The organism is Pseudoalteromonas sp. 5Ae-yellow (genome assembly GCF_014077565.1).
Taxonomy (GTDB): domain Bacteria; phylum Pseudomonadota; class Gammaproteobacteria; order Enterobacterales; family Alteromonadaceae; genus Pseudoalteromonas.
This window is the reverse complement of sequence record NZ_JACGWD010000013.1, coordinates 1-57,671: the sequence shown is the minus strand read 5'-3', so window position 1 is coordinate 57,671 and position 57,671 is coordinate 1. Positions and strand designations below refer to the sequence as shown.

The 57,671-nt window shown below is 39.4% G+C and carries 45 protein-coding genes and 1 pseudogene (1 of these 46 running past the window's edge); 21 read left to right on the top strand and 25 right to left on the bottom strand.

The window, feature by feature from the left end:
- The 3 genes in view from H4J63_RS05785 to H4J63_RS05775 are tightly spaced (each overlapping or abutting the next) and all read left to right on the top strand, a layout consistent with a single transcriptional unit that may run on beyond the window.
- Positions 1-343 carry the 3' end of a hypothetical protein gene (locus tag H4J63_RS05785; RefSeq protein ID WP_182195186.1) on the top strand. The gene continues 557 nt to the left of window position 1, outside the view, so the window shows 343 of its 900 coding nt (coding positions 558-900); the start codon falls outside the window, past its left edge; the stop codon is at positions 341-343.
- On the top strand, positions 343-2,319 hold the full coding sequence (locus tag H4J63_RS05780) for a hypothetical protein (protein WP_182195182.1): 1,977 nt from the start codon (positions 343-345) through the stop codon (positions 2,317-2,319). The genes H4J63_RS05785 and H4J63_RS05780 overlap by 1 nt, the downstream gene beginning before the upstream one ends.
- Positions 2,316-3,233, top strand: a complete 918-nt coding sequence (locus H4J63_RS05775) for a hypothetical protein (RefSeq protein ID WP_182195180.1) — start codon at positions 2,316-2,318, stop codon at positions 3,231-3,233. Before H4J63_RS05780 ends, H4J63_RS05775 begins: the two co-directional genes overlap by 4 nt.
- Here the strand turns inward: H4J63_RS05775 and H4J63_RS05770 are convergent, their stop codons facing one another.
- The gene (locus H4J63_RS05770) at positions 3,234-6,386 is read right to left on the bottom strand and encodes a DUF3427 domain-containing protein (protein WP_182195177.1); all 3,153 of its coding nucleotides are present in this window, start codon (positions 6,384-6,386) and stop codon (positions 3,234-3,236) included.
- A gap of 1,487 nt (positions 6,387-7,873) precedes the next feature.
- Here H4J63_RS05770 and H4J63_RS05765 point away from each other — a divergent pair.
- The 3 genes from H4J63_RS05765 to H4J63_RS05755 all read left to right on the top strand — a co-directional run bounded on the left by H4J63_RS05765 (position 7,874) and on the right by H4J63_RS05755 (position 10,709).
- Positions 7,874-8,749 carry a nuclease-related domain-containing protein gene (locus tag H4J63_RS05765; RefSeq protein WP_182195174.1) on the top strand — a complete coding sequence of 292 codons (876 nt, stop codon included), beginning with the start codon at positions 7,874-7,876 and terminating at the stop codon, positions 8,747-8,749.
- Positions 8,750-9,004: 255 nt separating this feature from the next.
- Positions 9,005-9,337 carry a helix-turn-helix domain-containing protein gene (locus H4J63_RS05760; protein ID WP_029751611.1) on the top strand — a complete coding sequence of 111 codons (333 nt, stop codon included), beginning with the start codon at positions 9,005-9,007 and terminating at the stop codon, positions 9,335-9,337.
- Entirely contained in the window at positions 9,321-10,709 is a 1,389-nt protein-coding gene (locus H4J63_RS05755) for a HipA domain-containing protein (protein ID WP_182195171.1), read from the top strand. Before H4J63_RS05760 ends, H4J63_RS05755 begins: the two co-directional genes overlap by 17 nt.
- Positions 10,710-11,241: 532 nt before the next feature.
- Here the strand turns inward: H4J63_RS05755 and hepT are convergent.
- The 4 genes from hepT to H4J63_RS05735 form a co-directional block, all read right to left on the bottom strand.
- Positions 11,242-11,667: a type VII toxin-antitoxin system HepT family RNase toxin gene (gene hepT / locus H4J63_RS05750; protein WP_033037879.1), complete on the bottom strand. Its 426-nt coding sequence runs from the start codon at positions 11,665-11,667 to the stop codon at positions 11,242-11,244.
- The gene (mntA, locus tag H4J63_RS05745; RefSeq protein ID WP_002962075.1) at positions 11,660-12,049 is read right to left on the bottom strand and encodes a type VII toxin-antitoxin system MntA family adenylyltransferase antitoxin; all 390 of its coding nucleotides are present in this window, start codon (positions 12,047-12,049) and stop codon (positions 11,660-11,662) included. Before mntA ends, hepT begins: the two co-directional genes overlap by 8 nt.
- Positions 12,050-12,635: 586 nt before the next feature.
- Positions 12,636-14,135, bottom strand: coding sequence for a DUF2235 domain-containing protein (locus H4J63_RS05740; RefSeq protein WP_182195168.1), 1,500 nt, complete (start codon positions 14,133-14,135; stop codon positions 12,636-12,638).
- A gap of 95 nt (positions 14,136-14,230) precedes the next feature.
- On the bottom strand, positions 14,231-15,535 hold the full coding sequence (locus H4J63_RS05735) for an NAD(P)/FAD-dependent oxidoreductase (RefSeq protein ID WP_024604330.1): 1,305 nt from the start codon (positions 15,533-15,535) through the stop codon (positions 14,231-14,233).
- Positions 15,536-15,782: 247 nt separating this feature from the next.
- Between H4J63_RS05735 and H4J63_RS05730 the strand changes: the two genes are divergently transcribed.
- Together H4J63_RS05730 and H4J63_RS05725 are read left to right on the top strand one after the other, a co-directional pair.
- A complete protein-coding gene (locus tag H4J63_RS05730; protein ID WP_182195165.1) occupies positions 15,783-17,711 on the top strand; it encodes an ATP-dependent DNA helicase RecQ in 1,929 nt (642 codons plus the stop codon).
- 45 nt (positions 17,712-17,756) lie between these two features.
- Positions 17,757-18,065 carry a YkgJ family cysteine cluster protein gene (locus tag H4J63_RS05725; RefSeq protein ID WP_010554993.1) on the top strand — a complete coding sequence of 103 codons (309 nt, stop codon included), beginning with the start codon at positions 17,757-17,759 and terminating at the stop codon, positions 18,063-18,065.
- Positions 18,066-18,139: 74 nt separating this feature from the next.
- Here H4J63_RS05725 and H4J63_RS05720 read toward each other — a convergent pair whose 3' ends face one another.
- The 4 genes from H4J63_RS05720 to H4J63_RS05705 form a co-directional block, all read right to left on the bottom strand.
- Positions 18,140-19,759, bottom strand: a complete 1,620-nt coding sequence (locus tag H4J63_RS05720; protein ID WP_182195162.1) for a methyl-accepting chemotaxis protein — start codon at positions 19,757-19,759, stop codon at positions 18,140-18,142.
- Between the two features lie 236 nt (positions 19,760-19,995).
- Positions 19,996-20,613, bottom strand: coding sequence for a glutathione S-transferase family protein (locus H4J63_RS05715; RefSeq protein ID WP_182195159.1), 618 nt, complete (start codon positions 20,611-20,613; stop codon positions 19,996-19,998).
- A 50-nt stretch (positions 20,614-20,663) separates the two neighbouring features.
- On the bottom strand, positions 20,664-21,692 hold the full coding sequence (locus H4J63_RS05710) for an NADP-dependent oxidoreductase (RefSeq protein ID WP_182195157.1): 1,029 nt from the start codon (positions 21,690-21,692) through the stop codon (positions 20,664-20,666).
- 179 nt (positions 21,693-21,871) lie between these two features.
- Complete coding sequence (locus H4J63_RS05705) at positions 21,872-22,378, bottom strand: GNAT family N-acetyltransferase (RefSeq protein WP_182195154.1); 507 nt, start codon at positions 22,376-22,378, stop codon at positions 21,872-21,874.
- Between the two features lie 149 nt (positions 22,379-22,527).
- Between H4J63_RS05705 and H4J63_RS05700 the strand changes: the two genes are divergently transcribed.
- Complete coding sequence (locus tag H4J63_RS05700; RefSeq protein WP_024604336.1) at positions 22,528-23,733, top strand: anhydro-N-acetylmuramic acid kinase; 1,206 nt, start codon at positions 22,528-22,530, stop codon at positions 23,731-23,733.
- Positions 23,734-23,774: 41 nt separating this feature from the next.
- Here H4J63_RS05700 and H4J63_RS05695 read toward each other — a convergent pair whose 3' ends face one another.
- On the bottom strand, positions 23,775-24,260 hold the full coding sequence (locus H4J63_RS05695; protein ID WP_165722883.1) for a hypothetical protein: 486 nt from the start codon (positions 24,258-24,260) through the stop codon (positions 23,775-23,777).
- A gap of 561 nt (positions 24,261-24,821) precedes the next feature.
- On the opposite strand from H4J63_RS05695, the gene H4J63_RS05690 reads away from it, so the two are divergent.
- Both H4J63_RS05690 and H4J63_RS05685 read left to right on the top strand, forming a co-directional pair.
- Positions 24,822-25,742: a LysR family transcriptional regulator gene (locus tag H4J63_RS05690; RefSeq protein ID WP_024604337.1), complete on the top strand. Its 921-nt coding sequence runs from the start codon at positions 24,822-24,824 to the stop codon at positions 25,740-25,742.
- Positions 25,743-25,865: 123 nt separating this feature from the next.
- Positions 25,866-26,063 (top strand): 4-oxalocrotonate tautomerase family protein, encoded by a 198-nt coding sequence (locus H4J63_RS05685; RefSeq protein WP_024604338.1) that lies wholly within the window; start codon positions 25,866-25,868, stop codon positions 26,061-26,063.
- A 458-nt stretch (positions 26,064-26,521) separates the two neighbouring features.
- Here H4J63_RS05685 and H4J63_RS05680 read toward each other — a convergent pair whose 3' ends face one another.
- Positions 26,522-26,878 carry a putative quinol monooxygenase gene (locus tag H4J63_RS05680; RefSeq protein ID WP_024604339.1) on the bottom strand — a complete coding sequence of 119 codons (357 nt, stop codon included), beginning with the start codon at positions 26,876-26,878 and terminating at the stop codon, positions 26,522-26,524.
- Between the two features lie 277 nt (positions 26,879-27,155).
- On the opposite strand from H4J63_RS05680, the gene H4J63_RS05675 reads away from it, so the two are divergent.
- Both H4J63_RS05675 and H4J63_RS05670 read left to right on the top strand, forming a co-directional pair.
- Positions 27,156-29,123 carry a hypothetical protein gene (locus H4J63_RS05675; protein WP_182195152.1) on the top strand — a complete coding sequence of 656 codons (1,968 nt, stop codon included), beginning with the start codon at positions 27,156-27,158 and terminating at the stop codon, positions 29,121-29,123.
- Positions 29,124-29,218: 95 nt separating this feature from the next.
- Positions 29,219-29,677 carry a thioredoxin family protein gene (locus H4J63_RS05670; protein WP_024604340.1) on the top strand — a complete coding sequence of 153 codons (459 nt, stop codon included), beginning with the start codon at positions 29,219-29,221 and terminating at the stop codon, positions 29,675-29,677.
- Between the two features lie 834 nt (positions 29,678-30,511).
- Here the strand turns inward: H4J63_RS05670 and H4J63_RS05665 are convergent.
- A complete protein-coding gene (locus tag H4J63_RS05665) occupies positions 30,512-31,390 on the bottom strand; it encodes a LysR family transcriptional regulator (protein ID WP_182195149.1) in 879 nt (292 codons plus the stop codon).
- A gap of 121 nt (positions 31,391-31,511) precedes the next feature.
- Between H4J63_RS05665 and H4J63_RS05660 the strand changes: the two genes are divergently transcribed.
- Positions 31,512-32,582, top strand: coding sequence for a YeiH family protein (locus tag H4J63_RS05660; RefSeq protein ID WP_182195147.1), 1,071 nt, complete (start codon positions 31,512-31,514; stop codon positions 32,580-32,582).
- A gap of 29 nt (positions 32,583-32,611) precedes the next feature.
- Here H4J63_RS05660 and H4J63_RS05655 read toward each other — a convergent pair whose 3' ends face one another.
- Both H4J63_RS05655 and H4J63_RS05650 read right to left on the bottom strand, forming a co-directional pair.
- A complete protein-coding gene (locus H4J63_RS05655) occupies positions 32,612-33,931 on the bottom strand; it encodes a DASH family cryptochrome (protein WP_182195145.1) in 1,320 nt (439 codons plus the stop codon).
- A 134-nt stretch (positions 33,932-34,065) separates the two neighbouring features.
- Positions 34,066-35,793 (bottom strand): DUF885 family protein, encoded by a 1,728-nt coding sequence (locus H4J63_RS05650; RefSeq protein WP_024605507.1) that lies wholly within the window; start codon positions 35,791-35,793, stop codon positions 34,066-34,068.
- Positions 35,794-36,010: 217 nt separating this feature from the next.
- On the opposite strand from H4J63_RS05650, the gene H4J63_RS05645 reads away from it, so the two are divergent.
- Both H4J63_RS05645 and H4J63_RS05640 read left to right on the top strand, forming a co-directional pair.
- The gene (locus tag H4J63_RS05645; protein ID WP_182195142.1) at positions 36,011-36,598 is read left to right on the top strand and encodes a DUF4202 domain-containing protein; all 588 of its coding nucleotides are present in this window, start codon (positions 36,011-36,013) and stop codon (positions 36,596-36,598) included.
- A gap of 41 nt (positions 36,599-36,639) precedes the next feature.
- Positions 36,640-37,140 (top strand): annotated as a pseudogene (locus tag H4J63_RS05640) (zf-TFIIB domain-containing protein).
- Between the two features lie 63 nt (positions 37,141-37,203).
- On the opposite strand, the gene der reads toward H4J63_RS05640, so the two are convergent.
- From der to ndk, 9 genes are all read right to left on the bottom strand, one after another.
- On the bottom strand, positions 37,204-38,670 hold the full coding sequence (gene der / locus H4J63_RS05635; protein ID WP_182195139.1) for a ribosome biogenesis GTPase Der: 1,467 nt from the start codon (positions 38,668-38,670) through the stop codon (positions 37,204-37,206).
- 74 nt (positions 38,671-38,744) lie between these two features.
- A complete protein-coding gene (gene bamB, locus H4J63_RS05630; protein ID WP_007583433.1) occupies positions 38,745-39,923 on the bottom strand; it encodes an outer membrane protein assembly factor BamB in 1,179 nt (392 codons plus the stop codon).
- A gap of 10 nt (positions 39,924-39,933) precedes the next feature.
- Positions 39,934-40,554, bottom strand: a complete 621-nt coding sequence (locus H4J63_RS05625) for a tetratricopeptide repeat protein (protein WP_182195137.1) — start codon at positions 40,552-40,554, stop codon at positions 39,934-39,936.
- A 19-nt stretch (positions 40,555-40,573) separates the two neighbouring features.
- On the bottom strand, positions 40,574-41,854 hold the full coding sequence (hisS, locus tag H4J63_RS05620; protein ID WP_008168943.1) for a histidine--tRNA ligase: 1,281 nt from the start codon (positions 41,852-41,854) through the stop codon (positions 40,574-40,576).
- A 136-nt stretch (positions 41,855-41,990) separates the two neighbouring features.
- Complete coding sequence (gene ispG / locus H4J63_RS05615; RefSeq protein ID WP_024604283.1) at positions 41,991-43,109, bottom strand: flavodoxin-dependent (E)-4-hydroxy-3-methylbut-2-enyl-diphosphate synthase; 1,119 nt, start codon at positions 43,107-43,109, stop codon at positions 41,991-41,993.
- A gap of 5 nt (positions 43,110-43,114) precedes the next feature.
- Positions 43,115-43,984 carry a RodZ domain-containing protein gene (locus H4J63_RS05610; protein WP_182195134.1) on the bottom strand — a complete coding sequence of 290 codons (870 nt, stop codon included), beginning with the start codon at positions 43,982-43,984 and terminating at the stop codon, positions 43,115-43,117.
- Entirely contained in the window at positions 43,981-45,834 is a 1,854-nt protein-coding gene (pilW, locus tag H4J63_RS05605) for a type IV pilus biogenesis/stability protein PilW (protein ID WP_182195131.1), read from the bottom strand. The genes H4J63_RS05610 and pilW overlap by 4 nt, the downstream gene beginning before the upstream one ends.
- 126 nt (positions 45,835-45,960) lie before the next feature.
- Positions 45,961-47,091: a bifunctional tRNA (adenosine(37)-C2)-methyltransferase TrmG/ribosomal RNA large subunit methyltransferase RlmN gene (locus tag H4J63_RS05600; RefSeq protein ID WP_024597874.1), complete on the bottom strand. Its 1,131-nt coding sequence runs from the start codon at positions 47,089-47,091 to the stop codon at positions 45,961-45,963.
- Between the two features lie 169 nt (positions 47,092-47,260).
- On the bottom strand, positions 47,261-47,692 hold the full coding sequence (ndk, locus tag H4J63_RS05595; RefSeq protein ID WP_182195128.1) for a nucleoside-diphosphate kinase: 432 nt from the start codon (positions 47,690-47,692) through the stop codon (positions 47,261-47,263).
- A gap of 275 nt (positions 47,693-47,967) precedes the next feature.
- Between ndk and yegQ the strand changes: the two genes are divergently transcribed.
- Positions 47,968-49,353, top strand: a complete 1,386-nt coding sequence (yegQ, locus tag H4J63_RS05590) for a tRNA 5-hydroxyuridine modification protein YegQ (protein WP_182195127.1) — start codon at positions 47,968-47,970, stop codon at positions 49,351-49,353.
- 231 nt (positions 49,354-49,584) lie between these two features.
- Here yegQ and H4J63_RS05585 read toward each other — a convergent pair whose 3' ends face one another.
- The gene (locus tag H4J63_RS05585) at positions 49,585-49,965 is read right to left on the bottom strand and encodes a GreA/GreB family elongation factor (protein ID WP_182195124.1); all 381 of its coding nucleotides are present in this window, start codon (positions 49,963-49,965) and stop codon (positions 49,585-49,587) included.
- A 626-nt stretch (positions 49,966-50,591) separates the two neighbouring features.
- Here H4J63_RS05585 and H4J63_RS05580 point away from each other — a divergent pair.
- Positions 50,592-51,464 (top strand): DMT family transporter, encoded by an 873-nt coding sequence (locus H4J63_RS05580; protein WP_010554966.1) that lies wholly within the window; start codon positions 50,592-50,594, stop codon positions 51,462-51,464.
- A 44-nt stretch (positions 51,465-51,508) separates the two neighbouring features.
- Here H4J63_RS05580 and H4J63_RS05575 read toward each other — a convergent pair whose 3' ends face one another.
- Positions 51,509-52,402, bottom strand: a complete 894-nt coding sequence (locus H4J63_RS05575; RefSeq protein WP_182195122.1) for a LysR family transcriptional regulator — start codon at positions 52,400-52,402, stop codon at positions 51,509-51,511.
- 239 nt (positions 52,403-52,641) lie between these two features.
- Between H4J63_RS05575 and H4J63_RS05570 the strand changes: the two genes are divergently transcribed.
- The 3 genes from H4J63_RS05570 (at position 52,642) to H4J63_RS05560 (ending at position 57,138) form a co-directional block, all read left to right on the top strand.
- Positions 52,642-52,890, top strand: coding sequence for a YfhL family 4Fe-4S dicluster ferredoxin (locus tag H4J63_RS05570; protein ID WP_182195119.1), 249 nt, complete (start codon positions 52,642-52,644; stop codon positions 52,888-52,890).
- A 214-nt stretch (positions 52,891-53,104) separates the two neighbouring features.
- Positions 53,105-53,818, top strand: a complete 714-nt coding sequence (locus H4J63_RS05565) for a metallophosphoesterase (protein ID WP_182195116.1) — start codon at positions 53,105-53,107, stop codon at positions 53,816-53,818.
- A gap of 392 nt (positions 53,819-54,210) precedes the next feature.
- Positions 54,211-57,138 carry a TonB-dependent receptor gene (locus H4J63_RS05560; protein ID WP_182195114.1) on the top strand — a complete coding sequence of 976 codons (2,928 nt, stop codon included), beginning with the start codon at positions 54,211-54,213 and terminating at the stop codon, positions 57,136-57,138.
- Positions 57,139-57,671 lie beyond the last annotated feature (533 nt).

Sequence of the window (57,671 nt, the reverse complement as noted above, 5' to 3'; positions counted from 1 at the left end):
ATTGATTGCTTTTGAAAACGGTATTAGAAGTATTAAGTCTAAATATCCTAAATTACATATATTCCCAGCCGAAAATATTTATGAATCTGATAGCTTACTTTTTGGTGTACCTTCAGAACTTTTTAAAAATGATCAGCACAATACAATTAAAGATGTAAGAAACTACTTACTCATTATGCAAAAGAAGTATGCGCCCAAGATGGGGAACTGGCTAGGTTTTGATGATGTATGTTTACCATTAGCTTTCGAGTGGGGATGCCCAAATCAGTCTCCAGCACTACTTTATATGAATAGCTCAAAGACAAAAAAAAATTGGCAGCAATTATTTAGTAGGAGAGCATAATGCAAGTAATTGATATATTAAATAAACTATCTACAGCTAGGCAAGAGTTTCAAACTACGAATGGCAGTGTAATAAACTCATTTGTAGTACCATTTTTTGTTGATAAGTTTGACTTACGTAAAATATCGAAATCAATCGCTCTAGCAGGATCTAGAGGGTCGGGGAAAAGTACGTATATACAGTATTTTTCACACGCGACTCGATTTGACAAAGAGCTACCGCTAATCTCAGATGATGAATTTGAATGTATTTTATTATATTGGAAACCTGACATCACTTATTGCCAAGGGCTAAAGTCAAATTGGCTTGGAGATGATGCACTTAGATTTTTTTCGATACATGCAGCGCTATCGCTTATACAAGAAATATCAAATTTAATCCGTAACGTCAGTAATCACTATCCAGAGCTAACCTCGGAACTTAAAAATAAGCGTACATTTTGGTCCCGTATTTCTAGAGTAACAGCTACTGACATATCGGATCTAAAAACATTGAATACCTGGCTGATGGACTATAAATACGAAATATCCACTAGGCTTAACCCTGTTAACTTAGATGGGATTTTATCTATCGAACCAAAACAGATGTTAGTGTATTTGACTGATGCACTTCGTTTAGATTTTGATAAATTCGAGAACACAACATTTAAAGTTTTTGTCGATGAATTTGAACTTCTTACTAAAGAGCAGCAACGAGTTATTAACAGTTATAGAAAAGAATCTAATAAACAATTAAATTGGAATGTAGCGTACAAACTTAACTCAAAACCTACAAATGAAACTACCACGGATCAATGGCTACAATCTCCTGATGATTATGATGAAGAAAATTTAGATAGTTATATTGAATCTAATTATAAAATATTCGCAGCTGAAATATTTATTCTTACACTGCAAAACTCAGGACTTAACTGTGAAGTAGCTGAATTGACTCCTAGCTTTCTAGGTAATAGAGAAAATATTGAAATAAGGAAAGGTAAGCTATACCAAGAAAAAGTTTTATCACTTATGAGCAATATCCTTCCAACCCCATCTATTAAAGAACTATCGAATATATGTATTTCTAACAACAGCGTTAGGAATAAAATATCTACAACTCTCTCTGCTCTTAACTTTACAGAAGAAACTATTAAAAAAATTAATGAAGATATAAGCTTAGCAATTACTATTTTGGGCACGTATCGACAAAGAAACTTTGATGTGAAACAAATAACTCGTTATGTACATGGTAAATCGTCCAAAGCTGAGATTACTAGTGTAAAAGATAAAATTAGCACTTTTGAATTTAACACTCTTTTATCATTGAACCTTCAAAATGCATTTATACAGATCCCAGTTTACTCAGGCTTCGATCGATTTATCACTATGACGACTCCAAATATTAGACATTTTAAAGAGTTATGCTTGTCAGCTTTAAAGCAATCGGATGATTTTGATACAAATACTATTTATACCTCTGTTTCTGATATTAAACCTATTTCCTATACTGGTATGCACTTAGGTGCAATCAATAGCAGCTCATCTTTGGTGAAAGAAGTTATTAGCTACCCTCCTCACGGAAACAAGCTTTCACATATGGTTAATCGAATAGGCGAACTCTTTCGAATCTCTCAAAAATCAAGTTACCAGTCCGAACCAGAAAGAGATATTTTTACTTTCACATATGATTATGCTGGTGCGGATAAAGAGTTGGAAGATTTCCTAAATTCAGCACTTAGTTGGCGAGTTTTGGTTGAGGACGAATCACGAAGAATTAAAGATGATAAACAAATTACTAGTAAAGAGTTCCAGTTAAACCCTGTATATGCACCTAAATTTGGAATATCTTATAGAAAAAAACGTGGTATTACTTTCTCGATGGAACAATTTAAAACTATTGTTTCTGGTTCTCCTACGAGTTTTGATAATATCAAAAAGCAATATCAACAAAAATGGAAGTCTGATGACTCTGATAGCCCACAGGGTGTGCTTTTATGATATTAGTTAGTTCATGGTTAACTGATCTTGTCCAAAATATTAATCTTGATAATGTAAAATGTGAATATGATCATACGTTTACATACTCAACTCAATGCGATGACAGGAGCGATTGGACTTTTAGTTATCTAAAACAAATATCAAGCAATGTTATACCTATTTCATATTGCCCAATCGAGGTTGAACTAACTATTTCGAACGTTGAGTACAGTTTAAGAGAAATAGATAAATATGAAGTTCCCTGCGGAAAGATTTTAATTGATGCAACCACTTTGGCTTTACCTGAGCTTTTGCACCTATTTCATATTTTAAAATTAAAGAAAAAAAACTTTGATGTTATATATGTACAGCCAACTGATTATACAGAAAATGATGATAAGGGTTTGGATAAAATCAAATCATATGACCTATCTGATGATGGACTAGGAATCCAGCAAGTTCCACCTTATGTAGGTTTCAGTGATAATTCTATGTTGTTCTTCTTTTTAGGTTTTGAAGGGCACCGCTTTGGAGCATTAATTAATTCAGATGAATTTGATACCAGTAATGTAACATGCTTAATTGGTTCACCACCATTTAAGTTAGGTTGGGAGAATAAAACTCTTTCTAATAACTACAAGCAACTACTTGCAATAAGTACAAATTCTAACACTCGCTATAAGTTCGCTGGTGCCAATGATCCCATAAAAACTTATGATCATATTGACCAGGTTTATCAAGCTGCTAATTATGAAAAAAGAACATTATGTTTAGCGCCTTTTGGTACTAAACCCGCAGCAATTGCCGCAGCTCAATTTGCTGTTAATAATAGAAACGTAACTATGCTATATGATTATGTTAAGAAAAAAAATAAGCGTTCATCGGGTAAGGATTTAGTTCATAGGTGGAGTTTTTCTTACGTAAAACAGCAGTGATCACCCAACTGCTAATTTCCCAGCTTCATGCCACATTTCGTTTGGCATGGGGTTGGTTAACTCCCACGTTATATTCATCGGCTGACTGCCGTTGTGGCTTTGGTATTTAACCTCGCCGTAGTTTACAAATCCCATAGTTCTGCCGTTTTCGTCTTTGCCTTGTTCTCGCACAAATAACAGGATGGTTTTGCCAGTTTTTTGGTGCTGAATATAACTAAGGCCACGGCCGTGTTCAGGGCGAGCGCTGTTTTGCGTTTGCCAATGGAATAGGGTGGGGCTGATTGCGTAATCGTGATACAGCGTGGTGGGTGAGTAGGTTTTTTCACACTTATTAAGCGTTACAAATAATAGCTCTAGATTTTGGTTTTTAAACTCTAAAACGCCTTCGCGGGCTGTCGATTTTTTATCAAACGAGTGCGCTCCAAATGCAGAAAGTATTTGCTGGCGCGTGTAGCGGCTGTGCAATTTTATGGCGTGATTAGGTAAACACGCTAAATCGCTTTCTTGTTGGTGAATGCGGTTTAATAAAAGCGTGATTACTTGTGCAAGTTCGTGCTGTAACGCTGGATGAATAAGCGTTTGTAAGCTTTGTTCAAGCGTTTTAAAGCCTAAACTTGTGCCAGTGGAATCCCAAAAGTTGTAATGCGCCATAAGTGCGTACTGTTGGTTTTGTGCTGTTGGCGTAAAGCTAAAATCGTTTTTACATAAATCACGTAAAAAGCATAAGTAGCTGAGCGAGTCACAGCCGAGTAATTGGGTGTTGATTGCGCGGTAATACGCGGCGTAAATATCGGCTTGCTCTGCAGGGATTTCACCGTCCTTTAACCAATGCCAGCCGCCGAGCTTACCGTCTTTTGGTTTGTATATGTCTTCTAGTATGACTTGTGGGTTTATGCGTAAAAAGTTACTTAGCGTTAGCGCGTCATTTGTGTGTTGCGAATAGCTATTTATAAGCTGCTGTAAACGGCGTTTAGTGTTTATGGCTTGCTGAATATTTTTTAGTATTGTTTGTTGTGTGCGCTTTTGTAGCTCTATGCGGCAACCCAGTGGTAAATGCGGGAAGTTGTTTTCGATTTCGGCTTTTATTGGCTGGTTACTTTTACCAATGAGTGCGCGGAATTTACTCGCAAAGTCATATTCTGGGCGAGCATTACCGACAAAGTCGAGTACGGTACAGCACTGCTTTTGGCTGTTATCGGGCAGGCGCAAACCACGGCCTAGTTGCTGCAAAAACAGCGTTAGGCTTTCAGTCGGGCGTAAAAATAACAGAGTATCAACCTCTGGAATATCGACACCTTCGTTAAAAATATCAACTACACAGAGTATTTGTATTTCGCCTTGGCGCAGTGCTTGTTGCTTAGCCGCGCGCTCATTGGTGTTTTTGCTGGTGAGTACATCGGCGTTTATGCCTGCTAAGTTAAATTTAGAGGCCATGAATTCAGCGTGTTTTTGGCTTACGCAAAACGCGAGTGCTTTAATAGCGTGAACATTGGTTACGATATCGGCAAGGCTGGATATAATTTTGTTAGCGCGGTTGTTTTCACCTGTATAAAGGTTACTTAGCTCGCTTATATCGTAACGGCCGCCCCGCCATGTTATTTGGCTTAGGTCGGTGTCGTCATCTAGTCCAAAGTATTGAAATGGGCATAAATGGCGTTGATTTATTGCCTCTGGTAAGCGAATTTCGGCGGCTATTACGCCACAAAAATCATCGAGTATATTTGCACCATCTTGTCGCTCTGGTGTTGCGGTTAAGCCAAGTAATATTGTGGGCGTAAAGTGGTTTAATATAGCGCGATAACTGGCAGCGCTTACGTGATGTACTTCGTCTATTACTATGTAGTCGTAATAATCGTGAGTTAAATTTAGCGATTCAATTTGGCTGTTCAGCGTTTGGATTGATGCAAATAATTGGTTGTAGCGTTGTGGTTTGTAGTTACCTACCCACAGCTCACCAAAGTCGTTATTTTTAAGCACACCACGGTAAGCGCTTTGCGCTTGTTTTAGTATTTCTTCGCGGTGGGCTACAAACAAAAAGTGTGCGTTTGGGTTTTTGTCGTAAACGGTTTTAAAGTCGAACGCCGATATTATAGTTTTACCTGTGCCGGTTGCGGCAACCACTAAGTTTTTAAAACGCTTATGTACGCTGCGCTCAGCACTTAGCTTTTCTAAAATAGCGAGCTGATGCGTTTTTGGTGTTATATCAAAATAAAATAGGCTGCTTGATTGCCCAACACCGCGTTGCTCGTTAAGTGAATTAATGAGCTTTTCTTTACACTCAACAGCGCCTGTAAATAGCTCGAAGTCTTTTGATTCCCAGTAGGTTTCAAAGGTACTTTTGGTTTTGGCTATTATGTGTGGGATTTCTTGTGCGGTAATTTTTAAGTTCCATTCAAGGCCGCTGGTAAGCGCCGAATGCGATAAGTTAGACGAGCCAATATACCCTGTATGAAAACCCGTATTGCGCATAAATAAGTAGGATTTAGCATGTAGGCGTTCTTGCTGATTGTTATAACTTAGCTTTACTTCGGTATTTGGTAGGTTTGCTAAAAACTCAACGGCTTTAGCATCCGTTGCGCCCATGTACGAAGTAGTAATAACTTTGAGTTTATTGCCGCTTTTGGTAAACGCTTCCAGCTCATTTTTAAATATGCGCAGCCCTGTCCATTTTATAAATGAGACCAACCAATAAATAGTGTCGGACGATTTTATCTCGCGCTTTAGCTCGGTTTCGAGCGATATACCTGCATTAGCACCGCTAAATAATTCGCTTTGCGTAAGGCCCGTTAGCGGGAATATATCGTGAGAGTATTCTTTAAGATTTGCAGCAATAGGGTTTTGGGTATTAAACAGTGCAGTAAGTATTCGGCCTTGGCTATCAATAAGGTTTTCGTTAATAAGCTCATCATCTTTTATATGATCTTTAAGCCAAAGAACAAGGTTGTTAGCAAGGCTAATTTGCTCTTGTAACCGCTCGTTTGAGTTAGGAATGGCATTTATTGCATGAGCAACAAGTTTACCTAAAAAGCGTGAAAGCCACGTTGCCGCCTCAGCACTTTCAAGCTGGCGTTCACCAACATAAAATTGGTCTCGATTTAAGTTTTGCTCAATTACTTGCGTAATTAACTGCTCGTAAATACCAATTTGCTGCATTAAAACCACTCCCTGTTTGCGAACATTCAGTTTACTAAAAAATGCAATGTAAACAAGCATTAACTCATTATTGAATTGGAGGCTGTTGCTTAGGCCGCTCCCCCGTGAACACACCCGAAATTTAATTAATGATGAGTAATAACAGCGCATGGATGCGCGTTAAGCGATGCTTACACAAGGACGTTTTTCATCGAGTTTACGTTCATATCATTAATTTAAATTGAGGGAATAGTGTGATCCTCGGGGCGCCGAGAGATTCCAAAGAGAAGTCGGCGGTTACTTCTCTTTGGTTGCCATCGCCAACGCGATATTTGTAAATTATTTTAAAAGCTACGCTTTTCGCGTGAGCAAGCTTTGCTCCTACAGCCAATTTTAAGAACGCTGCTAAGAAAGTTCCCCCGTGATCACATCCGAAATTTTATTAATGATGAGTAATTAACAGCATGGATGTTGTTAAAAGCGTAGCTTGGCCATGGATGGCCTATTTACGCTGGTTACGTTCATATCATTAATTTAAAGTGAGGAATTAGTGTGATCCTCGGGGCGCCGAGAGATTCCAAAGAGAAGTCGGCGGTTACTTCTCTTTGGTTGCCATCGCCAATGCGATATAAGTAAATTACTTTAAAAGCTTCGCTTTTCGCGCGAGCAAGCTGAGCGCCTACAGCAAATTTTAAGAACGCTGCTAAGATAACTCCCCCTTCAACTTCACCTGCAAACACATAATTAATGAGTAATTACCTCGCATGGATTCGAGGAAAGCGATGCTTGCACATGGATGTGCTTTCATCGCGTTTACGTTCATATTAATTATTTGTTTAAGGATAAGTGAAATTGAGGGGCGCCGTGTGATTCCAAAGAGAGACCGGCGCTTGTCTTTCTTTGGTTGCCATCGCCAACGCGATATTTGTAAATTATTTTAAAAGCTTCGCTTTTCGCGCGAGCAAGCTGAACGCCTACAGCCAATTTTAAGGCCGCTGCTAAGGAATTTCCTCCTTCAACTTCACCTTAGAACACATAATTAATGAGTAATTACCTCGCATGGCGGAATTTTGTTCCCGACAAATTCCAAGTACCTAAATCCCTTTAGGCAATGCGAGGAAAGCGATGCTTGCACATGGATGTGCTTTCATCGCGTTTACGTTCATATCTTTAATTTGAATTGAGGAAATAATGTGATCCTCGGGGCGCCGTGGGTGACGAATGACCAAAGCGTAGCTTTGCAGCTTGAGGAAGTGGAAGCATGGATGCTGACAGGAACCCGGCTTCAGGGATGAATTATTAGCAGCAGAGCTTATTTGAAGAAGACCGCCCCTTGGTTGCCATCGCCAACGCGATATTAAGTAAATTATTTTAAAAGCTACGCTTTTCGCGCGAGCAAGCTGAGCGCCTACAGGTGTTTGGGTGAGCTTTGTAGCGTGAGTTTGAATAATGCGACATGTACCTGTTTTTAAGGTATAAAGTAAACATTGTGATTATAGGAACTCATCATGGATGATTTATTAAACCAAGGTTTAAGCCTTTTATTTGTTATTGGTAGTGTTTATTCACTATTAGGTGTTTTGTTTATCAAAATATGGCTTCATCAGAAGAATGCAAAACTACCTGTAGATCGTAAAAAGCTTAAACGTGTCGCAGCGCAGACACTTAATGAACAAGTTAATGATAAAGTTTTAGATGTAATAGGCTTAGTCTTTTTGTCTGCTTTGATAGTCACCATGCCTTTTGCTTTGAAAGGAATTGCTGAAATGTTTGCCAGCGGCAAGCTCAATTACTTTTTAATTATCGTGATTGCATTGGGGCTAACGTATGTGGCACGAAAGCTTTGGGTTAAATCTAACGACTTAATAAAGCTTAAACTAGGACGTGATGCAGAATTAGCAGTTGCTTCAGAGCTTATAGAATTACAGTCACACGGTTATCAGGTATTTCATGATATACAAGCAGATGGTTTTAATATTGACCATTTAGTTGTTGGGGCAAATGGAATATTTGCTATTGAAACCAAAGGCAGACATAAACGAATAAAAGACGATACAAATTACAAAGTTAAATTTGAAAATAATCATTTAGCATTTCCTTCTTGGTTTGAAAGCAAGCCATTAGAGCAAGCTCAAAATCAAGCTAATTGGGTGAATAAATGGCTTTATGAATCAACCGGTTTTAATACTCCGGTTTTACCTGTTTTATGCTTTCCTGGTTGGTTTGTGGAACTAAAGCAGAGACCAATCTTTCCAATCGTTTCTCATAAACAAATAGTTAAAACGATCCTTTCAATGCGACAAGTTAGCTTAAATCAAGAGCAGCAGCGTGCTATTTGCTATCAAGTGGTGCAGCGAGCCTTAAACGATAGTAAGGCAATTTAAAAGCTACGCTTTTCGCGCGAGCAAGCTGGGCGCCTACAGGTGTTTAGCTTGGCTATTAAGCTCAAAATGTCATTAACTTCCCATAAGTAACTTAAGTTTTACTTATGGGGTTGGGTTTTATTTTACTGCCTATAAGTAAATTACGGTTTACTTATAGGCAGTAAATATACGTTCAAACTTAAAAGTAAGTTATGTTTGACTTTTAGGTAGGCTACCCTAAAATAAATTGCATAAGTAAACTATAGTTGACCTTTAATGAGTGAATTACCAGCAAAAAAAACACTTGGAAGAGTTGTTAAACGTACTGAAATGCCTGATCTATCAAAGCCGTTTTCGTCGGTGCGACTCGCTAAAGCGATTACTTCAAAGCGAACAGGCATGAAGCTTACATTGGTTGATGTATCGCAAGCACTTAATATTTCAAAGCCTACGCTGATAAAAATAGAAAAAGGTGATGTGAATGTGCAGTTTTTTAATGTACTCAAAGTGATGGAATACTTGGGGCTGTCGTTTAGCCTTGTCAGTGATGACGAGTCGCACCACAATAACAATAATAAGGATGAGGTGAGCGATGAGCAGTGGTATTAAAAAAAATAGCTTAGATGTATTTATTGGGCATACGCAGAAGATAGGTGCGATAGCCCTTGATATAGGCTCTGAAAATGAAATTGCATTTACCTATGAGCCTGAGTGGATTAATAAGGGTTTTGCTATTTCACCACACTTACCGCTCAATGGTGATTTTGACTCACGTGATGTGCGTAATTATTTACAAAACTTATTACCCGAGGGCAAAGGTCTTGATGAGATTATAAGTAGTACTACTATCTCTAAAAATAATACGTTTGGTTTGATTAAAGTAATTGGCGAGGAAACGTCAGGCGCTTTGTCGTTTAGAGCAAGTAACAGTACTTTAAAGCAAACATCTTTTCGTGAAGTAACTAGTGATGAGCTAAGCCAAAAACTTAAACGCTTTGTACAAGTTGGAGAACCAATTACTCATTGGGATGGCCGAACTCGGCTCTCTGTTGCTGGCGTTCAAGACAAACTAAACCTACTCGAAATCGATAGTAAATTAGGATTTGGTGAAGGGGAGCTATGTTCTAATAAAATTTTTAAATTTGAAACAGGTACCGCGCCTTTCATTGCAGTAAATGAACTTTTTACCATGCTTTTGGCAAAAGAGTCGGGGCTCAATGTTCCCCATGTTGAGTTGCGCACTTACGCAGATGTAAGAGTGTTTGTAATAGATCGCTTTGATAGGCGCGTTACACAAGATCAAAGCCGTGTATTACGTCGTCATATTATTGATGGTTGCCAAGCCACTAATTTACCTCCTTCTTATAAATATGAGCGTCAGCATGGTGATGATGGAGATGGTATTTATATTCGAGATGGCGTTTCTTTTGCAAAACTCTTTAATGTTAAAACAACGAATGTACAAGCGTATGAGGCTCAGCTTATTCGTTGGATGACATTTAATATTTTAGTACGTAATTACGATGCTCATGGCAAAAACATTAGTTTTTTTGTTGGTAAAAATGGTTTAGAGCTTACGCCGTTTTACGACTTGGTAAATATAGAGGCTATTATTGAGCAGGGAAGCATTGACCGTGATATGGGCTATTTACAGCCCAAAATATCAAGGTGTTATGCTATGTCAGTGGGTGAGCATAATTCGCAAAGTGCAGGCAATTTTACTAATGAGATTACAGCTTACATGTTAGCTGATTTTGCTGATGAATTTGCTATTTCACTACCACGGATGCAACTACTTATGAGTCAAACTGTTGACTCTGTATTAGCCGCAATTGATACGGCTAAAGTTTCTGCTGTTAAAAATAACTTGTCTACTGCTGAATTAGCACACATTGATTTGTGCATAAAAATAATTAATAAAGCTGCAAATAAGCTGAGGGAGCAAATAATACAACTACCAAATATGGATGCATTTATTTAAATATTAGAAAATAAATACATGCATTTTGAGTGATAAATTCATATATTGGTTGCCAGCATCAACGCGATATTTGTAAATTAAAATTAAAAGCGCGAGATAAAATCACACCTACGCTTTTGTTAAGAGTGATGTTTACATTAATGTAGGTGAGGTTTTATACCTCGCTTATAAATACATTTTTTACCACAGAAAAGTGAATTATTGTTCTATGTAGCGCTTAAAAGTAATGAGGCAATTAACTCTGCTATTCGCCTCATTAAGTGAGGCGAATAGGTGTTTAGGTGAGCTTTGTAGAGTTGATTGGGGTAATGATCTAGTTACTAGAGGGCAAAGCGCGATGTAAAATCGCGCCTACAATTTAAAAGCTTCGCTTTTCGCGCGAGCAAGCTGAGCGCCTACAGGTGTTTGGGTGAGCTTTGTAGCGTTGATTGGGAGTTATGAACCAGAGTTACTAGAGGACAAAGCGCGATGTAAAATCGCACCTACGGTTTTGTTCAGTACAGTGGTTTAATTATTGTAGGTGAGGTTTTATCTATGAATCTTTGTTTAGCTCTGTAATCGCTTTAATACTAAATGCGTGCATAGTTATGTAGTGTTGCTTTTTAATGATTGTTTTAACGATACTTTGATCAATATTTAAGTAATCGTGAACAAGAGCATTTCGTAAGCCTATAATTTTACGCCATGACAGTAGTTCTGCCTCGCTCAAAAAGCCTAAATTAGTAAGTTCGCTAAATGTTTGATAGGCGTTGCTACTGGTACTACTTTTGTGCTGCTTAAGCCAATGCTTTGATAAGCCAATACACACCTCGGTCATTAACTGTAGTAATCGCTCTGCAGCTCGGTAGTCTCTGCTATTAAGTGAATCGATTTGACTGAGTTCGTCGAGTTCTTGCATATATTCGTCAATATGGCGTGTTACTTCACTTAAATAAAGTGTAATTCCGGTATCAGTCATGTTTACTCGCTATGGTTTCAAATTCGAACTGGCTATATATACGCTGCTGCTCTTTCATCGCTCTAACACTATTATTGCTTATAATTATTTTTCCATATTCAATAACATTGAAAGCTAAATAACTTGGAATAATATTTATATCAACAATCGAAATAAGTTGTTCATTAAGGTTAAGTGCATTACTTATTTCAAGCTCAAGCTCTTTTGGCCTAAGGCGTTTATCGAACGATTCCAGATCAAAGTTTTTAAATGCTATGGCTAAGTCAATGTCACTATGAGGCTGAGCTGTCCCTTTTGCATGAGAGCCATATAGCCAAACTACATCAATGTCGGTGTTTTGATGTAAATACTCAATTATTTTTTGTATAACTTCATTTGCCACGAAAAGTAACCATTGATAAAAACAGTAATAATAACCTATCAGTTTTATGGTGAACATTAAAACTGATATTTGTTTTATTTAATTTAAAAGCTTCGCTTTTCGCGCGAGCAAGCTGAGCGCCTTGTATCTCTCATTGATAAATGATTAGCTATCATTTATCACATCGAAGTCAGTGAGCTTGCCTGTGCGTCTACAGGAGTTTAGGCGGGCTTTGTAGTGTTGATTGTGGTGTTTGAATTGTTGTAGGGAGGTTTTATACCTCGCGGGTGTTTTTATAAAGCCAAAGCGCGATGTAAAATCGCACCTACGGGTTTGTTGAGTGTGGTGTTTGAGTTGTTGTAGGTGAGGTTTTATACCTCGCGGGTGTTTTTTATAATGCCAAAGCGCGATGTAAATTCCCGCCTACAATTTAAATGCTTCGCTTTTGCGCGAGATAAACTCACGCCTACAATTTAAATGCTTCGCTTTTGCGCGAGGTAAACTCACGCCTACAATTTAAAAGCTTCGCTTTTGCACGAGGTAAACTCCCGCCTACAATTTAAATTTTTCGCTTTTGAGCGAGGTAAACTCCCGCCTACAATTTAAACTATCCCAACCGCGTTACTTTTAATTGTATTTTACCTGCATTAGCGCCATAAAAGCGGCTTAGGTCGTTTGCAAATGGGCAAAACTCGCCTGATTTATCCACTTTAATGTCGGCGCCATTGGCTATTTCAAAAAGGTGGTCGTCGTTTTTATTTATAGCACCAATGAGTGAAAACCATTGTGCGCGAGGAAATCGTCTAAATGGTTCAAGCACGGCCATCGGGATTTCTTTTACGCCAAGTTGAACGTTGTCGCGGTTCCAGCCTAATGGCGTGCACTTTATGCCATCGTCAAACCAACATTGATTTGGGTATGGGGTAAAGCGATACGTAGCGCCTTGCTCTAGCATGAGGCCGGTTGCGTTGTATTGCTCAGAGGCAAATACCATTACATCTTGGCTTTGGTTAATGCTCAGCACATTCATGTTTTGATTAGCCAGTTCTATATGTTGGCTTAAACCAATAAAGCTAAGTGTGGTGTTGTCGTTGTAGCTAATTTTGTAATGCAGCTTTTTAAGCGATTCTGGGCGGTAACTGGTTAGTTTATTAATACGTTCGGCTACGCTGTAGTGCACTAAAGGCTCAAGGTTGCTGGCTTCGTCATCAATTAATATATAGCACTGCCTATCTACTAATTTAAAAAACGGGTTAAACCAAAAGTAATTTTGTTGATGACTTAATGCGAGCGGATCGGGCGTTACTGTTACGTCATCTTGTGCTACTAAGTTGCTATCGGGGAGTAGGGTTTCGTAGTCTATATCGTGGCTAGTGAGTAACGATATATTAAGCGGTTGTTCTATTAGCCATTCAAGTGCATAGCGCAAGCTAATATCGGCTAGGCCATCGCGGTAGTAACCGCCGCCAATGTCTGAATGCGCACCTGCAAACCATAGCTCGGTAATGTTGCTTTGATGGTTCATGAGTGTGGGTTCAAATGCGCGGCGTTTTTCGTCAAGGGCTACGCAGTGCAGCGCGTGAGTAATGTTGTTGGCAATGGTGTGGTTTTCAAAAATAACGTGCTCTGCGCCGCGTGTGGCTTTACTTACTTTTGACAAGCCAATTGAGGCGACGGTATCAAACACACATACGTAAACATTATCAGCAATTAAAGGCTCTAGGATTTTGGCAAAACGCCTAGCAAGTGCACCGCCTCTGCTAAAACCCGTTAGCAGTATGGTATCGCCTATTAGGTAGTGAGCTTTAAAGTCGCTTAACGCTTGATTTAAAATACTGGCTACGTCGTCACCACGAGGTGCAAGGGTTTGGTTTAAAATGCGTTTAAGGCGGCTGCCTTTGGTACCAATACCTTGATAATAAAAACTGAGTTGGTTAGCAAATGGAGTAATTGGGGAGTCTTCTAATTTACCGCCAAGTAGTAAATGCAGTTTTAGAATGTTGGTAATATTAGAGTCTTCTTTAAAATGATCAGAGCTAAATTGTTCTGCGTCACGGGGTTCGTTTCCTGTGCCGTCAAAGTTAAAAATTAGCGTTTTACCCGTCATAACCCAATTTCCTTAGTTGTTTTAAATACTCTACACAGACAATGTTAAAAATTAAAGACAGTGATAACGCTCACTGCCTTTAATTTAAATCGCCTTTAATGCAACTTCATTTTAGGGCGCACTACACGCAGCACTTTTTCGCTTATCCATAATGCAAAGGTTTTTGCGCTACCGTGTATGGCGCGTTGGTGCATACGGTATAAAGATATATACATAAAGCGGGCAATTTTACCTTCAATAAAAAAGGTATTGCTGGTTAGATTGCCCATTAAGTTACCTACAGTGCTGTAGCTTGATAAGTTAACAAGTGAGCCATGGTCGCTGTATTTAAAGCCGCGTAGAGGTTGCTGTTTTAGCGTTGCGATTAGATTTTTTTCGACGCACTGCGCCATTTGATGCGCCGATTGTGCACGAGGTGGTACTTGCTTGCCATCGGCTTGGGTAAATGCGCAGCAATCACCTAATACAAAAATGCTTTCGTCTACGGTGCTTTGTAAGAACTCGTTTACTTGAATTTGGTTGCTACGCGTCAGCTCAAAAATACCTAAGTCTTTTATAAAATCAGGTGCTTTTACGCCTGCTGCCCACACCATAATATCGGCATCAATGTGTTCTTCGTCTTTGGTGATAAAGCCTTGTGCGGTGCCTTCTTTTACTTGTGTTTGCTCGCGCACGTTTACGCCAAGCTTTAATAGCTCGCGTTTGGCACTTACGGCAATACGCTCTGGTAGTGCTGGTAAAATTCGTGGTCCGGCTTCTATTAAATGAATATGCAAACGCTTAGACGACATATTTGTTAAGCCATAAAGCTTTAATAGTTCAGACACATGATAAAGCTCAGCTGAGAGTTCAACACCGGTAGCACCGCCGCCTACAATGGCAATATTAAGTGATTGCTGTTGGTTGTCGTCTTGGTGAAGGCGTGTAAAGCTATCTAGTAATGAATGCTGAAAGCGCTCTGCTTGTTGGTTTGAATCTAAAAAGTAGCAGTGATCTTTTATACCTGGGGTATTAAAGTCGTTACTTACGCTGCCAATGGCAATGACTAGGTGGTCGTAGCGCACGGTGCGCTCGGGTAAAATTGTGTGGCCTAGCTCATCTAAAAGTGGTGCAAGGGTAACTGTTTTATTGCTTTGATCTATATTGCAAAAAGTACCAAGTTGAAAGTTATAGTGGTGTTTTGCAGCATGGGCTGAATACACAACCCCATCTAAATCGGGGTCAATAGAGCCTGTCGCTACTTCGTGCAGTAACGGCTTCCATATGTGGGTACGGTTTTTGTCTATTAGTAGAATTTCTGCTTGTTTTTTCTTTCCTAGTTTATGCCCTAATTGTGTTGCTAGCTCTAATCCACCAGCGCCACCGCCAATAACGACGATTTTAGGTTTAGTAATACTCATAACGTTGCCCTCAAAAAATAATATACCCAAATAATCTGTATTATTTTTAGTTTTTTAAGATGACTTGGGTATCAATAAATTATTTTGGCAACAAGCAGTTACTACTCATTTTATAGTGCTCTAGTTTGCGCTTAAATAAAGGTGATGTCAGCAAAAAATGCTGAATAAAGGCATATAAGTTATACTCACTTTCTTATAGTTTAGCTGTGCAGTTAAATTGCTGTTAAAAACACCGAAAAGGACATTTATGACCACGCCATTAATTCAATCACTTGAGCAGCACTTTGGTTTTAGCCAGTTTAGAACAGGGCAACAACAAACTATAGAGCAGCTTTTAAATGGTCAATCGTCGTTGGCTATATTTCCGACCGGCTCGGGTAAATCGTTGTGCTATCAATTAACTGCGTTGCATTTACCAAATTTAACGTTAGTGGTTTCGCCTTTGCTTGCATTGATGAAAGATCAAATTAGCTTTTTAAATAGCAAAGGTATTTACGCGGCTAGCCTTGATTCGAGCCAAGATCAAATGCAAAGCAGCACCGTAATGAATGATGTGCGAAATGGTAAAATTAAAGTACTAATGGTGTCGGTTGAGCGCTTTAAAAACGAGCGTTTTAGAGAGTTTATAAGCCAGGTGGCGCTTTCGATGTTAGTGGTAGACGAAGCGCACTGTATATCAGAATGGGGCCATAACTTTAGACCCGACTACCTTAAACTGCCACGTTACCGCGAAGAGCTTAATATTCCTTTAGTATTGCTGCTTACGGCAACGGCGACTAAAAAAGTTAAACGCGATATGGCAGAGCGATTTGCTATATCGCCTGAGTGTATTGTGCAAACGGGCTTTTACCGCGCCAATTTAGATTTAAGTGTGTTGAGCGTTAAAACCGCCGATAAAAATACCGAGCTTGCTAACATTGTACGCGCGCAAAGTGGCCCTGGTATTGTGTATGTAACGCTACAGCAAAGCGCTGAGCAAGTCGCTAATGTGCTAAGTGCACAAGGTGTGCATGCGGTGGCGTATCATGCGGGGCTTGAAGATACGCTACGCTGGCAAATTCAAGATGACTTTATGGCGGGTAAAATTAACGTAGTGGTGGCTACCATTGCCTTTGGTATGGGCGTTGATAAATCGGATATTCGTTTTGTTATACATTACGATTTACCCAAATCGATTGAAAACTACAGCCAAGAAATTGGCCGAGCAGGGCGCGATGGCAATCCATCAAATTGCTACACCCTTGCCAATTTAGATGGGCTAAATACGGTTGAAAACTTTGTATATGGCGACACCCCTGAGCTTAGCGGTGTTGAATACGTAATTAACGATATTCGCCAAAGCCACCAGCAATGGGAAATGCAAGAATATAGCTTATCGAGCGAAAGTAATATTAGGCAACTGGCACTTAAAACCTTACTCGTACAGCTTGAAATGCAAGGCGCTATAACGCCGCAATATGCCTACTACGCCGATTTTAAATACAAATTTTTGGTTGATAAAAACGAGCTACTAAGCCAATTTGACGAGCAACGCCAAGCATTTTTAACGCAAATATTTAGCCATACAGATTTTAAAAAAATATGGGGTACGCTAAATTTTGATTCCCTTACGCAAGCCGCGCAGGTTGATCGAAAACGTGTAGTGGCTGCTCTTGACTATCTAGCCGAAAAAAACCTAATAACGCTCGAAACCAAACGTATTACCCAAGTATACAAAGTGCATGCAGAGGTTATAAATACCCCTGAACTTGCCCAGCAACTTCACGACTACTTTAGTGATAAAGAACAAGCCGAAATTAAACGTATTGCTGCATTGGTTCGCTTTTTTGAGCTACAAAGTTGCTTAAGCTATAACTTAGCGCGCTATTTTGACGATCAAAATGCGCCAGCGCAATGCGGGCATTGTAGTGTATGCAGAGGGCATGCGGTTAAGCTTGAGTACTCTATAGAGCCTGCATATATTGACGAGCAACTTATTTATCAAAAGGTAGATGAGTTTTTAGCGCATATGGCGGGCAAAGGTAATCATAATGTGGGTATTGAAACCCAATGCCGCTTTTTAGCGGGGATGAGTGTGCCGTTATTTGCGCGTAATAAAGTGCGCCAACTGAGTGGTTTTGCGCTGTGCGAGCAGATGCGTTACAGCGATATAAAAGCAAAACTACTAGCGCGTTAAATTAGTTACTGTATCCTAGTGGCTTATTCAAAAAAGTAAGCCACTATGCCTCATATTGTTATTCCCGTTGAAAATATTTCTACTACCCCAGAGCCAGTTACCTGTGCTAACTGCCAAGCCTGTTGTTGCCAATTAGAAGTGCGCATAGTAACCGACACCGGCGTGCCTTTTAACTATATAGAATACGATAAATGGGGCAGCGAAGTAATGAAACGCGCTGACGACGGTTGGTGCCAAGCACTCGACCGTAATACGCTTATGTGCTCTATTTACGAAAACCGCCCATTAGTATGTCGCGAGTTTGAAATGGCGTCGGGTGAGTGCATTACCGAGCGTGATTTAGCGGGTATATAGTCCGCTATTATTAAAGTACATAAACAACAAAAGGGCTTAAAGCCCCTTTTTAATTACTGTAAAACGCTAAACAATTAAACTTTAAAGTAGCTAATATACTTTTTAAGCGTGTTTGAAAGGTCAGCTAATGCAACGGCTTCTTGTGCGTTACTGTTAAGCGACATGCTGGTTTCTTTTGACATACTGGCAATTTCTTCTACGCCGGTACTAATTTGCGCCACGGTGGCTACTTGGTTTGATGTTGATTCAACAATTTCAAGCACGTTACTTAATGAGTCATTAGCTTGTTGCTGTATTTGATGCAGTAGCTCGTTTGCTTCGTGAGTAAGCGTTAAGCCATTTTCTACTTGCGGTACTGTGGTTTCCATAGCAGTTACCGACGCTTGCGTGTTTTCTTGTACTTGCAAAATCATCTTCTCAATATCGCCTGTTGCATCACCAGTACGCTGGGCAAGTTGCCTTACTTCGTCAGCAACAACAGCAAAACCTCGGCCTGTTTCGCCTGCTCTAGCGGCTTCTATTGCCGCATTTAGTGCAAGTAAGTTTGTTTGATCGGAAATACTGCGGATCACACTTAAAATATCGCCAATGTGTTTTACATGTTCTTGCAGCACGTTTACTTGGGTAACTGTGGCTTTTACGGTTACAGAAATTTGCTCAATTTCGGCCGCTACTTTTTGCACTGCAATACTACCTTGCTGCGATAATTGCGCAGTTATTTTTGAGTTATCTTCTGTTTGTTTAACAGAGCCTGCAACTGCATTTATACTGCGGCTCATTTCTTCTAAGCTGCTTACTGCCGAGTTTGTATAGGTTACTTGTGCGTCAGCGGCACTAAGTGCTTGCTGCGAGCCAGACGCTACGCTTGCAGAGTGGGTAGAAAGCTCTTCAGATGAGTTAATAATGCTATCTACAATGGTTTTTAATTTAGATTGCATCACCCCTACAGAAGCCATCATGCTATTTGGGCAACACGACTGTACATCGCCTCTTAAGTCGCCTTGGGCAATAAGGGCAATTACTTCGGCGGCTTCTTGTGGCTCGCCGCCTACAGACTTTCTGATTAGTTGGCTAATAACATACGCAACGCTTGCACCTATTAAAACTGCAAGCGCGGTGAGCGAAATCATCCAAATTTCAAATGAACTGGCAATATCGAGAGTATCAATAGTGGTGGCTTGATTTGCTTGTTCTTGCAGGTTTATAAATTGGTTTATAACATTTAGCCACTCGGTAAACGCAGGGCGCGCATCGGTTAATAAAATACGCTCAGCTTCGTTTAGGTTTCCTGCGTTTTTAGCGTTTATTACACCTTGAATAAAAGGCTGAGTGCGCTGCTCTATTTGATTTATTCTATTAATTAAAGCGCGTTCTTCGCTATTCATATTACTTATTAGCTTAGCCATAGAGCGGCTTGAGGTTTGGTAAAATGCGTTTAGCTCTTTTATGCTATTTAACACGGTGCTTAAACTGCTTTGATCGGTGATTAGCACTACATCGCGCACGGCTATTGCTCTGTCGTGTACGCTGCCTCTAAAGTTAATTGCGTAACGTTGCTTTACCGAGTTTACGTCGGTCATGTGGGTAATGTTATTATTAATAAGGCTAACGCGCGAAATTCCAATAATGGTTAAAATAAGCATCATTGATAAAATTACGCCAAAACCGGTCGTTAAACGCATGTTTATGGTCATGGTTGATCCCAAGTGTGAGTCAATACGCGCAAAAGCAGCTTGTATTATTAGTGATTATTCTAAAATAATAGCAGCATTATGCCTTATTAATTAAAGTTTTATTAGCAATAAGGGATTGTTTGTTAATTTAGTTTACAAGCGTAACTTTGGTGGGATTATTTTACAGGCATATTTATAGGCATAACAAAGGGGCTAAATGCCCCTTTGTGTTATATAAAAATATTATATAAAAGTAGTTAGTCGTACTTTGCTTCTAGTTCATTAGCTGTATGAAACTTCTCATGGCTTTGTAATTGTTCGTCGTATTTAACGAGGTTTTTAAAGTGTGCTAATTGACCTGAGTTTTTAACAATTTCAACAATAAACGACATCATAAAGTCAGCACCCGTTAGGGTATCGCCCACTAAATAACGTTTACCTTCTAGGCGGTCGTTAAAGTAGCTAATTACTTTAGCTGTTTCGGCGTCGGCATAGCCTTCTAAAAACTGTGTTTTAGCGCCGTCTTTTAGTACAAACATTTTAAGTAAAAGCGGTAAAATTGCTGAGCTTTCTGCAAAGTGCAGCCACTGTTGGTAGTCAACATATTCAGCGGTATCTACTTTTGGAGCAAATTTACCATTGCCGTATTTAGTAATAAGGTAGTCGGTAATAGTGCCTGATTCAGCAATAATTAAACCGCCGTCTTCAATCACTGGTGACTTACCAAGTTGATGAATATGCTTTAATTCGTCAGGGGCTAAAAAAGTGTCTTTATTGCGCTGATAAGCGACGATTTCGTAGTCAACATTTAGCTCTTCTAAAAGCCAAATTACGCGTTTAGAACGGGATTTATTTAAATGATGTAGTTTGATCATGTCAGTCCTTTTGTGGCTCGTAAGGGCTTAGCCTTACAAGCCGTTTAAAATTAAAGTGGGTTATTAATTTTAACCACAGTTTTACCAAAGTTTTTACCGCATATCATATCGTTGAACGCGCCTACTGTATTTTCGATGCCTTCTACCATGTGCTCACGGTATTGAATTTTTCCGTCTTTCAGCCATTTTTGCATGTCTTGTGCAAACTCGTCGTAACGGTCGCCGTAATCATCAAAAATGATAAAACCTTGCATTTTAATACGCTTGGTAAGTAATTGACCCATTAGCATACCTAAACGGTCAGGGCCTTCTGGTAAGCTAGTTGCGTTATATTGCGATACTAAACCACACAATGGTACGCGTGCTGCGGTATTAAGTAGTGGTAGTACGGCGTCGAATACTTTTCCGCCCACATTTTCGTAGTAAACATCTATGCCTTTGTCGCAGGCTTTTTCTAGTTGCTCTGTAAAGTCATCGGCTTTGTGATCAATACACGCATCAAAGCCTAGCTTTTCCACGGCGTGGTTACATTTTTCACTGCCACCAGCAACACCCACTACTTTACAGCCTTTAATTTTAGCTATTTGACCAACCGTTGCACCAACGGGGCCTGTTGCTGCAGCAACAACTACGGTTTCGCTTTCTTTAGGCTGGCCAATATCAAGTAAACCCATGTACGCTGTAAAGCCCGGCATCCCCATAATACCTAATGCGTACGAAGGGTTTTCAGGCTCTTTACCTAATTGCATTAAGCCTTCGCCGTCGGTAATGGCGTAGTCTTGCCAACCTGTGTAGGCAAGTACCCATTCGCCAGTCTTAAATTTATCGTTTTTAGATTCTTCTACTTGGCACACTGTTGCGCCAACCATTACATCACCAATATTAACAGGATCTGCGTACGACTTAGCATCGCTCATACGACCACGCATGTATGGGTCTAGTGATAGGTAAATAGTGCGAAGTAAAACTTCGCCGTCTTTTAATGCAGGAAGCTCTACCGTTTTTAATTTAAAGTTTTCATCTGTTGGAGCGCCATTAGGGCGTGATTCAAGAGTAAGTTGGCGACTAGTCGTAGACATAAAAGACCTCCTATTAATATAAATAAACTACTTACCGAATGTTTACGTTTTAAAAATCGTGTTCAGCTAAACAATAATGCGCGGCTAAGCAGTATGAATATGTACAATGCGTACCTTAATAAAGGAGTTTTGGGCGGGTGGTTGATAATTCAACCTTTGCGCAGATTTAATTAGAGTAATTAGTCTGCTTTGAGCTTACTAAATATATGATTGTTGTAAAGTACCCCGTTTTTATAAATGGCCTGTTTAAGCACAGCCTCTTGCTCAAAGCCGCTCTTAGTAAGTGCTTTCATAGAGCCGGTATTACCAGCAAACACAGCGCCAAAAATTCTGTTTAAGTGTGAGTTTGCAAACGCTTCTTCGCATATAAGTTCAATAGCGCGAGTAATAATACCTTGCCCCCAATAGGCTTTATTAAGCCAATAACCAATTTCGCCACTGTGGCTGTATTCAAATTCGCCGGGAGTTATACCAATACAGCCCGCAAATTGCCCATTTACAACAATGGCCTTAACCGTTGCATCAATTACGCCGTTTTTTGAGCCTTGGTTTATCCACCAATCAGCATCTGCTTGTGTATACGGAAACGGAATTTTTGACGATAAATAACGCGTTACCTGTTCATCATTTAAGGTGTTAATAATAAAAGGCGCGTCTTGGGCTTTAAACTCTCTGAGGGTGATCATATTTTTTCATAAATTTTTAGTATGCACACTAACTTAACAATCATTTTAACGTTAAACAATCAGAACCTAAATTAAACGGTTTACGGCTATTACTTTGTTTTAAAGTCCTCTAATATAAGCAAAATATTACACCTATTTTAGATGCCATTATGCACCCTCACATTAAAGCACTTTATAACAGCGCCCAAAAACCAAGCCGTTTAATTATTGGTTTAATGAGCGGCACTTCGTTGGACGGGCTTGATGTTGCACTATGCAAAGTAACGGGCGCAGGCTTAAATACACACATTGAGGTTTTAAATTTTACTACTGTTGATTACAACGACGATTATAAAACTAAAATAAAGCAGGTATTTGCTAAGCGAGAATGCGATTTAGAACTTGTTACTTTATTGCACCCGTGGGTAGGTAAACTCCATGGCGATATGGTTAACCAGTGCTTACATACTTGGCAAATAAACCCGGCAAGTATTGATGTAATAGCGAGCCACGGGCAAACCATTTACCACTGCCCGCAGTCGCAGCATAACCACAAAAGCTTTACTAATGGCACCTTACAAATTGGCGATAGTGACCAAATAGCCGTTACTACGGGTATTACAACCATTGGTGATTTTAGACAAAAACACATAGCCGCAGGAGGCGAGGGCGCACCACTGGCTGTGTATGGCGATTATTTGTATTTTTCGAGCGCTGTGGAGAGTCGGATTTTGCTAAATATGGGCGGCATTGCTAACTTAACGTTTTTACCCAAAAATGGTGATGCAAACGGCGTATTTAGTTCCGACATTGGCCCAGGTAATACCATTATGGATGCCTACGTACAGCAATATTTTAAAGGTATGCATTATGACGATGGCGCAAAAATAGCAAAAGCAGGCAAGGTAAATACACCATTATTAAATGCATTATGTAATAACGCATTTTTTAAACTCCCAATGCCTAAAACCACAGGGCCTGAGGTATTTAACTTAGCGTATTTAAACACCGCACAGCAGCTTACAAATACACAGCACTTAAGCCATGAAGATGTAATGGCCACCTTAAATACCTTTACTGCAACCGTTATAGCAAATGCATTAAACGAGTGTGCAGAGCGCGTACAAAATTGTGTGGTGTATGCAAGTGGTGGCGGTATTCATAACCCGTTACTAATGGCGCAACTTACAGTGCTTTGCCCACGTATTAAGGCTTTTAAAAATACCGACGATTTAGGTATAAATCCCGATGCAAAAGAGGCTGTGTTATTTGCTATTTTAGCAAACGAATGCCTAGCAGGAGAGCAGCAACACCTAAGTAACACCGCACAAGGTATTGCGGGAGTTACTATGGGTAAAGTAAGTTTTGCAGATTAATAACTTATAAGACGCGTCGCGTAATTTAAGTGCAGCCAGCACTAAAACAGCGATAAAAACGTAGAACCCATACTCGCAAAGTAGCTACGAACGCCCTGTGACTTGGTATGTTCAGTTTTTATTTGCTCAGGAATATAGCCTTGCTCAAATGCTTTAATGTACACATCGAGTTGCTGGCTTTCTTTTAAAGTCGTGTTTTTTCCGTGCAGCATCATTTGCACTACAAAACACTGGCTTTGTGTAATGTTACTTAAAGTTAGGTTTACAGTACCAGATTCAAGGTCTGCATTGCTCAGCGTTTTTTCAGTAAAATACTGCGCCCCACGCGCACTGGGCTGCGTTGCACTTAGTGAAATAACATCGCTCTCATTTGCGCCATCAGGCAACACACACTGCAGCGTAATGTTATGCGCAGCATTGGCTTTTAGCGATAGCTTTTCATATTCCATAGCGTGGCTCATCGCCGCAGACATAGAATCATCAAATGATTGCTGTGCAAATGTTAGTTGCACTAAGGGTGTACTCATCTTACTTAGTCTTCTTGAGTCTATTCATTTATCGGATAGAGATTATCGCGGATCAAGGTTACAGATTTATGACTAATTGCATTGATTAGTACAATTATTGAGTAGTTTGATCAAAGAGGATCGGTCCTTTTTTACTCGATTTTGAAATCATTTCTCAATCAGAAATTATAAGGTATGAAGTTAATATTTGACGTGTAGATTCGCCTTGTTTTCACTGGAAGTCTCTGGTGAGAGAGAAATAAATTTAAATATAATCATGTCTCAATGTGTTAGTAAACCTCTTAACTAGAGTTCAGTTAGATACACAGTCTGTTTTTTACAAAGTAGAATATTTGGATATAGTTTCGAAATTAGAATACTCTGATAACTTACATCTAATTAGAGCTTTTGAGAAGTATTGGCTATGATTCCAAGTAACTACATCAAAACATTTTAGTAGCCTTGACGGTCGATTTTTGATGTTGAGTGACCATGCGAGGTCGTAATGATCTAAGGCCAAATATAAGGTAATTATTTAGAAAGAAGTGTTTTATTTTTAACCATATAAATAGGTGTTATTGTATGTCGTCAACAGTGTTATCTGATTCCTTTCGAGGTATTGTCTATTTTACCGCAGCGGCCAAAAATGAAAGCTTTACCGCAGCAGCTGAAGAGTTAGGTATTTCCAAATCAGCATTAGGTAAAAGCATTGCTAAATTAGAAAATCATTTAAACACCAAGCTTTTTCATCGCACAACTAGGAAACTGAGTTTAACTACTGAAGGAGAGGCGTATTTAGCAAGCTGTCAATTGGCATTAGATACCCTTCAGTCAGCAGAGTTAGCGTTACAATCAAAATTATCCCAACCTTCAGGTCGAGTACGAATCGATGTGCCAGCTGCGTTTGGTCGCTCTTTTGTGTTACCTGTTTTATTGAAGCTTGCTGAGCAACATGCACAATTAAAACTAACAGTAACTTTTAATGATAAAATTATTGATCCTCTCGATGCTGGCTTTGATTTAGCTATTCGATTTGGTGCCATAAAAGATAGTGGTGATTTAGTTGCTAGAAAACTGACTTCTCAACATTTGATTTTAACCGCTTCTCCTGCTTATTTAGCACGTTTAGGTACCCCAACGAGTCTTGCTGAGTTAACAAGCCATCAGTGCATAGTGGCTTGGCGAGGTGGTAGTTCACTACATTGGTTAATTAAAAATACCGATGGTGATGATATGCGCTTTCATCCTAAGCCCTTTCATCAAATTAGTGATGGTGATGCTATGGTCGATGCTTGTATTGCTGGCGCGGGAATCATTCAGTTTCCTAAGTCTTTGCTTCAGCCTTGGCTAGATGAAGGTAAGCTAGTACCAATTTTGCCAGAGTTAAATCCTGCTTCAACTGAGTTACATATTATTTGGCCAAAAACAAAACATCTCCTGCCCAGTGTCAGGTTTATTATTGACGAATTTGTACGCTTATCAGATGAGGGTAATTTTAATTAATTGTAGAAATTAATACTACTTAGAGTCTCCTTTTTGCATGTTTATCTACTTATACGTCTTTGTTATGCTGTTTTCGTCATATCGTTGACGAGTTAACACCTATCTAATTAAAGGAGATACCTAATGCCAGTAGTTAATATTCAAATGTTTGAAGGTCGTGATCATGCTAAACAAGCGATAGCAAAAGAAGTGACAGCATCAATAGCTAAACACGCTGATGTTGATCCGCAATATGTTTACGTTATTTTTAATGATGTAAAAACAGAAGATTGGGCTATTTCAGGAGAAGTTTTTGCTGAAACGCTAAAAAAATCATCATAGGTATACAGATATAAATAAGCCATTGATGGAGTTAGAACTATAATCAATGGCTCTCTCTTCTATACTTTTTTACAAATGCCTTTCATTATTGCTTATGTTGAAGATACACAGAAATTGTTTTAATAGAGTCGTAAATTAAAAGCAGCTATTTTAAACGCTAACTGCGTTGAATTTATTTGCAATAGGCCAGCTATTGACGCGTAAATTCGCCTTGTTTCACTGAAAATCTCTGGCTAGAGAAAATAAATTTAAATATCACCATGATTTAATACGTTAGTAAATATCTTAACCAGGGGGCAGGTTAAATATTTTTATTTAGAACAATTATGTATACGTGTTTTTGCTAGTTTTAGCGCAATTCTCTTGTAGATAAATAGCCCTCATATATAAGCTGGTTATTTATAAAAAGAGTAATATTCACAAGTGTATAATTTTATATTAGTGCTTTTCTTGTATTATTATCGAGAAAACCCATCCACTAATACATTGTATTTAGCGCCAAATACGTCCAGTCTCTCACGTAAATTGTTATCTGCAACACCGTAAACATTTAATGCATAAATATCAACCAAGGATAAAAAAGTTTTCGCGAATGGCGCAAAACTTTCATCAATATGACTGATGATTGACGCTATATTTTTATATCTCTCAACGATGTGAATTTTTTTCCCATCTTCACTGATATTATATGTGTACGTTAAAGTGCCAGGCTCCTTTTTTACAACATCCACAATTTTATAAATGAGTTCTTTGAACTCTATTAATTTACCTTCTTTCACATCAAGAAAAAAATTGCACGTTATTTCATTTTTCATAAATACTCTCCATAGAGTTAAATTTTATACAGCCTGAAGGAAGAAAATAGTTATTTTCAAGTACAACTATTTAAAAATCATTATAAATGCAGTCTTAAAGTGGATAAATAGGCTCATTTTCGACTCAGAGTGGAATTTTAATCAACAATTATAAAAATATGATCTTGTGATTTAATCTGCTCATTGTTGAGCTCAAATTTAAGCGTTCAAATAACCTAAAGCTTTTAACCAAACGACCGATAAATTACTTAATAGAGTTTAGCGATTAGGGATAATCATGGTTAATAATGTATTTGGCAGCCAGGCTAATTTAAGCACTTTGCTGGCCCAATCAGTTAATAACGCTACCCAAAGCTCTGTGAGTCCTTCGCTGCTAACCGGTAGCGACCTTCAAGCTATTAATGATTTACAAACTAACGAGTCAAAAATAACCGATGGGTTATTAAGCCAGTTAAATAATGAAACTCTTGATGAAGCACTAGCCAGTAATCAAAAGGTAGAGGACGTGTTAAAGCAGCAACTTACCTCGTTATTTACTATTTCAAGCACGCCGAGCACGCTTAACTATAAACTCTCCGATGAAGAACTCGCCCTGCGCACCGTAATAAGCTCTCAGCATGAGGGGTTATTAAAAAACGAAAACAGTACCCAATTAATTGAGCGATTAAATACGTCAGTTAAAAATATTCAGGGTGCTTATGCTAATACCAGCGATATTTTATCGAGTTTAGGTCAGCTTGGGCATGAGCAAAAAACGTTTTTAGCCTCAAGCCAGCAACGTATTGAGCGCTCACTTAATCCATACATGGAAAGCCTTAATCGCGCAAAATACGAGGATGACGATAACTACCTGTTTGAGCTCTCGGTAAAAACTAAAGAGGGTGATGTTATAAACATTACCTTTAACTCATCGCAAGGTTATGACGAAGAAACAGGTGAAGCGATAGATGGCTTTGGCATAAGTTACGAAGTTAATGGTAATTTATCTGAGGCTGAACATGGCGCTTTAACGCAGGTTATGGCGGGTGTTGGCGAAATGGCAGATGAATTTTTTAAAGTGAGTGAAAACTCATTTAATCCTCTTATAGTGCCAAACCAAACAGACATGAGTTTAGATTTTTTAGCAGGCTTTAATAGTCAGCAGCTAACAGGCTTTGATGTGTCGTTTTCAACAACGCAAAATAAAGATCTTGATTCGAAAGAGAACACGCTTGATTTGAGTTACTCCATTGATGAAGCATCAAACCAGCAAGCACTTGTGTTTAAAGCCGCAGGTGGGCAAAACGACATTGATTTTGCACTTGATATGTCAACCATTGGCGCTAAAGACACGGAGCAAATGCAGCAGTATTTAGCGTCGCTAGATCAAAGCCTAGAAGATAGCCGAGTAAACAGTACCAAAGACGATAAAGAGTCGGCATTTGGGCGCAAAGGCGATGAGGCAATGCAGCAAGGTTTTGCATTATTTAAAGGCGCTTTTGCGAGTATGTCGTCAGCGGCTGAGCGTTATAGCAATTTGGAGTCGCTTGCAGATCAGCACTTTAATGACGGGCGCGCTATGGTAGCCGATTTAGTTGATAACATGATTACAAACGATAGCCGTTACCAAGGGCTAGGTAATAAAGCGCCGAATACATTAGGAGCGGGTATTTCTAAGCTCGCTGATTTTGATGCTACATTTTCTTATGCGCTGGATAACGGCGACTATCAGCCTAAAAGTACCATTGAACTAAGCCAAGCGACAGAGCAAAGCCAATTAGGGGAGCTTAGCGGTGTAACGCAAAGTAAAAATGTAAGTAGCCACTTTGATTATCAATATAGTCGCCCTGATTACTACAACAAAGAAGAGAGTTATAACGTAAACACCGCCGTTAAAAATAAAGAGCTTGTGGGGCTCGATCAGTCTCACGAGGTTGATGTTGATACAAAAATGTTTGAGTTTAATCCGCAAACCAATCAATACGAGCTGCAAATGGCGATGCAAGAGCAAACAGTTAGTAAAAGCGACATTCGCTTAATTGACGATATTTGGCTTGAAGAAAACGAAAACAGCTACTCAATGCATAAAAAAGAGCGCGATGAGAGTGATGACAAGCAAGATGATTTTATAGAAACAAACCGTCACTCACACACCAAGCTTGTTACCTTAATTGGTGACTTAGATAAGTTAGCCGAGAATAAAGACGTAAGGAGAGAATATTTAACTAACTTATCGCAAGTTAACTTTTTTATGGATAAAAAGTAACGGTCTTGAGTTGTTCACTCCACACTCAATATTGGGTATAGTCGTTTAATACCTAAATTAATACCTAAATTAATACCTAAATTAAGAGCAACCTTATGTTTAAACAATTAATTTTACTGTGCGCTTTAAGCATGCCGCTTGTAAGCTGCGCTGCTGATGCACCGTTTTCGGGCGGAATTAGCACTGATGTACTGCTAAGCGACTACGACAAGTTTAACGAACAATACAAAGCGTTTACGCCAACAGCACAAGACATTGCCCTAATGCAAAAGCTAGAAGGCAAAGAGCTAATTGTATTATTTGGCACATGGTGCCACGACAGTGAGCGCGAAGTGCCAAAACTCATTAAGTTAATTGATGCATCAAAGGTAAAACTTGCAAGCATTGAATACGTGGCCGTAGGTTACAACAAGCAAGACGATGCAGGCATTGCAGAAGCTCACGATTTACAATACACGCCAACGTTTATAGTAAAAGACGATGGTAAAGAGTTAGTGCGTGTAATTGAAAAGCCAACGGGTACGTTAGCGCAAGATTTAACTCAGGACTTATAAATAGAGCTATTTATATTAGAGCTTGTCGGTTTAGCTAATCTGTTTATAAGTTAGATGGTGAGTTGCAATAAATAGTTTATTAATAAATTAATGTGTGGGTGGTGCACTTCCAATTAGAATCTAGGAGATTTTTTTCTGTTCAATTAGAGTGGCTGTCCTGTTTAAATAATTTGAGCCCGTATATAAGCTAGCATCTAAATTTATTTTAACTTTTTCTTTTTGACATTTACGGGGAGTCCTATAAGACCCTAGATAGAGGCTGAACAATATTAGGATGATCTCCAGTTAAACCTGCCTAGTGGCGGTCTAGTTTTGTTAGTTCAATAAGCGATTATGCAACATAAACTGCGTGGTGTGTAAATACTAAAGTGTTAACTGTCCAAGGAGGCTACATGATCGAAGCAACTTGCCATTGTGGAAATATAGCAATAACCACAAAAAAATTACCGAAATCAGTAACCAGTTGTAATTGTTCCATATGTTATCGTATTGCAGCTTTGTGGGTATATTACACAGCGAATCAAGTAGTAATAAAACAAGAATCAAATAATGCTATATATCTATGGGGTAATAAACTACGTTCGTATCACTCGTGCTCGTTTTGTGGTTGCACCACTCATTACACTCAAAAACGAGTGTAATGGTACAAATAGAGTTGCAATAAATGCCAGAATGGTAAACTCAGATATTATTAAAGCAGTAAATATCAGATATTTTGATGGTGCGAATACATTTAAATATATCGAGCAATAAAGCACTCAACAAGAGGCTAAGCTTACCAATAATCGCATATACGCGACTTACAAATCGCGTATACACTTATTAATATAAACATTATTCACTAAACAAGCTTTTTTCGAATGCTTGCGCAGCATGTGAAGACGGTCTGTCTTTATAATGCAGTTGGTATAGCGGCCGAGAGAGTTGCTCGTTATTTTTTTGGCTCAGGCGTGTTAATTTACCTAGCTGCACTAAATCCTCAGTAACTACGTTTGGCAATAAAGCGACCCCCATACCTTGAGCAACAGCCCTTGCTATTGCCTCGTTGCTGCCCAATTGCATACTGCGCTCTGCTATTACGCCATGTTGGGCTAATAACTTAACCGACATTTCTAAAGTGCCCGAGCCCGGCTCGCGCAGTAGCCAAAACTGTTTGTTTAACCATGCATTTAAGTTTTTAGCGGGCTTAAAGTTACTGGGTATAACGATACTCATTAAATCGTTTTGCCAGTGCTTACTTATAATATGCGGCTCGATAGGTGTGCCTTCAACCAGTGCTAAATCGATAGTACATTCTAGTAGGGCAAGCTCAATTTGCGCGGTATTAGCCACTTGTACTTCTACTTTAATATGGGGGTACTGCGCGCAAAAATTAGCTAAATAGGGCGGTAGCCAATAGCTGGCAATGGTTGTACTAGTGCCTATAACGAGCGTGCCACGCTTAAGCCCTGTGCGCGATTTAATATCTTCAATGGCGGCTTTCTCAATGGCAAAAATACTACGAGCATGTTCAAAAAGTGCTTGTCCGCCCTCGCTTAAGGTAAGTTTTTTGCCTTTAGATGCACGCTCTATAAGTTGAATATTTAATTGATGCTCAAGCTCTTTTAGCGCTTTAGATACAGCCGGTTGGCTTATAAAAAGCGCCTCGGCTGCGCCTGAAAAACTACCAAGCTTTGCTACCGTATAAAACACCCGAAGTGCATGCAAGTTCATTGTGTCTCTCAAATCACATAACTTTAAGTTATCGAATCATGATTTTAATGTATTGGAGTTATATTTTGCGCTTTCTTAAAATGAAGTCAACAGTTTAACGTTGTTCAATTGAGAGAATATTATGCTTAACGCTATTAAAAATTTGGGTATTAATACTAAGCAATACGGCGATGCGCGCTGGTGGTTAGGTATGCTGCTGGTGGTTGTTTTGGCGGGGGTATCTGTTGCATTAAGTAAGTTACCTATAATGCAAAGTGCGCAATTTAGCTCTTTAACTATTGGTATAGTGCTTGGCATTATTGTGGGTAACAGTGTGTTTTCGCGTATTGCTACGCAAACCGATATAGGTGTTGATTACGCTAAAAGTATATTACTCAAAGCGGGCGTTATTTTATTTGGGTTTAGAATTACTTTTGCGCAAGTAGCGGGTGTAGGCTGGCATGGCCTATTAACCGATATAGTAATGCTGTTAGGCACATTTATTTTGGCAGTGCAGCTAGGTAAGCGCGTATTTAAGCTTGATGAGCAAACAGTAATATTAATTGGCGCAGGTAGCTCTATTTGTGGCGCAGCAGCTGTAATGGCAACCGAGCCAGTTATAAAAGCGCAGGCACATAAAGTATCGGTAGCGGTGGCAACGGTGGTGGTGTTTGGCACGTTAAGCATGTTTGCCTACCCAATCATGTTTGAGTTTATGGGACTGAGTGAACACGCTTACGGTATTTTTGTAGGCTCAACTATTCATGAAGTAGCGCAAGTGGTTGCAGCGGGCACTGCTGTAAGCGCCAATGCTGCAGATACCGCCGTTATAGAAAAAATGCTACGCGTAATGATGCTTGCGCCATTTTTAGTGGGTTTATCGTTTTGGCAAAGTAAAAAGCATGCAAAAACAAACAATAACGTGCATGGCGGCGAGCAAAAAACGGGTATTACCATCCCTTGGTTTGCAGTGTTATTTATTGTGGCAAGTGGTGTGCATTCACTCTCTATTATTCCTCAAGTGGTTACAAGCGCTATTGTATGGTTTGATAATATATTACTCACTATTGCTATGGTGGCTTTGGGTTTACGCACACATGTTGGGGCAATTCGCCAAGCGGGTATTAAACCGCTGTTACTGGCGCTGTGTTTATTTTTGTTTTTAACGTTAGGCGGCTTTGCCATTAATATAGGCATTGCTGAGCTGTTTTAAACGTTATTTGGTAAAAGTTGATTGGCGGCTTAAATTGGCCAATCAACTTCGTTTAAAGTATCCAGCTGTGTGCTGGTATTTTCATTGCCTTGCCATTTATTAGTGTAAACAGCGTGCGGATCAAACTGCGCGGTTTGTTTTTCAATATTAAAATGCCTACCACCACGCGGGTCGACCCCTACACCCGCTATATATTGCCAATTACCCCAATTAGCGGCTACATCGTAATCAATCAATTGTTGTTCAAAATAAGCCGCGCCATAGCGCCAATCAAGGCCAAGTTCGTTAACTAAGCAGCTTGCGGCAATTTGCCTTGCTCTATTTGATATATAACCGGTCGTATTAAGCTCGTTCATAATGGCATTGACTAATGGGTAGGGTGTTGAGCCATTACACCACGCAGCAAAGCGGTTTGGTATAAACGTAGTAAGGGGTTTTGTTTGCTTTTGACCTTTAAAGCTAAATAGGCTGTTGCCTGCTTTAAGTGCATGCCATTTAAAATACTCTCGCCATAGCAATTCAAATTTAATCCAGTAGGTAGACTCGTTTGTTATTTGGTTATGTTCGTACTGTTCAACAGCTTTATAAACTTGCCTCGCACTTACACAACCAAAGGCAAGCCAGGTACTAAATTTTGTGGTGTTATTAAAGCCATCAAGCTCGTTTCGAGTTGTTTTATAGGTACTTGGTAGCAAGCCCGAAAAGTACTGCGCTAAATGAGCTTGCGCACTTTTAAATCCGCCGTGCATTATCGCGTTGTTGTCATCAGTATATTCACTAAGCTCAATTGGTTTGGCCGCACATAATGTTATAGGTTGAGGGAGTAAACCTTTAGGCAGAGTTGAGGTTGTTATAGGTATGTTTACCGCCTCTACTTTTTTTCTAAATGGGGTAAAGCTTTTAGGCAGCTCGATTAAATCAAAAGGGAGGTCGCTTTGTTGAAATAGAGTGTCTTGTTGAGTTGTTTTAAATATGACATGTGGGCAATGTGCTTTTAGTCGCGCAAGTTGGCGCTGCTCATAGGTTCCAACATGTTCACTGCACACTACTTCGTCAATATGTTGCTCAGCTATACGCTGCTTTAAAACACTAACAGGTTCACCCTCAAGTACGTGCAGTGTTTGTCCGCGTTCAATAAGCGCTTGTTGCAGCTCGTACAAGCTTTGCATTAAAAACTGTTGTTTATGCGCACCATATGACTTTTGTTGGTGGTTATTATTTTTAAACCAGTGCGGGTTTATTACAAATACAATATCGAGCGCACATTGCCCAGTAGCAAGTTCGCTTAAAATAGGGTTGTCGTCTATTCGTAAATCGTTTTGTAGCCAATATAAAATACGTTTGCTCATAGGTTTGCTCAGGTTTTTAAACTCTAAAGTGGTACGAAGCAAAAGCGGGTGAGGATTAATGGTTAGGTATTTTAATTAGCTCGGCAGTTTACTTAACTAATAGAGACGGCTAAGTAAGCCGTCTCTATTAAAATTTAAATAGCTGATTTTTGCTCTGTTATCCAATCGTTTATTACATCTTCTAGCACTTCCATAGGGAGTGACCCTTGGCCGATTACGGTGTCGTGAAAGCTGCGTATATCAAACTTAGCACCTAGCTCTTTTTCGGCTTTTGCACGTAGTTCGCGTATTTTTATTTCGCCCATTTTGTAAGAGAGCGCTTGGCCTGGCCATGAAATATAACGATCTATTTGATCCTCGACCGCGCTTTGTGGCAAAGCAGTGTGATCTGCCAAGTAGTCAATTGCCTTTTGGCGGCTCCAGCCAAATGCATGAATACCGGTATCAACAACGAGTCTCACGGCACGCCACATTTCGTAACCTAAACGACCAAAGTCGCTGTATGGGTCTTGATAAAAGCCGGCTTCTTTACCTAAACGTTCGGTGTAAAGTGCCCAACCTTCACCAAATGCTGAATGGCTAAGTGTGCGTCTAAATTCGGGTACATCTAACTCCATTGCAATAGCGTTTTGTAAATGGTGCCCTGGTATTGCCTCGTGCAGGCTTAGCGCTTCTAAATTATACAAAGGTTGCAATTTAGGTGTTGAGGCTAAAAAGTAAGTGCCAGGGGAGCGGTTATCAGCAGGTGGCATATAAAACGCGCCGCGACTCGCTGAGCCTTTTATAGTAAAGGTATTACGTGGTAAATGATTAAAATAGGTTGGTAACTTGCCATACATTTTTTGCGTAATAAAGGCTGTTTTTTCAAGCAGGTCTTGCGCGTCTGTTGCGTAAAATTGCTCGTCGGTTGCTAAAAATTCTAAAAAATCGCTGTAAGAGCCATCAAAGCCTACTTTATCAATGATGTTTTGCATTTGTGTTTTTATACGTGCCACTTCTTTTAAGCCAAGCTCGTGTATTTGCTTTGGTGTGGCATTGGTTGTGGTGTAGTAATTAACTGTATATTTGTAATACTCAAGCCCGCCTTTAACGCTTGAAATACCCGGCTGCGCTCTACAGTTAGGCATGTAATCGTTTTCAAAAAAGTCGTAAAAGTGTTGATAAGCCGGAACTACTTTTGAGCTAATTAAGGCTTTTGCTTTGTTTTGGTATGTTGCCTTTTGCTCTGCTGTAAATGTATTTGGTATGCGTGTAAAGGGCTCGTATAAGGCGCTGTTTTCAGGTTGCTTAACAATATGAGCGTTAATACTCTGGCTGTAATTTTCAAATGTTTTGCAGTAGTGCGTGTAACCCTTTTCAATACCTTCTTTCATCAAGTTAATGTTTTCTTGATTAAAGCGAGGGTAGTCGGCAAGGCTTACTAAAAATGCGTTGTAATCATCAGGCGTTAAAAACGCCATATTAGCCGGTGCTTCGGCAAAGTAAGTATGCCAGCCACTTAAAAAGTTAACTTGAAAATACTTATCTTGAAAAAGGTAGCTTTGCTGCTCTGTTTCTCGCTCATATTTAAATAAACGATAGTTCATTAGCTGCTCGCTATTGAGCGTTTTAGGGTCAATACTAGCTAAGTTTTTTAACACACTGTTGTTGTAAGCTTGGCGCTTAGCAATGGCTTGCTCGGTCCAATGTGGCAATGTACCACTGGGTTTCCAGCCGTCTGGATCGGTACGAAAGAATATTTTTTCGGCTTTTGCATTTTGCCAATGGTTATCAATAATCGTTTTTAAATCAGTGTTACTGTCGGCTAGGCTTGGTAGTGGTGCAACAGCTAAACAAATAGCTAAAATACTTTTTTTAAACATAGTCATCCGTTATTGGCGAGTTAGTCGCGCTTTTTTATTTTAATTTGTGCTCAATATAGTACCAAGTTAACTTAATCAATGCGCTTACTTTTATAACTTGTGCCTCTAGGCTTTACTTTTTGATTGAACAAATTTCACTTCATAACTGAGTGGCGCACTAGTTTATTGTTTTATCAGCGTTTAGAATGATAAAAACTCATTATAAAAAATGACCGTCATGTTTAATAAAGTAATCGCCCTAATTGATGAAGCAAACAACCAAGACCCAAACAGTGAGCAATTTAATGGGGAGAGTGTTCCTAAAGAGTATTTATACTCACAGCGAATGAGCGACATGCTTAGCCGATTTAACCCCAATGCTGACGAGCTTATGCAAATTGCAGTGCGTGGGCAGCATATACAACGTTGGAAATCGCCGCGTAGCGACTTTGCAATGAACAAGCAGGGCTATCATCAATGGCGCAGTGCGCTTTATATATTTCATGCAAGTAGTGTTGTTGCGCTCATGAAGCAAGCTGGTTACGGTGAAGCTGAGCAAAACCGAGTGTACGATGCGGTCGCTAAAAAAAATATTAAACGTAACCCAGACAGCCAATTAGTAGAAGATGTAGCAAGCCTTGTATTTATTGAACATTATATGCTTGGATTTGCCAATGCAAAACCAGATTACAATGAAGAAAAATGGATTGGGATTATTCGCCGTACATGGCAAAAAATGTCAGATGAAGCGCATGAGTTTGTACTTGCAGGTAATATTACATTGCCCGGCCCGCTTGTTGGGCTTATTCATAAAGCACTTGAGTAAAGTAGTGTAAGTTAAGTATTAAAATAAAAAGGATTTTTAGAATGTTATGCCCACGTACAAATACCTCTCTTGAGCCGTTATTAATTGGCGGCATTACTGTTTTTACGTCAGCGCAAGGCGGCGTATTTTTTGATAACAGCCAAATTTTTAAATTTAGCTCGCCAGAGCTAAAGCATGGTTAGGTATTACTTAAGTATTTGAGTAATTACATTGAAGGTGAGGGCGAAGTCTCATCGCGAGTAAATTGCCCTAAATGCCCAAGTATTGTGATGATGCGCCGGTATTTTTCGCCGCTCAAAGTGGTTGAAATAGACGAATGCCCTGGTTGTGCAGGCATATGGCTTGATAGCGGCGAGCTGGCAAAAATACACGAAAACCATTTAACCCCCCGAGAGCGAAAGCTGTTAGCCCACGAAATGGCAACCAATCATGGGTTTATAATTATTAAGCCGCCAAAATCAAAGTATTACCCCAGAGCGCCTAAAAATGTTCAAGACACGACAGTTGAACGGCTGGTGCAATTAGCATTACTTAATTTTTAGTAATAAAAAACGGCGTACTAAAAAGTACGCCGTTTTTTTGTAATAAATTAACGCTTATGCAGTTTATTTATTACGGTTTTCTTTTGCAAATGCACGTATTTTACGTTTTTGCGAAAGCGTTACTTTATTAGTACGCCCTGCAAATGGGTTATCACCTTCTCTAAATTCAATTTTGATTGGGGTGCCCATAATTTTCAGTGCTTTACGGTAATAGTTCATCAGGTAGCGTTTGTAGCTATCTGGTAAATCGTGAACTTGGTTACCATGAATTACAATACGTGGCGGGTTATAACCACCGGCATGCGCATATTTAAGCTTAACACGACGACCACGAACAAGTGGCGGCTGGTGATCGGCCTGTGCCATATCCATAATACGGCGAAGCATTGCGGTGCTAATACGCTTAGTTGCTGACTCGTAAGCTTCATCAACCGATTCAAATAAATGACCAACACCTGTACCGTGAAGTGCAGATATAAAGTGTAAGCGTGCAAAGTCAATAAAGCCTAAACGGCGATCAAGCTCTGTTTTAATACGATCTTTAACGTAGTCGTCAAGGCCATCCCATTTATTAACGGCAATAACCAGTGAACGACCTGAGTTAAGCGCAAAACCTAATAAGCTTAAGTCTTGATCAGAAATACCATCGCGCGCATCCACAACAAGTAAAACCACGTTACAATCTTCGATTGCTTGTAGTGTTTTAATTACTGAGAACTTTTCAACTACGTCACTTACTTTTTTACGCTTACGAACACCGGCTGTGTCAATTAACACATACTCTTTGTCGTTACGCGTCATTGGAATATAAATAGAATCGCGCGTTGTACCTGGCATATCATATACAATTACACGATCTTCACCCAATATACGGTTTGTAAGTGTTGACTTACCAACGTTAGGGCGACCAATAATAGCAAGCTTTACAGGTTTGTCAGCAAACGCTTGATGGTCGGTATCATCTCCTTCGCCTTCTTCGTAAAGATCGATTAATTCTTCGTCATCGCCTGTTACGTCTTCGTCTTGTGCAGCTAATTCAGCGATAAGCGGCTGAAGTGTTTGCTCAAGTAATAGGGTAATACCACGGCCATGTGCAGCTGCAATGTGGTGTATTTCACCTAATGATAATTGGTAAAATTCAGCACAGTTTGAATCTGCATCAATACCATCGGTTTTATTGGCAACAACAAAACACTTTTTCTCTTGTTTACGCAAGTGATTAGCAATGGCTTGGTCAGCTACGGTCATACCTACACGAGCATCTACTAAAAACAGAACAATGTCAGCTTCTTCAATAGCTAGCAGAGATTGATCTGCCATTTCGATTTCGATGCCTTCTTCTGAGCCATCAATACCGCCCGTGTCTACCACGATAAATTCATAGCCATCGTAACTAGCTTGGCCATATTTTCTATCTCGTGTTAAACCTGGAAAATCGGCTACGAGTGCATCACGAGTACGTGTTAAACGGTTAAATAATGTGGATTTGCCCACATTGGGTCGCCCAACTAGAGCGATCACGGGAAGCATAAACTACCTCTTTAAAAAACAACAAAAGGCTTCGCAGTGCGAAGCCTTAAAAAAACCATATGACTATTAGTAACTTAGTTTGGTATTTTTACCATACTAACTTCACCATCACGGGTGTATAAAATTAGCTTATCGTCGGCAACAACTGGCTCAACAAAAAAGCCCGAGCTGTCAAAGTCTTCACGAGATACTAGCTCGCCAGTTTCTTTATTTAGCCAATGTAGGTTACCTTCTTGGTCGCCTAAAGCTAAGTGGCTACCTGCAACTGCAGGGCCTGTTAGGTACCAACCGCGTAGAGCGGGTTGGCTCCAACGTTCAATACCTGAATTTTTATCTAATGCGTAAATAACACCATCGCTATCTACTAAATAAATTGTTTGTGCATCCATCGCAATTTCGCGGTAGCTGCTGTACTCGCGTTTCCATACAACATTGCCAGAGCGAATATCTACAGCGGCTAAGTTGCCGTTGTAAGCTATAGCGTAAGCGTATGGACCGCTAATAAGTGGTTGAGTGTCTACGTCAACTAGGCGTTCAAATTCTGATGCGCCTTTAGCAACCGCAATTTCTGCGCTCCATGCTGAGTAACCACTGTCTGAAATTAATACGCTTAGCTTGCCTGTTTCAAGGCCTACTAATACACCACCGTTAGCAACGGTTGGCGAGCTTTGTCCGCGTAATGTTAGTGGTGGAACTTCTTGTTCAAAGCTCCAACGCTCTTCGCCTGTATCTGGGTGAAGGGCTAACAATTTACCAGAGCCTAAATTTACAAATATTAAGCCATCGCCTGCTGTTGGTTTAGACAGAGATTCGCCTGGTACGTTTTTACGCCAAACTTCTTCACCAGTTTCGCGATCAAGAGCAATAATAAAGCCGTGTTCAGAACCAATATAAATTTTACCATAGGCTTGCAAAATACCACCTGATAATTTTGCATTACCGTTGTCAGCCCAAGGCCAAAACGATAAATCTTGGCGTACATCGGTTTCCCATTTTGTATCGCCATTATCAAGCGAAAGCGCTTCTACTTGGCCTTCGCGGCTAGCAACATACACAGTATCTTTGTAAACTGCGGGTGTTAAACGAGAAAAATAATGCTCTACGCCATCACCTACAGATTCTTGCCAAACAACGTCAGTTTCAAATTGGTTTACAATTTCAGGAAGTACTAGTTCATCTTCATCATCACTTGATGAACAACCCATCAATGTTGCCATACATAGGGCAAGGGCTGCTGTTGTAAATTTTTTCATGCCTAAAACCTTATGCCGCTGGGCTAGTTACTGCTAGGTCATCTAACTTAATTTGTAATAGTGGGTTACTTGTTAATCCACCCGCATCTATTGCTGCTTGGTATGCAGTACGTGCTTGATCTTTGTTACCTTGCTCAGTGTAAATATCGCCTTTAAGCTCGGCAACGTTTGCATTGAATGCTTCAGGTAATGGTGCATTTAATGTAGTTAATGCATCGTCATAGTTAGTTTGTGCAATTTGAATTCGCGCTAAACGTGTAATCGCAATTGCTTTTAATTCTGTATTTTCAGTATTAGACACTATCCAGCTTAGCTTTTCGCTTGCTACATCTAATTTTTTTGCTTCTACAGCGTCTTTTGCAGCAACAAATGCAGCAAGTGTTGCGTAGTTTGTATCTTTATTTTCGCTAATAAACGCATCAGCTGAAGATAATACATCGTCGCTTTCAACAAGCGCTGTATATGAATCTGATGCTTTTTCAGCGGTAGTAATTTGGTTTTGGTTATATGCTTTCCAGCCATATAAGCCACCAAGGCCAACAAGTATGCCTAGTGCAAGTGAAATGCCGTTTTCACGGAAAAAGCGTTTAATGGCTTCTGCTTGTTGTTCTTCTGTTGAATAAATATCCATTCTTACCTCTAATGTTCGCTTAGCCGTTAATAAGCTCAGCTAATAGCGCTTTAGCTTGTTCTAATTCTAATGTGACTTGTTCTTTACGCTCGCGTAAATACTTGATGGTCACAACGCCTTTTTCTAATTCATCTTCACCAATAATCACTGCAACAAGTGCATCGCTTTTATCAGCACGTTTTAATTGTTTTTTAAAGTTGCCGCCGCCCGCATGCACCATAACGCGTAAACCCGGTACGTCTTTACGTAGTTGCGCTGCAATTGCAGGAGCTTGAATGCTTGCTTTGTCGCCCATTGCTGCTAAATATACATCAGCATTACGACGAATGTCACCTACACACTCAAGCGCTTGTAGTAATAACACTAAGCGCTCTAGACCCATTGCAAAACCAACTGCTGGCGTTGCTTTACCGCCAAGCTGTTCAACTAAGCCGTCGTAACGACCACCAGCACATACTGTGCCTTGTGCGCCTAAGCTGTCGGTTACCCATTCAAATACGGTACGGTTGTAGTAGTCTAAACCACGTACTAACTTTTCATTAACCGTATATGAGACGCCAGCAGCGTCTAAACGTTCACATAAATTTTCAAAATGTTCTTTTGATTCAGCGTCTAAGTTTTCAGATAGTTTAGGCGCATCAGTTAAAATTGCTTGTACGTCTGGGTTTTTGCTATCAAGTACGCGTAGTGGGTTTGAATACATACGTCGTTTTGAGTCTTCATCAAGCACATCAATGTGTTGCTCAAGGTAGGCTACTAACGCATCACGGTAATCTGCACGCGCTTCGTTAGACCCTAAAGAATTTAGCTCTAAACGAACGTGGTCAGTAATACCAAAGGCTTCCCATAGTTGCGCTGTTAATAAAATAACTTCTGCGTCTATGTCGGCTGTGGCAATACCAAATGTTTCTAAACCAAATTGGTGAAACTGACGGTAACGACCTTTTTGCGGTCGTTCGTGACGAAACATTGGACCCATGTACCAAAGGCGTTGTTCTTGGTTATATAGTAAGCCATTTTGATTGCCAGCACGTACGCATACTGCGGTGCCTTCTGGGCGAAGTGTTAATAAGTCGCCATTGCGATCGGCAAAGGTGTACATTTCTTTTTCTACTATATCGGTAACTTCACCAATAGAGCGTTTAAATAAGTCGGTTGATTCTACAATAGGAAAACGAATTTCTTGATAACCGAACGATGCTACTGTCTCGCGTAAAATGCTTTCTACTTTCTGCCAAACTTGTGTATCGCCCGGCAGACAATCGTTCATACCGCGAACTGCCTGAATTTGTTTTGCCACTGATAAATCCTAAATGCTGTTTATGTGTAATAAAAAATGCTTACACAACAAGAATGCTAAAAATTGACCCGCTATTATAGCGTTCTGGTCATAAAGGTAAACGCCAAACACCGCTGTTTGGCGCTTTATACGGTATTTATTCGACTATTTTTATGTCAATCGGTGTTTGGCTCTGCTTTTTCTCTATAAAGTCGCGTACATAACCCTCGAGTTGTTCAACAATATTGTTGTTATCGATACGCGCTTTTTGGCGTTCGCCATTAATATATAAGCCAGAACGACGATTTGCACCGGCAAGTCCTATATCACTAACTAGTGCTTCACCTGGGCCATTAACAACACAGCCAATTACCGAAACCGATACCGGTTCAATAATATCCTCTAAACGCTCTTCAAGTTGGTTCATGGTGCTTACTACATCAAATTCTTGACGTGAGCAGCTAGGGCAAGCAATAAAGTTAATACCGCGAGCCCGAATGCGTAGCGATTTTAAAATATCAAAGCCGACTTTAATTTCTTGAACAGGATCGGCAGCAAGCGACACTCGCAGTGTATCGCCAATACCTTCGGCAAGTAGCATACCTAAACCTACTGCTGATTTAACAGAACCTGAGCGCATGCCGCCCGCTTCGGTAATACCTAAGTGCAGTGGTTGGTCTATTTCTTTAGCTAGTAAGCGATACGCACCTACCGCTAAAAATACGTCTGATGCTTTTACCGATATTTTAAATTGGTCAAAATCAAGGCGGCGCAATATATCTACATGGCGCATAGCTGATTCTAATAAGGCTTCTGGTGTTGGTTCGCCGTATTTTTCTTGCAAGTCGCGCTCTAGTGAACCGCCATTTACACCAATACGAATAGGAATGTTATGCTCGCGTGCAGAATCGACCACGGCTCTTATACGCTCTTCGCTACCTATATTACCTGGGTTTATACGCAGGCAATCAACGCCGTATTTTGCCACTTTTAAGGCTATACGGTAATCAAAGTGAATATCGGCTACTAGCGGAATAGTCACTTGTTCTTTAATACTTTTAAACGCTTCTGCAGCGTCCATAGTCGGTACTGATACACGGACAATGTCGGCACCGGCATCTTGTATTGCCTGTATTTGTGCAACAGTTGCATCAACATCCATGGTGTCGGTGTTGGTCATTGATTGCACAGCAATAGGGGCGCCGTCACCAATAGGGACGTTACCTACATTGATTCGGGTGGATTTTCTGCGTTTAATTGGAGATTCTGAAAACATAGCGACTACTCTGCTAGTGGTAATGTAAATTTGGCTAAACGGTTTTTAGGAAATGCAGAAACATCTACAGGTTCGCCGTTTAAAGTAATGTCTACAGCGTCATGCTTACCAAGCACAACTGAAAAAGGAGGCGTTCCGCTTACGGTCATAATGTAGCCTGCTTTTTTAACGCCGAATGCTATTTTTTCGCCTTCGCCGTCGTAAATTTCAACCCAGCTTTCGCCGTTAAAGTTCATAACAATTGTACTGCTAGCATCTTCTTGGCTTGCGTTGTTAGAGGCAATAGGGGCCGTTTCTGTAACTGCTTCTGCGCTTGTTGATGTTTCACTAGAGGTACTTTGTGATTCTAATAATGATTCATCGTCAATTTCGGCTTGTTGCTGTTGCTCTGAAATACTGGGTTGAGCGGCTTGGCGCTCGCTCATTTTTGAGTTGGCAACGTTTATGTTACTCGTTTGCTCTTCAATTGGGGTGGCGTTTTGCCAAAACCATAAAGCAGATGAGCCAATAACAATCGCTAAAATTAAATAGCTGAAAAACATTAAACGGCTGTCATTAGCTTCTTTTTCTGTTCGACGCGAAAAGCTCTGCATATTAGCGGGCTTTGTTGGCTCCGGTGGTGCTGGCATCATCGCTAATATAGGTGTGCTATCTACTTTTAATTCACGGCAGTAGTTTTTTATATAGCCTTTAACAAAAGTTATTGGGCCTAGTAATATAAATTCATCATTCTCAAGGCGTTTAATTTGCAGCTCAGACAACTTTAACGGTGCAGCGATAGTCGCTATGCTAACGTTTGCTTGTTCTCTGTGATTTTTTAATATTTGGCCTACAGTTGGCTGTTCGCTCTGTGTTTGCGTATTTTCTTCATTCATAATGTGTATGAGTCTGGATCCACTAGTAAAAGTTTGTGCCCTGGTTTTAATGCTATATCAGGACTTAATTTATTCCATCGCATTAATTCATCAATTAATACATGCCGCTGGGTAGCTATATCGTAAAGGGAATCACCAGCTTTAATTTCGTAATAAATATTTGGATCGTTTAGGTATATTTTACTTCCATTCATTACCCGATCCGACTCTTTTAGACCATTCCATTGGAGGAGTTTTTGTAGTTTAACATTGTATCGCACCGAAATGCTAAATAGGTTTTCGCCAACAGCAATTACGTGAAATGGCACGCGTAAAGGCGATACTTTAGGGTTAAGCATGGGAAGCTCTGTTTTTTGTACTGCTTCGTAACTTTTAAATTCAATATCGACATCATTTTGATAGCTGCTATTTTCAAATACTGTTGTATTTTTAGTCGCTTCGTAGAATACCACGTCACTACTATTTTTTTGTGCAGTAACTGCGGGGGCTGAATTACTATAGTTACTAGTTTGCTGCGAATTAAACTGGCCTGTTTTAGGTGCACCAAACGAAATTATTGTTACTTCGTCATCAGCCTTAGTTGCTTGCTTTGCTACTACAGCTGCTTTTTGAGGTTCGTAAGCAGGCTTAGACTTTTCAGGAACTGCTCCTATTGAATCAGCAGAGTCGTGTTCAGTAGTAAGTGCAAGCATAACAGCCGATGTATCGGTAGGTTTACTTGGCACAACGGCTTTAGAAGTCACTACTTTAGAAACTTCTACTTTTTGAGCTGTTGCTTGTTTTGCTATTACGGCTGTTTTGTCGACTTGCTTAGTGGCCGCATTTTGGGCTGCCTCAACTTGCTCTTCTCTTGCTATAACCGGGTTTACATCTTGGTTATTTACTGTTGCGAGTTTTTTATCTGTTTTTTGCTCATTGTTTGTTACTAAGCTTGTTGAACCGTCTTGTGATGAACGTTTTTTTCTAATTACTTTTATTTTTGGCTTCGAACTAACGTGTGCGCCGCTTTCATCATTTTTTAGTTCTTTTAACTGCGCTTTACGGTATTTTTCTCGCAGTATTTCAAACTCATTAAAACGTGTTCTTTTCTCTTTTAATGCATAGGCTTCGTTGCTGGTTGAGTAAGTTTGTAAAATAGTGCTGGAAATTTTTTCAGCCTCTTCTATTCTGCCCATTCTGTTTTTTACAAGGTAGCTAAGCATTAATGCACGAGAAGATACTCGTCCCGTACTGTCGTAGCGTTTTAAAAGTTCACTGGCTTTGTATAAGTCACTTTTTGCGTAATACAGTGCAGCTAAGCTAATTAACGTAGATGTACGTTGAGAACTGTGATTAAGTGCTTGTTGAAAATAGCTTTCTGCATTTTCAAAATCATCAAATTCAATGGCACATAAGGCTAAATTTTCGTAACTTTCGGCAACGCGAATATAGCTTGGTACTTCAATGGCTTTTAAAAATTGATCTGTAGCACGATCGTATTCATCGATACCACATAAAAACACACCGTAGTTATTAAGGGTATTAGGATCGTCAGGCTTTATTTCGAGTGCTTTTTGGTAGGCTTTATCAGCTAGCGGGTTTTCGCCTACTTGTTGATAGTAATAAGCAAGAGAGTAATGTACTTCAGGTAGGTCAGGAGCAAATGCAGCTGCACGTTCTAAATTGTATTTGGCTTGTGAGTTGTTACCCGTTTTTAAATACTGTAGGGCTAAAGCAATTCGTGTTCGTGCTGCGCCAGTATTGTTAATTTTATTTTCGACGACGGGTTTATTACTGCCGTTATAACTACTTTCGCTAACACAGCCACTTAAGGCAAGTGTGGATAGTGTTATAGCAAGTATAGATCGCATTACCTTATCTCTTTATTTTTAGTCCATGGCGCCTATCTTACCTAAAACCTTTAGTCTTGCATCATTTATTTAAAAATAAACAACTTAACCACCCTACGTGACTAATTCCTGTAGGGTGGCTACAGATTATGCTTGGTGGATATTAACGCTAATCGCGTTATCGTCACGCATTTTCTTTTTAGCTAAACGTTTAGTACGGTCAACTACGTCACCTACTAACTGTCCGCAGGCTGCGTCAATGTCGTCCCCGCGAGTACGACGAACAATACAGGTAACGCCCGCTGCTTGTAATACTTTTGAAAAGCGGTCAATGCGACTATTACTTGAACGCGTATATTCATTCCCCGGAAACGGGTTAAACGGAATAAGGTTGACCTTACAAGGTGTGCCTTTTAACGTTTGCACTAGTGCATGAGCCTGATCGGTGCTGTCGTTAATGCCATTAAGCATAACGTATTCAACTGTGACGTCTTTATTGGCTTTCGAACCATCGATGTAACGACGACACGAGGCTAAAAACTCTTCAATAGGGTACTTTTTATTAACCGGTACTAAAATGTCACGCAGTGCGTTGTCTGGTGCGTGAAGTGAAATAGCAAGTGCTACGTCAATTTTCTCTTTTAATAAATCAAGAGCAGGCACAACCCCTGAAGTACTTAATGTTACGCGGCGCTTAGATAAACCAAAGCCCCAGTCGTCCATCATTAGTTCCATTGCTGGCACTACGTTTTTAAGATTAAGTAAAGGCTCGCCCATACCCATCATTACAACGTTAGTTACAGGGCGCTTTTCGCTATGACCATCAAGGCCTATATCTTTAGCTACACGCCAAACTTGACCAATAATTTCAGATACTTTTAAGTTACGGTTAAAGCCTTGTTGAGCAGTAGAACAAAAAGTACACTCAAGAGCACAACCCACTTGTGATGATACACATAAAGTAGCGCGCTCTTTTTCAGGGATCCATACAGCTTCTACTTCTTGGCCGCCTTCCAAAATAAGTGCGTACTTAATAGTACCGTCGCTTGCTTGTTGGCGAACTGTAATTTCTGGCGCTACAATTTCGCACTCAGCTTTAAGTTTTTCTTTAAGTTTTTTGTTTACGTTACTCATTTCGTCGAAGTTATCTACGCCAAAATGATAAATCCATTTCATCACCTGGTCACTACGAAACGGCTTCTCACCGAACGATGCAAATAACTCGCGCATTGCGTCTCGGTTTAAATCTAATAAGTTAATCTTTTTTTGCTCGGTCATGAAACAACCTCAATCGGTGACGGTGGAGATAAAAATTTACGAGGACGAATTGTACACAATTCACTCACTTTAATCATTAAGTAAAACATCATGAGTTTACTAATTAATACTTTACGTAATGACTAAAAAAGGGCCCGAAAGCCCTTTTCATTTTGTTAACGAATTCGAATTAACGAGTACGTGAACAAAGCTCTTCGTCAGCGAAGAAGTACGCGATTTCGTGAGCAGCAGATTCAACAGCATCAGAACCGTGAACAGCGTTTTCGTCGATGCTATCAGCGTAGTCTGCACGTAAAGTGCCAGCTAGTGCTTCAGCAGGGTTAGTAGCACCCATGATTTCACGGTTTTTAAGAACAGCGTTTTCGCCTTCAAGAACTGTAACCATTACTGGACCAGATGTCATGAAAGATACTAAAGCGCCAAAGAAAGGACGTTCGCTATGTTCTGCGTAGAAACCTTCAGCTTTCTCTTGTGAAAGGTGAACCATTTTAGCTGCAACGATTTTAAGGCCAGCAGTTTCGAAACGGTTGTAGATAGCGCCAATGTGGTTTTTAGCAACTGCATCAGGTTTTACGATTGAGAAAGTACGCTCTAAAGCCATCTTTATGCTCCAATAATTTTAAGTAAAAGTGTGAATATTAACGGGCGCGAATTATACGCGTTTTAAGTGAAAAATCCTAATTTTATTAAAAACCAGTTTGATTGCTGTTTTATGATCTCGATCAAATTTAAATTATTAGCCATATTTATACTGCTGCGCTTGTGTTTATGTATTTTTCAATAACACCAATTTCACTGGATTAATGCTTAATTTTTCAATCAAATTGGTAAAACTCATGTAACTGGTTTAAACCCAGTTCGATGTATGGAGCGCACATGTTACCCGTTATTTCTTCAATGCCTTTTATTCCTGAATTATTATGCCCCGCAGGCAGTTTAAAAAACATGCGCTACGCGTTTGCTTATGGCGCAGATGCGGTTTATGCGGGGCAACCTCGTTATAGTTTGCGTGTGCGTAATAATGAGTTTGACCTAGAGACCCTGCAAATAGGCATTAGTGAGGCGCATGCGCAAAATAAAAAGTTTTATGTGGTGTCTAATATTGCGCCGCATAACGCGAAAGTTAAATCGTATTTACGTGACATTGAACCTGTTATTGCTATGGGGCCTGATGCGCTGATTATGTCAGACCCTGGTTTAATTATGCTAGTTCGTGAAAAATGGCCTGCGATGCCTATTCACTTGTCGGTGCAAGCAAATGCGGTCAATTACGCGAGTGTACAATTTTGGGCAAAGCAGGGGATCGAACGGGTTATTTTATCAAGAGAGCTGTCGCTCGAAGAAATAACCGAAATACGCACACTCTGCCCAGACACCGAACTTGAAGTATTTGTTCATGGCGCACTGTGTATGGCGTATTCGGGGCGTTGTTTGCTCTCTGGTTACATAAATAAGCGCGATCCAAATCAAGGCACATGTACTAATGCATGTCGCTGGGATTACGATGTAAAACCTGGTGTTGAGAACGAAACTGGCGAAATGGTACATAAAATTGATCCCAAACAGGTTATTCCTACACTGGGCGAAGGTGCGCCGAGTAACGATGTATTTATGTTAGAGGAACAAGGTCGCCCTGGAGAGTATATGCCTGCATTTGAGGATGAGCACGGCACGTATATTATGAACTCAAAAGATTTACGCGCTGTGCAATACGTAGAGCAGTTAATAAAAATGGGTGTACATAGTTTAAAAATAGAAGGGCGTACTAAGTCATTTTATTATGTAGCGCGCACAGCACAAGTTTATCGTAAAGCAATAGACGACGCGGCTTCGGGTAAACCATTTGATACTAACTTATTTAAAACACTCGAAAATCTAGCACATCGGGGCTATACCGAAGGCTTTTTAAAACGCCATGCCCATCAAGATTATCAAAACTATGAGTACGGTCATTCTGTATCAACTAAACAGCAATTTGTGGGAGAAGTACTTGGGCGCGACGAAAATGGCTTAGTTGAAATTGACGTTAAAAATAAATTTTGTACAGGCCACTCCTTAGAGCTTATGACACCACAGGGTAACATTACTTTTAGGCTTGAATATATGGAAAACAAAAAGGGTGAAATTATTAGCGATGCTAAGGGCTCTGGTCACATTGTAAAAATCGCACTAGATGAGGGGATTAACTTAGAACACGCTATTTTAATGCGTAACCTTGATGAGCACCAAGATACACGTAATCCATTTAAACAAGCTGTTTAGCTACAGCTGAATATAGTTTTTTCAAAAAACTCGGGGTTATAAAAACCCCGAGTTTGCGAATTTATTTAAAATAATATTAATTATTTTTCAAGTTTCTTTAGCTTATCTCTTCGCTCTTTACGTTTTTGTTTTAATGTTTTGCTTGCATGCTTTTTAGGTTTTTCTTTACTCATTAAAAATAACTCCAATTAAATATATAAAATTAATAAATAAAAATTGAAATAATTTACTCTATATTTCCTCCTTAATATTAATGGCTATTATTTCCCAAAGGTGGGATTCCCCAGCTTCTTTATATTCAATAATATGATTTATTTTATGCCCTAAAAGAGCGACCCCAAGAGGAGAGTGAAATGATACGTCACTAATAAAGTACCTTCGTTGGCTTGGAGGCACTAAAGTTATGCGGCGCTTAAAACCGGTGGTTATATTTTTAATGACCACCGTGCTATTAATTTGTACATGTGGATTGAATTTTGACCAAGGCCGCTGTGAATACTCGACTTCTTGTAGTAAATACGCAAGCTTCAGCGGTTGTAATAGTACCGCTGCGTCTGTGAAGTCATTTTTAGACAGGAAAGATTTTTTACGCTCGAACAGAAAAGAAAGCACGGACTAATCCCCACAAAAACTAAATCGAATTTAAATATATTAAGGTACAGTGTAACTGCCGAGTGTAAGGGTTACACTCGGCTTAAATTCCGAAGGTGGTATTTGTTTTTAGCAGGTATGTGATTAAAGTAAACATATTGTCCTCTTTGTTTAAATCAATCATATTGAGTTTAAAAATAAAGTCAATTGAGTTTTAGGTTAAAAATATATTGTCGATATAATGACAGTTTAAAACTGTTTTTTATGTTTTTATAAATTCGTTATTTTTCACTGAAGTGTTGTTATTTCTGTGTGTTAGTTGCTCACTATGTGATTGAAGTTAATCGACTAAATTGTTAAGTGCTATTTATGAGATCTATAGTGCCACTTATGCATGTTTATAATATTTATAGATTAAATATACTGGTGTTGTTGTTTATTAAAGTGTAATTGTGTGGCTAGTATTTTATTATGTGAAGCCTAAGCTGCTTATTTTATAGAGTAGAAGCTAGGTATCGGGTAACGCTCTTGTAGTGGCTACGTGTTTTACAGCTGAACCTTTATGTAATAGTTACTCCATTCAACAATGTTAAATAACCACTTTTTATTCGGGTTTATCAAAGTAAATTATAAAGGGTCTCATTTATATGTGGATAATTTTTGCATTACTCGCCACTGTTTTTTTTGGTGCGCGAGGAATAATGTACCAATGGACGTCGCAAAAAAAGATTAATCGTAATCTATTATTATTCGGTGTTTTTTTTGTAGGGTTCATAATTAGCGCGCTAGGTACTGTAATATTTGAACACACATGGTACGGCTGGGCTGACATTACTGTTGGACTCGCTTTAGGTTTTGGATCTTTTGCGGCTAATGGGTTTTTGCACAAAGGGTTTTCGGTTGGGAAAGCGTCTTTAATTAGCATCCTGTCGGGGTTAACGCCTTTATTTGTGCTTTTATTTGCCTTTTTATTATGGCAAGAAACCTTAACTGTTATTCAATTAATCGGCTTTTTTATTATTTTTGGCGGTCTTTATATTATTCGCTATTCCAGCGATATCTCATTAAGTAATTTACAAGGTGCGCAATGGGGATTACTCGCGGCACTGTCCTTTGCGTTTAATGATTTAATGGGTAAGCAATCAACGCTTCTTGAGGCGGATACGTTTGCAACTTTAACGTCTATGTTTGGTTTTGGTAGCTTTCTTTTTGCCGTTAGTTGGTTAGTAAAGCGTAAAAAAATGCTAGCAGAGCAAGGCTCTTCTCAAGCGTATTGGTCTGCCGGTAAAACATTTTCGTGCGGGTTACTTATTGGTTTAACAAATGTAGCTGGCATGGTTGCAATAATATCGGCTTTTGCTATTGGTAATACAGGGTTAGTTTCAGCGATTTCAGGTATGAATATTTTAATTATTTTGTTGTACTCACGCATCATTCTAAAAGAGTCTTTTACACGGCAAGAAGTTATAGGATTAACAACGGCATTTTTAGGTGTAATTGTACTAAGGCTTAGTTTTTAAAAGATGAATTAGCTTAATTACTTTGCTGTAAAAAGCATACACTGCTACCTATTAGTAAAGTGTTGCAGTGTATGCTCTATCAGTAAACGCACTCGATAAGGGATTTGTTTTCTGTCGCGATAAAGCATAGAAAATGGCTGTCCTTTGCTTTGCCAATCAGGAAGAATGCGTTTAAGCATCCCGGCTTTAATAAGTGGTAATGCTATATAATCAGGGATGTAGCTAATACCCACACCAGACTCAACTGCTTGTTTCATCATTTGAATTTCATCAACTTCCAATCGAACATGTGTGTTTGGATTAAAACTGTACTCTTCGCTCGTTTGCTGATTGTTTAATTGCCACGGAACCAACCCAACGCACGTAATTTTTGGGTGCTGCTCTAATTGTTTAGGATGAGTGATGGATTGATAATCATGGTCTGGGTGAGCACAAAGCACATTATGAGTAAGTTTAAGCTCTCTAATAACCCAATTATCAATGGCTGGGTTTCTTATTCTAAACGCGATATCAATCCCTTCTTTTTCAATATCAATAAGATTATTTGAAAAGCGTAAATCTAATTGAATATCGGGATATTGCAGTAAAAATTCACAAAAAATAGCACTTAAAAAGTGTTTACCCATGTAAATGGGTGCAGAGATCCTAATTTTCCCTTTAGGTTGGTCTTTCTCATCATAAAGTGCTTGCTCAATACACTCTACTTCGTCAAATAACTTGCGGTAGCGGTCGTAATATAATTCGCCAGTATGCGTAAGTGTTACCCGATGAGCATCTCGATTTAGTAACGTTAATTGCAGAGCTTGCTCTAATAAACGTATTCTACGGCTTAGAGTTGATAGTGACATATCAAGGCTTGCTGATGCTTTTTTAAAGCTACCTAGTTTTACTATGGTGCAAAAGTAACGTAAATCATCGAGAGAATAAATAGCTGCCATCAGAACTACTTTATTATTTAGGAGATAGACAATATTAACAGCGGCACTTTAAAATTTCATTAGAGATTAAAAGTAGAGAAGACCGAGGTTTTTATTGATAAAGATCAACAAAGGAAAAGTTAATAAAATGCATAATTTAACGCTGTTAATCATATTATTTAAAATACAGCAGTGAATGCTCTATTTTTTCATTTTTTCATTTTTTGTTTTATATGAACTTTAATGAACGAGGTTTATAAGTGGCTCTACTCATAAATAGTAAATGCATTAACTGCGATATGTGTGACCCAGAATGCCCTAATGAGGCTATTTATATGGGCGCTAAAATATACCAGATAGATGCTAGTAAATGTACTGAGTGTGTAGGGCATTATGATAAACCTACTTGTGTAAGTGTTTGCCCTATTGACTGTATAAAGCCCGATCCTAATAAGCATGAAAGTTTAGATGAGCTGGCTGATAAATTTGTGCTGTTAACTAACTTATAACTTGTTTAGGTATTTTGCTAAGCCGCTTTTTACTATTGGCTAAAAACTATCTACATTACTTATTTAGCTTGTAGTTAAAGTCCGCTGTCATGCATTTTTAGTTTCAATCAAATTTTATTACCTTCATTAATTATCAATTATATTGTGTTACCTTAAGGCTTTATAAACTCAAGTATTAATCTAAGTTTTAGATTGCATTCTATAGGAGTCTATTTTGCATATAGGTATTAACGCTATTCAGGCTGTATCTTCAAAACAAGCAATATTTATTAATGATGAGTGCCGAGTATTTGTAATTGGCGATCTTGATGGTGATTTACCTGCCTTAAAAAGCGCACTTAATAACGTAAATTTTAACCCTGAAAGAGATACTTTGTTTTGCCTAGGCGATTTTGTTGATCGCGGGGATAAAACATATGACTTATTTACATACTTACAAGCCATTAGGGCATGTATGATATTAGGTAATCATGAGCATTTAATGTTGGAATCATTATTAAGTAATGATGAAGCGGCTTTTAAATTATGGACTGACAATGGTGGCAATTGGCACAAGTCGGTATCGAGTGAAAAGCTCAATGTTATGTGCGATGAGTTACTAACTAAGCCTCTTTCAATAGTACTTGAATATCGTGGTTATAAAATTGGGTTGTCTCATACATTTGCCCAATCGTGGGATTGGGAAAATTACCCTGATGATAAATCGGTGATTGTGCAATCTTTATTGTGGGATCGCGAAGTAGTTAAACAAAATAAGGTAGTTAAAAGTCATGGAGTCGACTTTTCAATACATGGACATAACTCAACTAAAGCACCTTTTTGGGTGGGTAATAGTTATCATATAGATACCAATTATTATGGTGGAAAGCCGACATTACTCGAGCTTTCAGAGGTTATTGCTACATTTGAAAAGTCATCTGATCTTTAGGGGTTTCTACTTTTTAAATATTATTCGGCAGCTTTGCTTTTTAAAATGTAAGCTGCTGACTACCACACCTAATTATCCCCTTTGTTTTTTCTATACACTCTATGATTTATGCACCGTAATTATTTTATTAAGCTATTAAATACAACAAAGCCGCTCTTAGTTTATTAATTGAGAGCGGCTTTGATGTGTGGGCTGGGTTTTAACTTTCATTTAATAGGTATAAATACAGTTAAAAGAGACGTTTATTTAATTTAATATTGTTGGTTAACAAACGGTTAAGTTTGGCTGTGTAGAATTGGGAACAATTTTTGCCATTACGTGAATAATTTGCGTAAAAGGACTAACTTCTCGCTTTAGTTTTATGAGCAGATTTAAATGGAACAGCCTCTCACATGATAGTAGCAAGTATATACCCTTTCCCTTTTTCAACGTTTTGTAAGTCATCACTTTATGTATCAATTTTTTCTGCTTTGGGTTCTACGTGTGCTTTTGCAGCGCAAGAAAACGAAAACTCGCAGCACACAAAAGATATGGAAGTAATAGAGGTACGTGGCATCCGTTCAAGTATGGCCGAAAACTTAGATGTAAAACGCATGTCTGGCTCAGTGGTTGATGCAATTACAGCGGAAGACATTGGGAAGTTCCCTGATAAAAACGTTGCGGACTCTCTTCAGCGTGTACCTGGTGTGGTAATTGAGCGTGACGGCGGAGAAGGTTCATCAGTTAGTATTCGTGGTTTGTCGTCGGCGCTAACTTTTACACAGCTTAATGGTAATTTTATTGCGTCTTCTCCGGGAGAGCCTTCGCGTTCGTTTGATTATGCTTTGTTACCGTCTTCGATGATTGAAAGTGTAGAGGTTTATAAATCGCCAGAGGCACGCTTAGATGAAGGAGGGGTTGGTGGTACTGTATTAATGCATAGCCGAAAGCCTTTGAGTATGGATGCAAACTCAGGTGTATTTAATGTAGAGAGTACTTACGCTGATGTTACAAAAGAGTACGAACCGCAGTTTACGGGTTTATATTCATGGAAAAACGACAACGAAAACTTTGGTGTATTAGTTGGCTATACCTATCAGGAACGAACAAACAGGACACTTTCGGGAGGAACTGATGCAAATGTATGGCGCTACACTGGCGGTGGACAACCTACAGATATAAATGGTAACGCAGTTAATAACAATAATGGTTGGGATACTATTAATGATGCAAACGGCAACAGTTACGATGGTGTTTGGTTTCCACAAGTTGTGCGAGGCTCAGTTCTTAACGAAAAACGTGAGCGCGAAGGAATTCAAGTTAGTACACAGTGGCGACCAACAAATCGTTTAGAGCTTGGATTTAATTACTTTGGCTTTACACTCGGCCAAGACAGGACTGAATCTGTGATTGATATACCTGAGTGGTCTTTAAATTCTGATTTTTTAACTGATGTAAATCTTGATGAGTCGGGAAGTATTGTTACTGGTATGCAATACGATGCGATGGCAAGCGGTATTGAAAGTGATATGCAGTTTCCGTGGATGCGCGGCAGTTATGTATGTGAAGAATCCACCTCCGATACCTTTGATTTTAATTTAACTTATGAAGGCGATAATTTTAAAGCGCGTTTTGTTGTGGGTAATACAAAATCAGAAGGGGGGCCGGAAGAAAGCAGGGAAGCTGCATATAAAAGTTCAAACGCGGGCGAAAACGCCACTGCTATTCAAAATGCTGCTCAAATGGCAGGCTGGTCACTCAACCAAAATAATGTATCACTTAATATTGACCCTAATACACTAGCTAACTTGCAAAGTGGAATTGGAGGCGGTCGTGATGCGGGCTCTTCAAACTCAAGTTTTGTACGCAGTGAGTTAGAAGAAGATTATTACCAAGCTGATGTGGATCTTTATGTTGATTGGGGCTTTTTAAAAACAATTAGAACCGGTGTCAAATATCGTAACTCCACGCTTCATCGTGAAACTGGCAATACCTTCTTTTTAGATCCTAATTTTGATATTGCTGCGGGCGAAGCAAGCGAGCAAGGTATTACGCGTTTCGACAGCTACCAATGGAATGGTGGAATGCCATTAGCTCAAAATGTATTTACTAGTGAGAGTAATATTGTTGGTGGTTTTGATATAAACCAAATGCCAAGTATCGACTGGGATAAATATCGCGATATGGTCACTGCTAGCTATGTACCTTATACACGTATTGAAGATAACTTTGTTTACGACATTGAAGAGAAAATATCTGCTTTTTATATTCAAGGCGATTTTGAGTTTAGTGAAGTAAGAGGTAATTTGGGCGTGCGTGTTGTGCAAACAAAAACACTTACTTCATCTACTGACTTATATACCTACCAATTAGATCACACAAATGACGAAACAGGCGAGCCAGTAACTGGTGACGCACGCTTTGTAGAAGACTATCAATTAGTCACTCAGCAAAACGAAGACACTCAAATACTACCAAGCTTTAATATAGCGTGGGATGCAACTGACGATTTAGTTATTCGTGGGGCAATAGCAAAAGTAATGTCTCGTCCTGATTACAGCGATTTAGGTGCGCAGCAGCGTATTACGTTCGTATCGGATGAATGGGCAAATGATAGAGCTGCATTTAATGAACAGCCAGGTTTTAGCGGCAGTGGTGGTAATAAAAACTTGAAGCCATTTGAATCGGTGCAAGCTGATTTATCTATTGAGTATTATTATGCAAAGGGTTCTGCGGTTGGATTGGCACTTTTTCATAAGAAAGTAGATAACTTTGTTGTGCCACTGGTAATTGATGTAGAGCAAAACTTTGCCGGTAAAAATAATATAGTAGATGCAGGAACCATTAATATAGCTCCGTATAGCACTGTAGGTAATGGTACCGATGCAATATCTAAAGGCGCGGAAGTATTTATTCAGCATGCGTTTGATAATGGTTTTGGTTTTTACGCAAACTACACTTATAACAAAACTAACAAAGCAGATGTAACCGTAAATGGTAAAGAGTTTGGTCAATCGGCATTAATAGGCAGTGCAAAGTATCAGTACAACACCTCTGTTTATTATGAAGGTGACGCTTTTAATGTGCGCGCTTCATATAACAAACGAGGGGAGACAGTATTAGGCCTTAATAGTGGTTTAAATGTATATCAAGATCCGTACGAACAGGTTGATGTTAATGCATCGGTTAATTTGTATGAAGGGCTAAGCTTAACAGCTGCTGTTATTAATTTAACTAAGTCGGAATCGGTAACGCGTTTAGGTGATGATACAGATGCACGGTTACTTAATACAAGCTATTCAGGGCGACGCTATTACGCAGGCTTTAATTATAGTTTTTAATTAACGGTATACGTAAGACTTTATTAAACGCCAACTAAAAACTGTAGTTGGCTTAGCCTAACGCACCTAATATTGTAGTTTTATGTATGCACATAGTTTAACTGCTCATATATTGGTGGTTTAATAGGCAAAAAAAGCCCCGCAGTCCTTTATTTGTATAGCTTTCATACTAAATTCATTTAATTGTCAAAAAGCTGAAATAAAACATTGACCCCCGCTCGAATCTCCCTATAATGCGACCCCACTGAGACAGAAAACGCCAACGCATAGCGAGGCACGAACTACTCAGAGAGTTAAATAAGACTTCGGTTTTAAATTATCTAAAAAGAAAGTTTAAAACTAAGTGTTGGCTCAAAAAATAAAGGGTGTATTATTCGCATCCCTTGAGGCGCTAAAGCGACTCAAGACGTTCTTTAACAATATAAAGCAATCATCTGTGTGGGCACTCGTACAGATTGAGTTCTAACAGCCAACCTACTTAGGTAGCGAGGCAAACAAATTAGAGTCTCAATTGAAAACTGAGTGACCAACAG

Coding starts and splice junctions, on each gene's coding strand:
- H4J63_RS05780 (WP_182195182.1), top strand. CDS start 343: ATGCAAGTAATTGATATATTAAATAAACTATCTACAGCTAGGCAAGAG.
- H4J63_RS05775 (WP_182195180.1), top strand. CDS start 2,316: ATGATATTAGTTAGTTCATGGTTAACTGATCTTGTCCAAAATATTAAT.
- H4J63_RS05770 (WP_182195177.1), bottom strand. CDS start 6,386: ATGCAGCAAATTGGTATTTACGAGCAGTTAATTACGCAAGTAATTGAG.
- H4J63_RS05765 (WP_182195174.1), top strand. CDS start 7,874: ATGGATGATTTATTAAACCAAGGTTTAAGCCTTTTATTTGTTATTGGT.
- H4J63_RS05760 (WP_029751611.1), top strand. CDS start 9,005: ATGAGTGAATTACCAGCAAAAAAAACACTTGGAAGAGTTGTTAAACGT.
- H4J63_RS05755 (WP_182195171.1), top strand. CDS start 9,321: ATGAGCAGTGGTATTAAAAAAAATAGCTTAGATGTATTTATTGGGCAT.
- hepT (WP_033037879.1), bottom strand. CDS start 11,667: ATGACTGATACCGGAATTACACTTTATTTAAGTGAAGTAACACGCCAT.
- H4J63_RS05740 (WP_182195168.1), bottom strand. CDS start 14,135: ATGACGGGTAAAACGCTAATTTTTAACTTTGACGGCACAGGAAACGAA.
- H4J63_RS05735 (WP_024604330.1), bottom strand. CDS start 15,535: ATGAGTATTACTAAACCTAAAATCGTCGTTATTGGCGGTGGCGCTGGT.
- H4J63_RS05730 (WP_182195165.1), top strand. CDS start 15,783: ATGACCACGCCATTAATTCAATCACTTGAGCAGCACTTTGGTTTTAGC.
- H4J63_RS05725 (WP_010554993.1), top strand. CDS start 17,757: ATGCCTCATATTGTTATTCCCGTTGAAAATATTTCTACTACCCCAGAG.
- H4J63_RS05720 (WP_182195162.1), bottom strand. CDS start 19,759: ATGACCATAAACATGCGTTTAACGACCGGTTTTGGCGTAATTTTATCA.
- H4J63_RS05715 (WP_182195159.1), bottom strand. CDS start 20,613: ATGATCAAACTACATCATTTAAATAAATCCCGTTCTAAACGCGTAATT.
- H4J63_RS05710 (WP_182195157.1), bottom strand. CDS start 21,692: ATGTCTACGACTAGTCGCCAACTTACTCTTGAATCACGCCCTAATGGC.
- H4J63_RS05705 (WP_182195154.1), bottom strand. CDS start 22,378: ATGATCACCCTCAGAGAGTTTAAAGCCCAAGACGCGCCTTTTATTATT.
- H4J63_RS05700 (WP_024604336.1), top strand. CDS start 22,528: ATGCACCCTCACATTAAAGCACTTTATAACAGCGCCCAAAAACCAAGC.
- H4J63_RS05695 (WP_165722883.1), bottom strand. CDS start 24,260: ATGAGTACACCCTTAGTGCAACTAACATTTGCACAGCAATCATTTGAT.
- H4J63_RS05690 (WP_024604337.1), top strand. CDS start 24,822: ATGTCGTCAACAGTGTTATCTGATTCCTTTCGAGGTATTGTCTATTTT.
- H4J63_RS05685 (WP_024604338.1), top strand. CDS start 25,866: ATGCCAGTAGTTAATATTCAAATGTTTGAAGGTCGTGATCATGCTAAA.
- H4J63_RS05680 (WP_024604339.1), bottom strand. CDS start 26,878: ATGAAAAATGAAATAACGTGCAATTTTTTTCTTGATGTGAAAGAAGGT.
- H4J63_RS05675 (WP_182195152.1), top strand. CDS start 27,156: ATGGTTAATAATGTATTTGGCAGCCAGGCTAATTTAAGCACTTTGCTG.
- H4J63_RS05670 (WP_024604340.1), top strand. CDS start 29,219: ATGTTTAAACAATTAATTTTACTGTGCGCTTTAAGCATGCCGCTTGTA.
- H4J63_RS05665 (WP_182195149.1), bottom strand. CDS start 31,390: ATGAACTTGCATGCACTTCGGGTGTTTTATACGGTAGCAAAGCTTGGT.
- H4J63_RS05660 (WP_182195147.1), top strand. CDS start 31,512: ATGCTTAACGCTATTAAAAATTTGGGTATTAATACTAAGCAATACGGC.
- H4J63_RS05655 (WP_182195145.1), bottom strand. CDS start 33,931: ATGAGCAAACGTATTTTATATTGGCTACAAAACGATTTACGAATAGAC.
- H4J63_RS05650 (WP_024605507.1), bottom strand. CDS start 35,793: ATGTTTAAAAAAAGTATTTTAGCTATTTGTTTAGCTGTTGCACCACTA.
- H4J63_RS05645 (WP_182195142.1), top strand. CDS start 36,011: ATGTTTAATAAAGTAATCGCCCTAATTGATGAAGCAAACAACCAAGAC.
- der (WP_182195139.1), bottom strand. CDS start 38,670: ATGCTTCCCGTGATCGCTCTAGTTGGGCGACCCAATGTGGGCAAATCC.
- bamB (WP_007583433.1), bottom strand. CDS start 39,923: ATGAAAAAATTTACAACAGCAGCCCTTGCCCTATGTATGGCAACATTG.
- H4J63_RS05625 (WP_182195137.1), bottom strand. CDS start 40,554: ATGGATATTTATTCAACAGAAGAACAACAAGCAGAAGCCATTAAACGC.
- ispG (WP_024604283.1), bottom strand. CDS start 43,109: ATGTTTTCAGAATCTCCAATTAAACGCAGAAAATCCACCCGAATCAAT.
- H4J63_RS05610 (WP_182195134.1), bottom strand. CDS start 43,984: ATGAATGAAGAAAATACGCAAACACAGAGCGAACAGCCAACTGTAGGC.
- pilW (WP_182195131.1), bottom strand. CDS start 45,834: ATGCGATCTATACTTGCTATAACACTATCCACACTTGCCTTAAGTGGC.
- H4J63_RS05600 (WP_024597874.1), bottom strand. CDS start 47,091: ATGACCGAGCAAAAAAAGATTAACTTATTAGATTTAAACCGAGACGCA.
- ndk (WP_182195128.1), bottom strand. CDS start 47,692: ATGGCTTTAGAGCGTACTTTCTCAATCGTAAAACCTGATGCAGTTGCT.
- yegQ (WP_182195127.1), top strand. CDS start 47,968: ATGTTACCCGTTATTTCTTCAATGCCTTTTATTCCTGAATTATTATGC.
- H4J63_RS05580 (WP_010554966.1), top strand. CDS start 50,592: ATGTGGATAATTTTTGCATTACTCGCCACTGTTTTTTTTGGTGCGCGA.
- H4J63_RS05575 (WP_182195122.1), bottom strand. CDS start 52,402: ATGGCAGCTATTTATTCTCTCGATGATTTACGTTACTTTTGCACCATA.
- H4J63_RS05560 (WP_182195114.1), top strand. CDS start 54,211: ATGATAGTAGCAAGTATATACCCTTTCCCTTTTTCAACGTTTTGTAAG.